Annotated in this window: 47 protein-coding genes (1 of these 47 cut by a window edge); 29 read left to right on the top strand and 18 right to left on the bottom strand. The window is 75.8% G+C overall.

The window, feature by feature from the left end; all coding sequences use genetic code 11:
* Window positions 1-188: 188 nt before the first annotated feature.
* From ACFVVL_RS14735 to ACFVVL_RS14715, 5 genes are all read right to left on the bottom strand, one after another.
* On the bottom strand, window positions 189-770 hold the full coding sequence (locus ACFVVL_RS14735) for a methylated-DNA--[protein]-cysteine S-methyltransferase (protein WP_380298293.1): 582 nt from the start codon (window positions 768-770) through the stop codon (window positions 189-191).
* Window positions 771-852: 82 nt separating this feature from the next.
* Complete coding sequence (locus ACFVVL_RS14730) at window positions 853-1470, bottom strand: hypothetical protein (protein ID WP_387674943.1); 618 nt, start codon at window positions 1468-1470, stop codon at window positions 853-855.
* A 22-nt stretch (window positions 1471-1492) separates the two neighbouring features.
* Window positions 1493-2284 (bottom strand): MBL fold metallo-hydrolase, encoded by a 792-nt coding sequence (locus ACFVVL_RS14725; protein WP_387674940.1) that lies wholly within the window; start codon window positions 2282-2284, stop codon window positions 1493-1495.
* A gap of 69 nt (window positions 2285-2353) precedes the next feature.
* On the bottom strand, window positions 2354-3349 hold the full coding sequence (locus tag ACFVVL_RS14720; RefSeq protein WP_387674937.1) for a GlxA family transcriptional regulator: 996 nt from the start codon (window positions 3347-3349) through the stop codon (window positions 2354-2356).
* A gap of 257 nt (window positions 3350-3606) precedes the next feature.
* Window positions 3607-3861 carry a hypothetical protein gene (locus ACFVVL_RS14715; RefSeq protein WP_387674934.1) on the bottom strand — a complete coding sequence of 85 codons (255 nt, stop codon included), beginning with the start codon at window positions 3859-3861 and terminating at the stop codon, window positions 3607-3609.
* Window positions 3862-4209: 348 nt separating this feature from the next.
* On the opposite strand from ACFVVL_RS14715, the gene ACFVVL_RS14710 reads away from it, so the two are divergent.
* The gene (locus ACFVVL_RS14710) at window positions 4210-5688 is read left to right on the top strand and encodes a purine-cytosine permease family protein (protein WP_387674931.1); all 1479 of its coding nucleotides are present in this window, start codon (window positions 4210-4212) and stop codon (window positions 5686-5688) included.
* A 180-nt stretch (window positions 5689-5868) separates the two neighbouring features.
* Here the strand turns inward: ACFVVL_RS14710 and ACFVVL_RS14705 are convergent, their stop codons facing one another.
* Window positions 5869-7083, bottom strand: coding sequence for an FAD-dependent monooxygenase (locus ACFVVL_RS14705; protein ID WP_387674928.1), 1215 nt, complete (start codon window positions 7081-7083; stop codon window positions 5869-5871).
* A gap of 262 nt (window positions 7084-7345) precedes the next feature.
* Between ACFVVL_RS14705 and ACFVVL_RS14700 the strand changes: the two genes are divergently transcribed.
* Window positions 7346-7888: a DinB family protein gene (locus ACFVVL_RS14700; protein WP_380292151.1), complete on the top strand. Its 543-nt coding sequence runs from the start codon at window positions 7346-7348 to the stop codon at window positions 7886-7888.
* 78 nt (window positions 7889-7966) lie between these two features.
* Here ACFVVL_RS14700 and ACFVVL_RS14695 read toward each other — a convergent pair whose 3' ends face one another.
* Entirely contained in the window at window positions 7967-8698 is a 732-nt protein-coding gene (locus ACFVVL_RS14695) for a dienelactone hydrolase family protein (RefSeq protein ID WP_387674925.1), read from the bottom strand.
* 264 nt (window positions 8699-8962) lie between these two features.
* Here ACFVVL_RS14695 and ACFVVL_RS14690 point away from each other — a divergent pair, with 264 nt between their 5' ends.
* Entirely contained in the window at window positions 8963-9994 is a 1032-nt protein-coding gene (locus tag ACFVVL_RS14690; protein WP_387674922.1) for a medium chain dehydrogenase/reductase family protein, read from the top strand.
* 53 nt (window positions 9995-10047) lie between these two features.
* Window positions 10048-11226 carry an epoxide hydrolase family protein gene (locus tag ACFVVL_RS14685; protein WP_387674955.1) on the top strand — a complete coding sequence of 393 codons (1179 nt, stop codon included), beginning with the start codon at window positions 10048-10050 and terminating at the stop codon, window positions 11224-11226.
* A 72-nt stretch (window positions 11227-11298) separates the two neighbouring features.
* Here the strand turns inward: ACFVVL_RS14685 and ACFVVL_RS14680 are convergent, their stop codons facing one another.
* Complete coding sequence (locus ACFVVL_RS14680) at window positions 11299-11673, bottom strand: hypothetical protein (protein WP_380292145.1); 375 nt, start codon at window positions 11671-11673, stop codon at window positions 11299-11301.
* Window positions 11674-11878: 205 nt separating this feature from the next.
* Entirely contained in the window at window positions 11879-13063 is a 1185-nt protein-coding gene (locus ACFVVL_RS14675; RefSeq protein WP_387674919.1) for a serine hydrolase domain-containing protein, read from the bottom strand.
* 291 nt (window positions 13064-13354) lie between these two features.
* Here ACFVVL_RS14675 and ACFVVL_RS14670 point away from each other — a divergent pair, with 291 nt between their 5' ends.
* Both ACFVVL_RS14670 and ACFVVL_RS14665 read left to right on the top strand, forming a co-directional pair.
* On the top strand, window positions 13355-14458 hold the full coding sequence (locus ACFVVL_RS14670; protein ID WP_380292141.1) for an NADH:flavin oxidoreductase/NADH oxidase: 1104 nt from the start codon (window positions 13355-13357) through the stop codon (window positions 14456-14458).
* A gap of 173 nt (window positions 14459-14631) precedes the next feature.
* The gene (locus tag ACFVVL_RS14665) at window positions 14632-15549 is read left to right on the top strand and encodes a hypothetical protein (protein WP_387674916.1); all 918 of its coding nucleotides are present in this window, start codon (window positions 14632-14634) and stop codon (window positions 15547-15549) included.
* Window positions 15550-16032: 483 nt separating this feature from the next.
* Here the strand turns inward: ACFVVL_RS14665 and ACFVVL_RS14660 are convergent, their stop codons facing one another.
* Entirely contained in the window at window positions 16033-16662 is a 630-nt protein-coding gene (locus tag ACFVVL_RS14660) for a DoxX family membrane protein (RefSeq protein ID WP_380297941.1), read from the bottom strand.
* 528 nt (window positions 16663-17190) lie between these two features.
* On the opposite strand from ACFVVL_RS14660, the gene ACFVVL_RS14655 reads away from it, so the two are divergent.
* Window positions 17191-17880 (top strand): polysaccharide deacetylase family protein, encoded by a 690-nt coding sequence (locus ACFVVL_RS14655; protein ID WP_380297940.1) that lies wholly within the window; start codon window positions 17191-17193, stop codon window positions 17878-17880.
* A gap of 151 nt (window positions 17881-18031) precedes the next feature.
* Here the strand turns inward: ACFVVL_RS14655 and ACFVVL_RS14650 are convergent, their stop codons facing one another.
* Complete coding sequence (locus tag ACFVVL_RS14650) at window positions 18032-19159, bottom strand: nucleotide disphospho-sugar-binding domain-containing protein (protein WP_380297938.1); 1128 nt, start codon at window positions 19157-19159, stop codon at window positions 18032-18034.
* 420 nt (window positions 19160-19579) lie between these two features.
* Window positions 19580-20365 carry an enoyl-CoA hydratase-related protein gene (locus tag ACFVVL_RS14645; protein ID WP_380297937.1) on the bottom strand — a complete coding sequence of 262 codons (786 nt, stop codon included), beginning with the start codon at window positions 20363-20365 and terminating at the stop codon, window positions 19580-19582.
* 138 nt (window positions 20366-20503) lie between these two features.
* On the opposite strand from ACFVVL_RS14645, the gene ACFVVL_RS14640 reads away from it, so the two are divergent.
* Together ACFVVL_RS14640 and ACFVVL_RS14635 are read left to right on the top strand one after the other, a co-directional pair.
* Window positions 20504-21838: a PLP-dependent aminotransferase family protein gene (locus ACFVVL_RS14640; protein WP_387674911.1), complete on the top strand. Its 1335-nt coding sequence runs from the start codon at window positions 20504-20506 to the stop codon at window positions 21836-21838.
* Between the two features lie 93 nt (window positions 21839-21931).
* A complete protein-coding gene (locus tag ACFVVL_RS14635) occupies window positions 21932-22354 on the top strand; it encodes a cold-shock protein (protein ID WP_380297934.1) in 423 nt (140 codons plus the stop codon).
* Between the two features lie 34 nt (window positions 22355-22388).
* On the opposite strand, the gene ACFVVL_RS14630 is transcribed toward ACFVVL_RS14635, so the two are convergent.
* Window positions 22389-22976: a lytic polysaccharide monooxygenase gene (locus ACFVVL_RS14630; protein ID WP_380297739.1), complete on the bottom strand. Its 588-nt coding sequence runs from the start codon at window positions 22974-22976 to the stop codon at window positions 22389-22391.
* A gap of 470 nt (window positions 22977-23446) precedes the next feature.
* Here ACFVVL_RS14630 and ACFVVL_RS14625 point away from each other — a divergent pair, with 470 nt between their 5' ends.
* Window positions 23447-24697 carry a Cmx/CmrA family chloramphenicol efflux MFS transporter gene (locus ACFVVL_RS14625; RefSeq protein WP_387674908.1) on the top strand — a complete coding sequence of 417 codons (1251 nt, stop codon included), beginning with the start codon at window positions 23447-23449 and terminating at the stop codon, window positions 24695-24697.
* Between the two features lie 10 nt (window positions 24698-24707).
* Here the strand turns inward: ACFVVL_RS14625 and ACFVVL_RS14620 are convergent, their stop codons facing one another.
* Entirely contained in the window at window positions 24708-25538 is an 831-nt protein-coding gene (locus ACFVVL_RS14620; protein WP_387674905.1) for a hypothetical protein, read from the bottom strand.
* Window positions 25539-25971: 433 nt separating this feature from the next.
* Between ACFVVL_RS14620 and ACFVVL_RS14615 the strand changes: the two genes are divergently transcribed.
* From ACFVVL_RS14615 to ACFVVL_RS14600, 4 genes are all read left to right on the top strand, one after another.
* Entirely contained in the window at window positions 25972-27357 is a 1386-nt protein-coding gene (locus ACFVVL_RS14615) for a cellulose binding domain-containing protein (RefSeq protein WP_387674902.1), read from the top strand.
* A gap of 493 nt (window positions 27358-27850) precedes the next feature.
* Window positions 27851-28306 (top strand): hypothetical protein, encoded by a 456-nt coding sequence (locus tag ACFVVL_RS14610; protein ID WP_380297744.1) that lies wholly within the window; start codon window positions 27851-27853, stop codon window positions 28304-28306.
* A gap of 146 nt (window positions 28307-28452) precedes the next feature.
* Entirely contained in the window at window positions 28453-31353 is a 2901-nt protein-coding gene (locus ACFVVL_RS14605; protein ID WP_387674899.1) for an ATP-binding protein, read from the top strand.
* Between the two features lie 96 nt (window positions 31354-31449).
* Window positions 31450-31626 (top strand): hypothetical protein, encoded by a 177-nt coding sequence (locus ACFVVL_RS14600; RefSeq protein ID WP_380297748.1) that lies wholly within the window; start codon window positions 31450-31452, stop codon window positions 31624-31626.
* 122 nt (window positions 31627-31748) lie between these two features.
* Here ACFVVL_RS14600 and ACFVVL_RS14595 read toward each other — a convergent pair whose 3' ends face one another.
* Window positions 31749-32201 (bottom strand): hypothetical protein, encoded by a 453-nt coding sequence (locus ACFVVL_RS14595; RefSeq protein WP_380422697.1) that lies wholly within the window; start codon window positions 32199-32201, stop codon window positions 31749-31751.
* 314 nt (window positions 32202-32515) lie between these two features.
* On the opposite strand from ACFVVL_RS14595, the gene ACFVVL_RS14590 reads away from it, so the two are divergent.
* Both ACFVVL_RS14590 and ACFVVL_RS14585 read left to right on the top strand, forming a co-directional pair.
* A complete protein-coding gene (locus ACFVVL_RS14590) occupies window positions 32516-33550 on the top strand; it encodes an LLM class flavin-dependent oxidoreductase (RefSeq protein ID WP_387674895.1) in 1035 nt (344 codons plus the stop codon).
* Window positions 33547-34659: an LLM class flavin-dependent oxidoreductase gene (locus tag ACFVVL_RS14585; protein ID WP_387674892.1), complete on the top strand. Its 1113-nt coding sequence runs from the start codon at window positions 33547-33549 to the stop codon at window positions 34657-34659. Before ACFVVL_RS14590 ends, ACFVVL_RS14585 begins: the two co-directional genes overlap by 4 nt.
* An 87-nt stretch (window positions 34660-34746) precedes the next feature.
* On the opposite strand, the gene ACFVVL_RS14580 is transcribed toward ACFVVL_RS14585, so the two are convergent.
* Entirely contained in the window at window positions 34747-35286 is a 540-nt protein-coding gene (locus ACFVVL_RS14580) for an ArsR/SmtB family transcription factor (protein ID WP_387674889.1), read from the bottom strand.
* Window positions 35287-35376: 90 nt separating this feature from the next.
* Between ACFVVL_RS14580 and ACFVVL_RS14575 the strand changes: the two genes are divergently transcribed.
* The 4 genes from ACFVVL_RS14575 to ACFVVL_RS14560 all read left to right on the top strand — a co-directional run bounded on the left by ACFVVL_RS14575 (window position 35377) and on the right by ACFVVL_RS14560 (window position 38441).
* Entirely contained in the window at window positions 35377-36378 is a 1002-nt protein-coding gene (locus ACFVVL_RS14575; protein WP_380296364.1) for a S41 family peptidase, read from the top strand.
* A gap of 168 nt (window positions 36379-36546) precedes the next feature.
* Window positions 36547-37209 (top strand): hypothetical protein, encoded by a 663-nt coding sequence (locus ACFVVL_RS14570; protein WP_387674886.1) that lies wholly within the window; start codon window positions 36547-36549, stop codon window positions 37207-37209.
* A gap of 165 nt (window positions 37210-37374) precedes the next feature.
* Entirely contained in the window at window positions 37375-37980 is a 606-nt protein-coding gene (locus ACFVVL_RS14565; protein ID WP_387674883.1) for a DUF2867 domain-containing protein, read from the top strand.
* Between the two features lie 14 nt (window positions 37981-37994).
* Window positions 37995-38441 (top strand): NTP pyrophosphohydrolase, encoded by a 447-nt coding sequence (locus tag ACFVVL_RS14560; protein WP_380296369.1) that lies wholly within the window; start codon window positions 37995-37997, stop codon window positions 38439-38441.
* A gap of 50 nt (window positions 38442-38491) precedes the next feature.
* Here the strand turns inward: ACFVVL_RS14560 and ACFVVL_RS14555 are convergent, their stop codons facing one another.
* A complete protein-coding gene (locus ACFVVL_RS14555; RefSeq protein ID WP_387674880.1) occupies window positions 38492-39373 on the bottom strand; it encodes a hypothetical protein in 882 nt (293 codons plus the stop codon).
* A 331-nt stretch (window positions 39374-39704) separates the two neighbouring features.
* On the opposite strand from ACFVVL_RS14555, the gene ACFVVL_RS14550 reads away from it, so the two are divergent.
* The 7 genes from ACFVVL_RS14550 to ACFVVL_RS14520 all read left to right on the top strand — a co-directional run bounded on the left by ACFVVL_RS14550 (window position 39705) and on the right by ACFVVL_RS14520 (window position 46305).
* The gene (locus ACFVVL_RS14550) at window positions 39705-41405 is read left to right on the top strand and encodes an ATP-binding protein (protein ID WP_387674878.1); all 1701 of its coding nucleotides are present in this window, start codon (window positions 39705-39707) and stop codon (window positions 41403-41405) included.
* Window positions 41402-41809 carry a roadblock/LC7 domain-containing protein gene (locus ACFVVL_RS14545; RefSeq protein WP_380296375.1) on the top strand — a complete coding sequence of 136 codons (408 nt, stop codon included), beginning with the start codon at window positions 41402-41404 and terminating at the stop codon, window positions 41807-41809. The genes ACFVVL_RS14550 and ACFVVL_RS14545 overlap by 4 nt, the downstream gene beginning before the upstream one ends.
* Entirely contained in the window at window positions 41806-42165 is a 360-nt protein-coding gene (locus ACFVVL_RS14540) for a DUF742 domain-containing protein (RefSeq protein ID WP_387674875.1), read from the top strand. Before ACFVVL_RS14545 ends, ACFVVL_RS14540 begins: the two co-directional genes overlap by 4 nt.
* Window positions 42146-42766, top strand: coding sequence for an ATP/GTP-binding protein (locus ACFVVL_RS14535; protein ID WP_380296378.1), 621 nt, complete (start codon window positions 42146-42148; stop codon window positions 42764-42766). The genes ACFVVL_RS14540 and ACFVVL_RS14535 overlap by 20 nt, the downstream gene beginning before the upstream one ends.
* A 61-nt stretch (window positions 42767-42827) precedes the next feature.
* Complete coding sequence (locus tag ACFVVL_RS14530) at window positions 42828-44366, top strand: cytochrome P450 (RefSeq protein ID WP_387674872.1); 1539 nt, start codon at window positions 42828-42830, stop codon at window positions 44364-44366.
* 77 nt (window positions 44367-44443) lie between these two features.
* A complete protein-coding gene (locus ACFVVL_RS14525; protein ID WP_387674869.1) occupies window positions 44444-45088 on the top strand; it encodes a dihydrofolate reductase family protein in 645 nt (214 codons plus the stop codon).
* A 752-nt stretch (window positions 45089-45840) separates the two neighbouring features.
* Window positions 45841-46305, top strand: coding sequence for a hypothetical protein (locus tag ACFVVL_RS14520; RefSeq protein WP_387674866.1), 465 nt, complete (start codon window positions 45841-45843; stop codon window positions 46303-46305).
* Between the two features lie 50 nt (window positions 46306-46355).
* Here the strand turns inward: ACFVVL_RS14520 and ACFVVL_RS14515 are convergent, their stop codons facing one another.
* The gene (locus ACFVVL_RS14515) at window positions 46356-46901 is read right to left on the bottom strand and encodes a hypothetical protein (RefSeq protein ID WP_380296385.1); all 546 of its coding nucleotides are present in this window, start codon (window positions 46899-46901) and stop codon (window positions 46356-46358) included.
* A 178-nt stretch (window positions 46902-47079) separates the two neighbouring features.
* Here ACFVVL_RS14515 and ACFVVL_RS14510 point away from each other — a divergent pair, with 178 nt between their 5' ends.
* Both ACFVVL_RS14510 and ACFVVL_RS14505 read left to right on the top strand, forming a co-directional pair.
* Window positions 47080-49929, top strand: a complete 2850-nt coding sequence (locus tag ACFVVL_RS14510) for a BTAD domain-containing putative transcriptional regulator (protein WP_387674862.1) — start codon at window positions 47080-47082, stop codon at window positions 49927-49929.
* Window positions 49930-50154: 225 nt separating this feature from the next.
* A protein-coding gene (locus ACFVVL_RS14505) for a carbohydrate-binding protein (protein WP_387674859.1) crosses the window boundary here: on the top strand, window positions 50155-50413 show its 5' end (the start). 1124 nt of this gene lie beyond the right edge of the window; only the first 259 of its 1383 coding nucleotides appear in the window; its start codon is at window positions 50155-50157; the stop codon falls past the right edge of the window.

Genomic DNA, 50413 nt, shown 5'->3' with positions numbered 1-50413 from the left:
CATCGACCTCGAAGTCCCCCTCGCCCTCAACAACTGGCTCCACACCTACAACATCACCATCACCGACTAACACCCACCACCACACCCCACACCCCGCATAACCACACCCGACGGTCCTGCCCACCCACACAGGACCGTCGGGCCTCCTTTTCCGACCACACAATGCCTCGGCGGATCGGGCTGCGGGATCAGAAGAATGCGGTCTGTTCGGCTCCGCTCGTTCCGGCGAGTGCGCGTTCGTGGTCCAGCAGCCGGCGCTTACGGTGGAGGCCGCCCCCGTAGCCCGTCAGGCTTCCGTCCGAACCGACCACCCGATGGCAGGGCACGATCACGCCGATGGGGTTCTTTCCGTTGGCCAGCCCGACCGCCCGCGCGGACGTCGGACACCCGATGTACCGGGCCAGCTCCCCGTACGTCCACGTCTGCCCGCACGGGATGTCGCACAAGGCCGTCCACACCCGCTTCTGGAACTCCGTCCCATGGAACTCCAGCGGCAGGTCGAACGCATCGCACCGGCCCGCGAAGTACTCCCCCAACTGCCGCACGGTCTCCCCGAACGGCTCCGCCTCCGCCCCCTCCAACCGGCACCCGAACGAGGACTCCGCCGGCCGGTGCCGCTGACCCTCCATGTACAGACCCACCAACCGGCCGCTCTCCCCGACCAACGTCAACACCCCATACGGACTCTCCACCACCGTATGAACACGTGACAGCGGCACCCCACGTACCACCACGAACCACCTCGATCCGAAACGCGGAAACAAACCCATACGCACCACCAGCATGACCACCCCAACCACGCCCCAGCTGGCGGAAAACCGACACCGTCCTTGCGGGGTCACCTGGTTGGGATCAGTCGTCGAACCACACGACGAGACGCACGTTGTCGTCGCCGTGCTGTGCTGCGAGGGCCCGCATGGCCTTCCAGACGGGTTGCCACTCGCCGGTTTCGGTGACGGCGTCCCCGCGGCGGATGGTGGCGGACCTGTAGAGCGTGTCCCCGACGAGCCACTCGCTTCCTTCGGGCCACTCCCGGGTCTCGCCCCTCTCAAGGCCGACGGCCTCGGCGAAGGCGGGGCTCCAGGCGGACTTGCCCGTCATCCTGAGCCCGTCCGGGGTCCGGTGGTACTGGTGGAGCCGGCTGTCGGGCTTCACGGCAGGTTCGTTCCAGTCGACCGCCTTCACCTCGGCCCACGTGATCCAGGTGGTGCTGTGCACGGCGTCCTCGCCCTGCCATTCGGCCAGTTGCCCGAGGCGGGCGCGCACGGTGGCCGAGACGTCGGCGGGCAGGCCCCGGGAGGCGGCCAAGGGGCGGAAGTTCGCGTAGTTGCGGACTCCGAAGAGACAGCCGAAAGCGTCGTAGTCGCGGCCGTCGTAGAGGGAATCGAGGTCCTGGGCAGTGGACCAGGTCGGCTCCTGGTGGTCCTGGGCCGCCCGGAATTCGAGGAACCCGCTGATGTCTGTACCCATGCCAGGGATTATTCAGACCGCGTCAACCGGTTTCACCCGCCTGCACCGGAGCGGAAGTCTCGTCCGGGTCCTGCGGTCTGGTCCTCAGGCGGCCCCGGGCGGCCCGGCGCCGGAGGCGGCGTTGTTCCGCGGCCGCCCAGCGGCCGGCGCGGGCCGGGTCCAGCGGGGTGCCGTGGCCGACGTGGAGGCGGGTGGGCCTGAGGTCGAGCATCGCGCGGAGGCTGGCGAGGTTGGCGAGCGGGTCGTCGTGGAAGGGCGGGTTGGCGGGGCGGCCCTGGATGAACCCCATGAAGGAGTTGGCGATGAGGTCGCCCGCCACCAGGTCGCCGTCGTCGGTGAGGACGGCGACGGAACCGGCGGTGTGGCCCGGGGTGGGGATGATGCGGCCGTCGATACCGAAGTCCGCGAGGCGGCTCTCGCCGTGGACGAGGATGTCGGGCTCGAAGGGTTCGGTGGGTTCGTGGAGCTTCGGGTTGCGGGCCATGAGCCGTCCCATCGGTCCGGTGGGCAGGTACGGCTCGCGGACCCGGCCGGTGCGGTAGGGGCCCAGGTCGGCGGCGTGCGCGGCGATCGGGGCGCCGGTGAGGCGGCGCAGCTCGGCGGCGGACCCGAAGTGGTCGATGTGACCGTGGGTGACGACGAGGAGCCGGACGTCCTGCGGGTCGACGCCGTGGGCGGCGACCTGGTCGACGATGCGCCGGCCGCTGCCGGGGGTCCCGGCGTCGACGAGGACCGGGTGGCGGCCGAGCAGGAGGTAGGCGTTGACGGCGTGCCGGCCCAGGACAGGGATCGGGATGACCTTGGTACGGGACAAGGGAGTTGCTCCTGGGGAGTGTGCGGGTGGGGTGCTCGGCGGGAGGGGGTGCTCGGCGGGTGGCGTGGCTCAGCGCGCGGTGGCGTGCGGCCGGAAGCGGCGGCGGTACTCGGCCGGGGTGGCGCCGAGGCGGCGGCGGAAGGCCCGGTGCAGGGTCTCCACCGAGCCGAGCCCGCTGGCGGCCGCGATGTCGGGCAGGCTGCGCGCGGACTCTTCGAGGAGACGGCGGGCCGCCTCCACCCGGACCGCCTCCAGGTAGCCGGCCGGGGTGCGGCCGGTGCAGTCGCGGAAGACCCGGGTGAAGTGGCGCACGCTCAGGTGCATCCGGGCGGCCATCGCTTCGACCGGGATCCGTTCGGCGAGGTTGTCGTCGATCCAGCGGCGGAGTTCGTCGATGCGGTCGTCGGTGCTGCTCTGGAGGGAGAGCGGCACGCTGAACTGGGTCTGCCCACCGGGGCGTTTGACGTACATGACCATGGCGCGGGCGGCGTCGAGGGCGACCGCCGGCCCGTGGTCCTCGGCCACCATGGCGAGGGCGAGGTCCAGTGCGGCGGTCACGCCCGCGCAGGTCCAGATCCGCCCGGCCCGGATGAAGATCGGTTCCGGGTCGACGTCGACGTCCGGGTACTGCGCGGCCAGCTGACCGGCGGTCAGCCAGTGGGTGGTGGCGGGCAGGCCGCTGAGGAGTCCGGCCTCGGCGAGCAGGTGGACGCCGGCGCACACACCGCCGACCCGGCGGGCGGACGCGGCCGCCTCGGGCAGGAACGCGACGACGTCCCGGTCGACGACGGCACGGTAGTGGCCGTCGTCGCCGTCCATGGCGCCGGCCACCAGGAGGGTGTCGACGCCCGCGCCCACCTCGGCCAGCGACCGCCCGGCGACCAGGCTGATCCCCGCGGCCGTGGGCAGCGGGCCGCTCCGCGCGGCGGCGATCTCGACCCGGTAGGCGGGCGCGTCGCCTCCGACCAGCCGGGAGGCGACGGAGAACACCTCTGCGGGGCCGGTCACCTCCAGCAGTTCGACTCCGGGAAACGCGGCGATGACGACGGTACGCGGTTCGGGCATACCTCGATCCTTGCGCCGCCCGGAGCGCGTCCGCAACGCCGGGGTTCTGTCACATCCGGCCAAGGGTCCCGGCGGCCCGGTGGTGTGCGTGGCGTCACACCGCGTGCTCGCCAGGAACCTGCGGTGGAGTCCCGGCGGACGAAGGCCTCCCGTCCCGGCGCCCCGACGCGTGGCAGGGGGGGGCGGCGGGACGGGAGGCCTGCGGGCCCGGGGAGCCGGTCCCGGCGGCCCGGACCGGACCGCCGGCGGAGCGGCGCTCAGCTCACACAGGTGACGATGACCTGCCAGTATCCGGGCGAGATCAGCTCGTTCTCCTGGCTGCACTGGTCGTCGGTGTAACCCGCGGCGTGCGCGGCGGCCCAGGCCCGGGGGGCGGCGTAGGTCGGGTTGACGCCGTAGGCCTTGAAGTACCTGATCGTGGCGGCCGACGCACTGGTCGTGACACCCGCGAGGCCGAGCAGGGCCGCCGTCGTGAGGGTGACGGCGGCGACGCGGCGAGGAAGCGAACCCATGGCTGTACTCCACATTCTCTGGTGGATCGCGTGGGACTCCGGCACGTGCAATTTCACTGCGAACAGGGACTGTAGCAACTCATGTGACGGTCCGACAGGTGTGCGACAGGTGATCGTGACCGGAGTCCGACAACACCTGCGACGCGGCGCGGCGACGGCACGGCGGTGACCGATGGTGCGCGGGGGACCACGGACGGAACGGGTGCGGGCCGTGCCGGAGGCGGACCGAATCCGGAGCGGATCCAGGCAAAGTAGGATGAACAGCTCACGCGCTACGCGCGAAGAGTTCCATAAATATCCGATTTGCCCATTTTCATCTCCCGCTTCCCCACGCACGGAGCCACCCTCATGGACAACCCGTCCACCGTCGACACCGGCGGCGCGATAGAGACGCGCGGCATCGAGCCCGTCCCGGACCACGAGCGCCGGGGCACCGTCCGCGAGCTCTTCCCGACCTGGGTCGCGGCGAACATCAGCGTCCTGCTGCTCACCATGGGTGCGGCCCTGGTGGTGTTCAACCGGCTGAACCTCTGGCAGGTCCTGATCGTCGCCGCGTGCGCCGCGGTCGTCTCCTTCGGCCTGGTCGGGCTGCTGTCGGTCTCCGGCAAGTGGGGCGGGGCACCGGGCGCCACGCTCTCCCGGGCGGCCTTCGGCGTGCGCGGCAACCTGTTCCCCGGTGCGATCCTCTGGGTCGCCCGGTTCGGCTGGGAGACGATCAACGCCGTCACCGGCGCCTACGCCGTACTGACCGTCCTCGACCTGCTCTTCGGCGTGCGGAGCAACACCGCGCTGATCGTCGTCACGCTCGTCGCCTTCGTCGCCTGCACCTTCCTGGTCTCCGGCATGGGCCGCAAGGCGCTGAACCTCTGCAGCACCTGGTCGACGTACCTCTTCGGCGTCTTCAGCATCCTGGTCCTGGGCTACCTGCTCGCGACCATCCACTGGAGCGAGGTGTTCGCCAGGCCCGCCGGCACCACCGCGATGATGATCGCCGGCATCGGGACCATCGCGGCCGGCGGCATCAGCTGGGTCCCCACCGGTCCCGACTTCGCCCGCTACCTGCCGCACAGCGCCTCCGGCCGGAAGATCGCCGGTGTGACGGTCTCCGGGGCCGGTCTGGTGATGGTGCCGATGGTGCTGATGGGCGCCGTGATGGCGGTCGCCTCCCCCGGCCTGGCCGAGGCCGCCGACCCGGTCTCCTTCCTCGGCGACCTGCTGCCGACCTGGCTGGCCGTGCCCTACCTGCTGACCGCGGTCGTGGGCATGCTGCTGATCAACAGCCTCTCCATGTACTCGGCCGGCTTCACCGCGCAGACCATGGGCGTGAAGCTGCCGCGCGCCCTGGCCGTCAGCATCAACGCCGTGATCTCGCTCGTCGCGGGCCTGCTGCTGATGCTGGTCGCCAAGAGCTTCCTCGGCTCCTTCATCACCTTCCTGACCCTGCTCGCCGTCTCCTTCTCCGCCTGGATCGGCGTCTACGCGGTGGACATGTTCCGCCGCCGCTCGCGCACGGTGCGCTACGACGCCGCCGCGCTGATGGACACCGGCAGGACCAGCCGCTACTGGTACAAGGGCGGCTTCTGCTGGCAGGCGATGACGGCCTGGGCCCTCGCGCTGCTGACCGGCCTCGCCTTCACCAGCTGCGACTGGTTCGCGGGGTCCCTGTCCGACACCCCCGTCGGCACGTACGGACTCGCCTGGGCGGCGACCATCGTGATCTCCGCCCTGATCATGGCCGTCCTCCCCACGCCGCGGGAGAACGCCCCCGCCGCTGCCGAGCAGCCGGCCGCCCCGCGGACGGAGCACGCGGAGCGGGTCACCGTCTGACCGCACGACGCCAGGTCCGCCACCCGGGCCGGGCGTCCGTCGAGAGCCCGCCGGCGGTCCGCCGGCGGGCTCTTCGCGTGATGTCCCCGCAGGTCGGCGGCGTGCGGTCCGACGGACCGCGCCGGCCGGGGCGCGTGCGACCCCCCGCCGGGAGCGGCGGGCCCCTCCCCCGGGCGGCCGTCAGTAGTCGGGCAGGTCGAAGAGCGTGGCGGCGCGGAAGGCCGCCTCCATCTCCGGGCCGGGCTCGTCGAAGCCGCCGAAGGGCCCCGGCTCCTCCGGGGCGCCCGCGGTCAGACGGGCTCCGGTCAGGTCGAGGATGGCCTGGTTGGCGGCGACGTGGTCGCGCAGGCGCCGCTCGTACGCGGGGTAGGCCGTGCGGTGGTCGCCGTCGGCCGCGCGCAGTTCGCCGGCCAGGACGTAGGCGGCGGTCAGGGCCACGCTGGTGCCCTGCCCGGTGAGCGGGGAGCAGCAGTACCCGGCGTCGCCGAGCAGCGCGACCCGGCCGTGCGACCAGCGGTCCATCCGGATCTGGGCGATCACGTCGTAGTGGAAGACGTCCGTCTCCCCCAGCGCCGCCAGGAAGCGCGGCACCTCCCAGCCGATCCCGGCGGCCCGGGCGGCGACCAGGCGGCGCTGGTCGGCGGGGTCGCGCGGGAGCATGCGCTCGACCGGCTCGTCGGAGCCGAAGCCGAGGAAGAAGCGCAGTTCGGCGTTGTCGCGCACGGTCATCGCCATGCACATCCGGTCGGCCCGGCCGGCGGGCCGGTGGATCACCTGCCAGTGGTCGAGGCCGAGGTGGTTGGGCACGCTCCAGGCGGCGATGTAGGCGCCGATGGGGTGCAGGTAGTCGCGCTCGGGGCCGAAGACCAGGCGCCGGGTGTTCGAGTGCATGCCGTCGGCGCCGACCAGCAGGTCGTAGGAGCGCTCGGAGCCGCTGCGGAAGCGGACCTGGACGCCCTCCTCGTGCTGGACCAGGGTGTCGATCGAGTCGTCGAAGCGGTACTCGACGCCCCGGCCGGCCACCTCTCCGATCAGGTGGGCGAGTTCGTCGCGCAGGATCTCCACGTCGGGGCCGTCGACCGGACCGCCGCTGGCCGTCCACTCGGTGTTGCGGCTCAGCTCGCGGCCGTTCTCGTCGACCACGGACATCCCGCGCAGGCCGGTGCGGCGCGCGCGGACCCTCGTCAACAGGCCCATGCGGTCGACGACTTCGAGCGCGTTGCCGCGGATGTCCACCGGCTGGCCGCCGCCGCGCAGCGACGGGGCGCGTTCGACGACGGTGACGCGGAAGCCGTAGCGGTCCAGCCAGTGGGCGAGGGCGGTGCCGGCGATCCCGGCGCCGGAGACCAGGACCGAGGTCGGGCGCGAGTGGTGCGGCCGGGTGCTGGTGGACATGGCGTGCCTCCCTTGGATCGTGTGCTGCCACGCACCAGCCTCCCGCCCTTCGCCGTCGCCGCGCCGGCATTCCGCCGTCACCGCTGTCGCCGCGCCGGCATTCCGCCGTCACCGCTGTCGCCCCGCCGACAGCGTGCTGACAGGGCGTCACCTCACCGGCCCGTCCGGAGTCGAGGACAGGATCAGACCTATATAACGCTTATCGTGGAACACGTCGGACGGCAGGGGCCGCCGGCACGGGAACGCCAACGGAGGAACAGCCATGAGCGACACTGCGACCACCATCGCCCCCGCCGTCACCGGTGAGCGGGCCGACCTGCTGGCGCAGCTCGCCATGCAGCGCCACTTCCTGCGCCTCACCACGCGTGACCTGAGCGACGAGCAGGCCGCGCTGCGCCCCACCGTGAGCGAACTGTGCCTGGGCGGCCTGATCAAGCACGTCGCGTCCGTCGAGCGGGCCTGGGCCGGCTTCATCCTGGAGGGCCCGTCCGCGATGCCCGACTTCGCCAACCCGACGCAGGAGGACCTGGCCCGGCGGGCCGACGTGTTCCGCATGCTGCCGGGCGAGACCCTGGCCGGGGTGCTGGCGGCCTACGAGGAGGTGGCGGACCGCACCGACGCGGTGGTCGCCGCCCTGCCGGACCTCGACGTCTCCCAGCCGCTGCCCGTGGCGCCGTGGTTCGAGCCCGGCGCCCGCTGGTCGGCCCGCAAGGTGCTGCTGCAGATCATCGGCGAGACCGCGCAGCACGCCGGCCACGCCGACATCCTGCGGGAGTCGCTGGACGGCGCCAAGTCGATGGGCTGAGCGGCTCGGGGCGCACCGCCCCCGGCACGCGTCCTGGGATGCGCGCCGGGGGCGGTGGGCTTTCGGCCGGGGCGGTGGTCAGCCGAGGTGCCGGGCGAGGAACCGCAGCGCGGAGTCCGCTTCGAAGGCCGGGAGGTCGCCGTGCCGGCCCGGGTTGGCGTGCAGGGTCTTCTCGGCCGAGCCGAAGGCCTCGAACAGGGCCAGGCCCGTCGCGCGCGGCACCCGCTCGTCGTCCCACTGGAGCAGGAACTCCACCGGGACGGTGATCCGCGCCGCCTCCTCGGCCGAGGCCAGGGCGCCGCCGAGGCCCAGGACCGCCGCGCGCACCCGGGGTTCGGCGGCGACGAACGGGACGCCGAGTCCGCAGCCCAGCGAGACGCCCCAGTAGCCCACCGGTCCGGCGCCGACGTGGTCGAGCCACTGGACCGCGTCGAGCACGGCCCGCCATTCGGGGACGGTCCGCCGTGCCACCAGGGCGTGGAACTCCGCGAGGAGCGGCGCCGGTTCGGCCCCGGCCTCGATGCGCTCCCGGTTGGCGGTGGCGATCCGGTCGTACTCCTCCTGCACCGGCCGGTCGCCGTGGCCGGGCACGTCCGGGGCGACCACCGCGAAGCCGCACTCGGCGACGAGCCGGCGGGCGCGGTCCAGGACGGCGGGGGCCTTCTTGTGCTCGCCGCCGCCGTGGCCGAGCAGGACCAGGGGCCGGGGGCGGGCGGGGGCGTCGGGGGTCCAGAGCGCACCGGGGATCTCCCCCAGGACGAAGAGCTGCTCGCGGATGCCGCCGGACGAGGTGTCCGTGGTGAAGCGCATAGCGGTACGGGCCTTTCGGGGTGCCTACTGCGGGCACTCCCGGGCCATGCGAGGGAGAGGTGCCCGACCTGTCAGAGCGTTGATCGGTCCCACCTCCTCGGTTCGCAGCGGCGCACGGCGAGCTGGACGGTATCACGCGGCGGCGCGGCGCTGCCGGGAGTCAGAGGGTCTCACGGAACGTGTTGACACTCACCGCGGCAAGGAGTTACAACTTATAACGAACGCGAGAGAGTGAAACCGACCAGCGAGAAGGAGGGCGTGGCCATGACCGACCAGCGCCTGCTCGAAGTCGTCCTGCCGGGTGTGGTGGCTCCGGAGGGCCTGGAACTGCGCTACGGACCGGTGCCCGGGGCCGGCCCGGGCCGGGTCGTGATCGGCGTGGAGGCGACCGGCGTCTCGTTCGCCGAGCAGCAGATGCGCCGGGGGCGGTACTACGACCAGCCGCCGTTCCCCTTCGTCCCCGGCTACGACCTGGTCGGCCGGGTGTTGGCCACCGGCGAGGGCGTCGATCCGGCGCTGACCGGCCGGCGGGTCGCCGCGCTGGTCAAGGTCGGCGGCTGGGCCAGCCACGTGGCGCTCGACGCGGCGGACGCGGTGCCCGTCCCGGACGGCCTCACGGCGGTCGAGGCGGAGACCGTGGTGGTCAACGGCATCACCGCCTGGCAGATGCTGCACCGGCTGGCGCGGGTGCGCGCCGGGCAGACCGTCCTGGTGCACGGAGCGAGCGGCGGCGTCGGCTCCGTCCTGGTCCAACTGGCCCGCGCGGCGGGCGTGTCGGTGATCGGCACGGCCTCCGCCCGGCACCATGACGCGCTGCGCGGGCTGGGCGTCGTCCCCGTCGACTACCGGGCCGGTGACGTGCCGGCCCGGGTCCGGGAGCTGGCACCCGGCGGGGTGGACGCGGTGTTCGACCACGTCGGCGGCCGCAGCGTGGTCGACTCCTGGCACCTGCTCGCCCCCGGCGGCACGCTGGTCGCCTACGGCAGTGCCTCCACCCGCGACCACAGCGGCTCCAAGCAGTGGCCCGTGCTGAAGGTCCTGGCCCGCACCTGGGCCTGGAACGCCCTGCCCAACGGGCGCCGCGCCCACTTCTACAACATCTGGGCGGGCCGGGCCCTGGGCAGGGACGCCTTCCGCGCCCGGCTGCGGAGCGACCTCACCCGGGTGTTCGACGCCGTCCGCCGCGGCGACGTGACCGCCCGCGTCGCCGCCGAACTCCCGCTCGCCAGTGCCGCGGAGGCGCTGCGCCTGGCCGAGTCCGGCACGGTCGGCGGCAAGGTGGTGCTGGTTCCCTGACGGGTGCGCGGGAATCCCCGGCCCGTTGCCGGCACGGTCCTAGCATGGACGCCATGACGGACGCCGACTCCTCTCCGGAGCCCTTCAGCCCGCGGGCCACGCCCGCGGAACTGGACGACCTGCGCGCACGGTTGCGGGCAACCCGGTGGCCGGACGCGCCCCAGGACGCCGGGTGGTCGCTCGGCACGGACGTCGGCTACCTGCGGGAGCTGGTCGCCCACTGGGCGGACGGCTTCGACTGGCCGGCCCAGGAGCGGGCGCTCGCCCGGCTGCCGCGCTACCGCGCCCGGGTGGGCGGCCTCGGGATCCACTTCGTGCACGCGCGGGCCGTGGCTCCGGCGGGGCCGGTGCTGCCGCTGGTGCTCAGCCACGGCTGGCCTGACTCGTTCTGGCGCTACTCGAAGGTCGTCCCGCTGCTGACCGACACCGGCGCCCACGGCGCCGACCCGGCCGACGCCTTCGACGTGGTGGTGCCCGACCTCCCGGGCTTCGGCTACTCCGAGGCACCCGCCGGCGCCCCGCTCGACTCCGTCGCCGTGGCCGGGCTGTGGGCCCGGCTGATGGACGTCCTCGGCCACCGGCGCTTCGGCGCGGCGGGCGGGGACCTCGGCAGCCACGTCAGCCGCTACCTCGCGCTCGACCACCCCGAGCGGGTGGTGGCCGTCCACCGGACGGACGCCGGCCTGCCCGTGCCCGGCACCGGCCCGGACGACCTCACGCCCGAGGAGCGCGCCTGGTTCGCGGACGTCGCGGCCTGGGGCGCGCGGGAGGGCGCGTACGGGGCCGTCGCGCGCACCAAGCCGCAGAGCGCCGCCGTCGGCCTCACCGACTCCCCGGCCGGGCTGGCGGCGTGGCTCGTCGAGAAGCTGCGGGCGTGGAGCGACTGCGGCGGCGTGCTCGAACGGTCCTTCACCCGGGACGAGATCCTCACCAATCTGACCGTCTACTGGCTGACCGGGACGATCGCCTCGTCGATGCGGATGTACCACGCCAACGCCGCGATCCCGACGGAGCAGCTCGCCCGCCGGGTCGAGGTGCCGTCCGGCTTCGCGCTCTTCGCCGGGGACGTGCTGCGTCCGCCGCGCGCCTGGCTGGAGCGCACCACCAACCTGGTGCACCTGAGCGAGCCGGCGCGCGGCGGGCACTTCGCGCCGTTCGAGGAGCCCGAGCTCTACGCGCAGGAGCTGCGGACGTTCTTCCGCCCCTACCGGGAGGCCGCCTCCGGCCGGTGATCCGCCCCGGCCGCTGCCGGACGCGTGGCCGTCCGGCTCGCGGGGAGAGGTGGCCGCAGGTGCGCCCCCGGCTCAGGCCCGGGTGCCCGGGGCGAGGTGCTCGCGGGCGGCTGCCAGGTGGCGGGCGGCGGTGCCGAAGTGGTGGGAGACCAGCGGGAGGACCCGGGGGTCGAGCCTGCGGGTGAAGGCCTCGGCGGCCTCCAGGGGGGCGGTGGCGCGCAGCAGCAGTGCGGCCGTCTCCGTGCCGTGCGGGCCGGGCCCGGAGGAGCGGAGGCCGGCGGCGGTGCGGCGCAGCAGGATCAGCGCGTCCTCGGCGTCCGGCGGACCGTCCGGGAACTCGTGGCCCCACCAGGACAGTTCGGCGGTGACCGCTCCCAGGTGCGTCTCACAGCGCCGGAACCACCAGTCGGTCCAGGTGGCGGGCAGGATCGCGGTCTTCGGACTCACGTGGTGACTCGACACAGGCCGATCATGTCCCACGACGTCCGCCCGCGCGCGGGAAATCGGGAAGAACCGGTCGTCCGGGTGTCAACAGCCCCGGCTGTCGGCGGGCAGCACGAGGCCGGCCGTCACCAGGCGCCCGCCGGTCACCCTGATCTGCCGGCTGTAGGGGCCGGTGGGCTCGCCGCTCGGGGCGACCAGGTTGAGGCGGTCAGCCGGCGAGGCCGAAGGCGGCCCGGACGATGCGCTCGGCGACGGGGTTCATGCCCTGGGCCTTGGCGTCGGTCGCGTTGACGGAGTGGACGAGGGTGCGGGAGAGGTCCCTGGTCGCCGCGATGAGCGTGCTGTACCCGGGCCGCTCACCGGTCTTGAGCCACAGGATCTGCCCGTGGCCCGCGTCGAAGCGCTGCAGGCCCGCGCTCATCACGGCGCCCTCGACGGCCGGCACCGTGAACATCTCCTGCTCCAGGAGGGGTTGGGGGACGAGCTCGCCCCGGAACAGTGCGACGAGAAACCTCTCCAGGTCGGCGGTGGTGGAGATCATGTCGCCCGCGGCCCAGCGGTCGGACATGTTCCACTCGGTCGCGTCCACGACCCGGCCGTCCGCCAGCTTCTGGTAGCCCCGGTTGTGCGGGCCGTGGATGCGCGGGTCGGGACCGTCGGGGAAGGAGGTGTGCCGCATGCCGGCCGGGCGGAAGATCCGGACCTGCGCCTGGTGCGCGTAGGAGTCGCCGGTGATCCGCTCGATCAGCAGGCCGAGGACGGTGTAGTCGATGTTGCCGTACCGCTGCTTCCGGCCCGGCCCCTCCCCCGGCCCCCGGTAGGGGCCCTTGGCGACGGAGGCCGCGACGACGTCCTCGGGGGTGAGGGTCCGGAAGCGGTTCCGGTACCCCTCGGCGTTCTCCGGGCCGAGCGAGGAGCCCGGCTGGAGGCCGCTGGTGAAGGTGAGGAGCTGCCGTACGGTGATCGGTTCGAAGGCGTCGCCCAGCAGGCCCGGCAGGTACTGCTGGACGGTGCCGTCGAGGTCCACCCTGCCTTCGGCGGCGAGTTGCAGCACCAGCGCCGAGGTGACCACCTTGGTGGTCGATCCCGCCCGGAACCGGGCGCCTTCGAGGGCCTTGCGGCCGCTCTCCAGATCGTGCACCCCGGCACTCGCGTGCCAGCTCCCCGTGCCGCCGACGCGCACGAGGGCCGCCGTCGCGTCCGGGCCGGGCAGTCCGCGCAGGGCGTCCTCCAGCTCCTTCACGTCCGGCCCGCCGGCCGTCCGGCCCGCCTCGGCCCGGGCGCCGGGTGCGGCGGCGCCGGCCGGGGCCGCCGCCAGCGGGGCGGCGCCGAGGCCCAGCACGAGGACGGTGGCCAGGGCGGTACGCAGGCGGGTGCTCAAGGGACGCTCCATGGGTGGGGGCCGGATCGTTCGTGCGGATCCCACCCTGGCGGAGCACCCGGCCGCCCCGGATCACCGGCCGGGAGGGCCCGAACCCTGACGGCTCCCCGACCAACCGGGCTCCGCCGCAGCCGAGTTGTCGGGGTTCACCCTTAGGGTCTGCCCGACGGACGAGATCCGGGGCCGACGGGAGGACTTGCCTTATGCCGCGCATGCAATTATTGTTCCCGCAGAGATTGCGGCTGCAATCACTCCTGGGCACGTCTCCTCTCCTCCGCCTGCCGATCCGATCAGGAGCCCGACATGAGCACCAGCCTCTTCAGCCCCTACACCCTGCGGTCGCTCACCATCCCCAACCGGATCTGGATGCCGCCGATGTGCCAGTACAGTGCCGCACCGGACGGCGAGGCGGCGGGCGTCCCCAACGACTGGCACTTCACCCACCTCGCGGCGCGCGCCGCCGGCGGCACCGGGCTGATCATCGTCGAGGCCACCGCCGTGACCCCCGAGGGCCGCATCTCGCCCTACGACCTGGGACTGTGGAACGACACCCAGACCGAGGCCTTCCGCCGGATCACCGCATTCCTCAAGGCGCAGGGCACCGTGCCCGCGATCCAGCTCGGCCACGCCGGGCGGAAGGCCTCCACCGAGCGCAGCTGGGTCGACCGCGGCCGCGCCCTCGCCCCGGACGAGGAGCACGGCTGGACGCCGGTCGCCCCCAGTGCCGTTCCCTTCGAGTCCGGCCGGGTCACGCCGCAAGAGCTGACCGTGGAACAGATCGGCGAGATCGTGGGCCAGTTCGCCGACGCCGCCCGGCGCGCGCTCGACGCCGGGTTCCAGGTCGTCGAGGTGCACGGCGCGCACGGCTACCTCATCCACGAGTTCCTCTCCCCGCACAGCAACCGCCGCACCGACGCGTACGGCGGCTCCTTCGAGGGGCGCACCCGTTTCGCCCTGGAGGTCGTCGACGCCATCCGCGCGGTGTGGCCCGAGGACCTGCCGGTGTTCTTCCGCATCTCCGCGACCGACTGGCTCACCGAGAACCCCGAGGACGACCGCGAGGGCTGGACCTCCGCGGAGACCGTCCGGCTGGCCAAGGAGCTGCTCGCGCACGGCGTCGACCTGCTCGACGTCTCCACCGGCGGGATCGCGCCGGACGCCAGGATCGAGGCCGCCCCCGGCTTCCAGGTGCCGTTCGCCGAGGCGGTCCGCACCGGGACCGACCTGCCGGTGGCCGCCGTCGGCCTGATCACCGACCCGGCCCAGGCCCAGCAGATCCTCACCGACGGCCGCGCCGACGCCGTGCTGCTCGGCCGCGAACTGCTGCGCAACCCCTCCTGGGCCCGCCACGCCGCCACGGCCCTCGGCGGCGAGGTCGCCCTCCCGGCGCCGTACCACCGGGCGTAGCGAACGCAGCGGCCGGAGCGGGAAGTCGGCCCGGCCGACTTCCCGCTCCGCGCTTCTGCGGGGACCCCGCGGGGCCCGGGCGCCCGGCTGCCGAAACGGAGTGTCGGGCCGGCCCGGTGATCCACTGGAGTCCGCCCGGCATCGTCGGGGAAGTTCGGGCACAGGGGGTCTCCATGCGCGGGGCGCGTTCCGCCGTCGTCGTGGCCGTCACGGCGGCCGTCCTGGCGGGCGGCCTCACCGCCTGCGGGAGCTCCGGCGGCGTCGGCGCCGCAGGCGGTCCGTCACCGGCGGGCACCGTGCCGGACGCCGCGACGGCCGGGGCGACAGCCGGGGCGACGGCCACCGGGGCGGCCGAGCTCGATCCCGAGGAGGCGCTCGCGGCGGCGGCCGAGGTGATGCGCAGGGCCGGCAGCGCCCGGTACGCCCTGTCCGTCAGGGAGGGCAACGGGGGCGCGCCGGGCACGGGATTCGCCCGTTGGACGAACGGCCCGGCCGTGCTCGACTACCTCGCCGACGATCCGGGCGTCCGGCTCAGGCTCCGGATGGCCGGCAACACGGCGTACCTCGGCCCCACGGAGCAGGTCGCGGCAGCGGTGGGCGAGCAGGTCGTCTGGGTACCGACGCCCTTCGCCATGTGGCACAAGCCGTTCTACCCGCAGCTGAGCCTGGTGATGGACCCGGCGAACCTCCTGACCCTGGCCCGGGCGGGTTGGCTGGACAGGGTCGGGACGGAGACGGTCGACGGCGCCGAGGTCACCCACTACCGCGACATCGAGGACGTCGACGCCCTGCTGGCCGGGATCCCCGGTCTCACCGCCGAGCAGCGGCCCCACGCCGAAGTGGGTCTGAAGAAGAGCGGCAAGGCGTTCGTCCTCGACTTCTGGATCAACGCCGAGCAGCAGCTCGTCCGGGTCCGCCTGACCGGCGACAAGGAGGGCGAGGCGGCGGCCGTCACCGTGACGTACTCGGCGCTGGGCACTGCGCCCGCGATGGAGGCCCCCGCCGCGAAGGACCTCCGGACCTCTCCCGACCTCGACACGTTCCTCGGCCCCTCGCGCGCCGAAGCGGGCCCGGGGCCGGAAGGCGTCTGAGGCGGCCCCGACCCCGGGCCGGCCGGGGGCTTCCCGGTGAACATGAGCTCTTCCAGGGCCGCCACGAGCGCGGACCGGCTCCTGGTGGTCCAGGTGCCGAGGTAGGTGGGCTCGCGGGTGACGGTTCCCCGTCGCTTGTAACCGGCGAGGACGAGGAAGTCGGCGACGTAGCAGCCGTCGGGATCCCCCTCGGGCTCCCACCGCACGTCGAAGCAGAGGCCGTCGTACACGAGGTGACCGCTCACCAGGACGGATCCGGCGAGCCATTCGACGGTCTCCGGTGAGGGGTCCACGGCGTAGAGGCTGTTCATGTCGATCGTCCAGCCGGGGGCCACGCGCAGCGGCTGCAGCCGTCGCCAGGTCTCGCCCATGTCCTGTTCCACGCCCTCTCGACCGCCCGCGCACGGGCCCGGCGTCCCATGGTGGCAGGTCCACCGGCGGGGGCCGGCCGGAGGGCGGGGGCTGCCGGCGGCGCCCGGGGCGTCAGCCCGCGAACTGCCCGCGCAGGTCGCCGGCCGTCCGGGGGCGGGGCACCTGGTCCGGCGGGTCGCCGGGCACCGCGCCCGCCGGGAGCGGCGCGGCGCCGGGGGCGGCCTCGGCACCGGGCCCAGTCAGGGTCACGGGGTCGCTCGCGGTGCCCGGTGTGGGCCGTTCCCGGGTGGCGACGGTCAGACAGGCCACCACCAGCACGATGTTCTTGAGGATGTACTGCCCCTCCATCGTGGGAACGGGCGGGACACCGTGGGCCCACACGTCGTTCGGCAGCAGGAAGAGCGTCGCGAAGACCCCGGTCATGTGGACGAAGAACACGGCGAGGACCACCCGCAGCAGCACCCCGGTGACCAGGCCGAGCCCGATGGTGACCTCCATGAGCGCCAGCAGGAACCGCGCGACGTCGGGCGGCACCGCGTCGAAGGTCATCAGGCTCATGCAGCGGGTGGCGAGATCCTCGGCGGGGCTGGCTCCGGGGAAGAACTTCGGCAGCCCGAACCAGAGGTACAGCACGCCCACGCTGATCCGCAGGACACCGGGGGCCACGCGCCGGTAGGCGCGGGCGAATCGGTCGGCACGGCGTCTGGACGACCGCACCATCCGTGCGGGAAACGACTCCATCTGCCCCTCCTTCAGTGCGATCCAGCAGAGTTCCCAGCACCGAACGGCGACGGGGCATGTCACGGCCGATGGGATCCGGGTGAGGGGCGGCCCGGGGCACCGGCCGTGGCACGGCCTGTCAGGTACTGGCTCAGAAGCCCGCAGCTTAGCGCCCTGTTGCGGCGCCGCATAGGCTTCCCGGGGCTGGATGACCATGGAAGGAAGGCCGGGTTCCACCTTCTGGCATCACCGTCATGACTGCACCCCGCGCCGGAGGGCCCGCGCCGGACGAGCGGTACCGGTGGTGCGGGGGAGGCGCCGGCCCGCTCCCCCAACTCCTCGCCGAGGGAGCGCCGGTGGAGTCCGCCGAGGTGATCGCGGCCGTCGCCCGCCGGGGTTCGGGCCCGGGCCGTCCGGAGCTGGCCGAAGTGCGCCCCCCGGACCCCGGACACCCGGGACGGTGCGGGGACGGACCGCTACATTGGGCGCAGTGCCGGGGAGGGGGCGGGCACCGGGTTCGTTCCCGTGCCGCGGCCGTTGGGAGGACCTGTGTCTTCACCCCGTGGAGCGGACCGTCCCCGGAGGCGCCGGGCCGCCCGGCTCGCCGCCGGAGCCCTGGTCGCGGCCGCCACCGCCGTCGTCGCGCTGCCGGCCGTCCCGGCGCAGGCCGCCCCGGCCAAGGTCGTCTACCTCACCTTCGACGACGGCCCGAGCCCCCGCTACACCCCGCAGGTGCTCGCCCTGCTGTCCCAGTACGGCGTGCGCGCCACGTTCTTCGAGATCGGGCAGAACGTCGCGGCCAACCCGGCGGTCACCCGCCAGGTGAGCGCCCAGGGCCACAGCGTGCAGAACCACAGCTGGTCCCACCCGGACCTGCGGCGCCTGTCCAGGGCCGCCCTCCAGGACCAGGTGACGGCCACCGACGCGCGCATCCGGGCGCAGACCGGCACCACCCCGACCTGCCTGCGCCCGCCCTACGGCGGGGTGAACGCCACCGTCCGCGCCGCCTCCGCCGGCCTCGGCAAGAGCATCCAGCTGTGGAGCGTCGACCCCCAGGACTGGGCGCGCCCCGGCCGCGCCGCCATCGAGCGCCGCGTCCTGGGCGCCGTCAAGCCCGGTTCCGTCATCCTCCTGCACGACGGCGGCGGCGACCGCAGCCAGACCGTGGCCGCGCTGCCCGCCGTGCTGCGCACCCTGAAGTCCCGCGGCTACACCTTCGCCCTGCTCCCCTGCCGCTGAGCGGCGGCCCGCCCCGGACGCGGCGGCGCCCCGGACCGCTCGCGCGGCGGTCCGGGGCACCGTCCGTCGGGCCGTCCGTCGGGCCGGACGAGGGATCCGGGACGACGGAGCAGGGACGCGAGGTCCGGGACGGGAGGTCCGGGACGGGGCGTCAGGGACGGGCGGTGGCCAGGGCCTCGATGGCGGGGACGAGCTCCGCCGGGCTCGGCAGGGCGTCGTTCTCGGCGCGCAGGCGGGCGGCGCCCTCCCGCAGCGCCGGGTCGGTGACGAGACGGGTGAGCAGCGCGGCGTCGACGTCCGCGCTCGCGGAACGCAGCGCGGCCCCGGTGGCGACCATGGTGTCGGCCACCACGAAGTTGTCCGCCCCCTGGGGCAGCAGGAGCTGGGGCAGACCGGCCTGCATCCCGGTGAGGGTGCTGCCGGAGCCGCCGTGGTGGACGACCGCGTCGCAGACCCGCAGCAGTTCGGCGAGCGGCACCCACGGCAGCGGGTGGACGTTGGACGGCAGGCTGCCCAGGACGGTGAGATCGGCGTCGCCGACGGCGAGCAGGAACTCGGCGTCGACCTCGGCGGCGGAGGCGATCAGCCGGGTGATGGCGTCCAGGCCGTCCGTGTCGGCGATCACCGTGCCGAGGGTGACGGCGATCCGCGGCCGCGCGCCCCGGTGCAGCAGCGCGGCGGGGACGACGCCGCCGCCGTTGTACGGCACGTAGCGCATCCGCAGGCCGCCCGGGTCGCCGCCGAGCGAGACGGGCACGATGTTCAGCGGGGTGGATTCGGCGGGCCCGGCCACGCCGTGCTTCTCGTAGACGTCGGTGAAGTGGTCGGCCAGCTGGGCGGCCATGCCGAGGCCGGAGCTGATGCCGAAGTTCTGCAACGCGGCCGGGATGCCGAGCTTGGCGGCGACCAGCTGGGCGGAGGCCAGACAGGAGTCGTGGACGATCAGCTCGGCGCCCCAGCCGTCGGCCACCGCCAGCAGGTCGTCCACGGTGGAACGCGAGGCGAGGGCGAAGGCGGCGGCGCCGATCTCCATGATCTCCTCCTGCGTCAGGTCCGGCTGCGCGTAGTGCGCCTGGCGGCCGACGACCTCCTCGAAGGCCTCCCGCACGGGCCGCCCGTCGCCGATCTCGACGATCGGGAACCCGGCCTGGCGGAGCTGCTCCAACGGCTGCCCACTGGCGAACAGCACCTCGTGCCCGGCGGCCCGCACGGCCTGGGCGGTGGGCACCATCGGGAAGAGGTGGCTCGGAGCGGCCGGGCCGGTGAAGAGTATGCGCACAACTGTCTCCTGGTCGTTCTCGGGTCGGTCGACATCGGATCGCGCGGGGGCGGTCCCATCGTCGCCCTCAACTGACGAACGATCAGTTGCTCTTCCCCGCAGGATCGATAATCGGACGTTCTGGCCCGCGAACGCCGGAGGCCGGGGGATCGTGTTCCCGGTGGTCGCGCGTGTCGCGTCGCGTGCGCCGGGTACGCCGGTCACCCGCCCGTTGCGGCGGGGCACCGGAACGGGCGGGTGGGAGGGGTGAGGGGGCCATCGGCCGGTCCGCCGGGCCGGGCACGCGACCTGGCCTGTTCCCGTCGTTCGCGGGCGGCGCGGCGGCACGGCGTTTGGCAACCGCGCGTCCGATGGTGTCGGGGCCGGGACGGGACGAGGCTGGCGGGACGGGGCGACGGCACCGGGAGCGCGGCCGCCGGCTCAGTGCCGGGCGGCCGGGCGGTCCAGGAAGCGGCGCAGGCCGTCGCGCACGCCCTCGGTGGGGACGGTGGCGGCGAACCAGGCCGCCTCGACGGCCAGGCCCTCCTCGATCGGCAGGTTGATGCCCCGGGTCACCGCCCGCAGGCAGGCGGCCACCGCGGTCGGCGCGTGGCGGGTGATCCGGGCCGCCAGGTCGCGGGCGGCGTCCAGCAGGTCACCGGCCGGCACGACCGCGTTGACGAGGCCCAGTTCGGCCGCCCGGGTCGCGGGGACCGGGTCGCCGGTGAGGATCAGCTCCAGCGCGCGCTTGCGCCCGACGTGGCGCGGCAGCCGCTGGGAGCCGCCGAACGGCGGCGGGAAGCCGAGGGTGATCTCCGGCTTGGCGAAGGTCGCGTGCTCGGCGGCCAGGGCCAGCGGCGCGGCCTCGGTGATCTCGCACCCGCCCCCGTAGGCGAGGCCGTTGACGGCGGCGATCACCGGCTTGGGGAACTCCTCGATGCGCCGGGTCAGCGCGTGCCCACGCCGCACGATCTCGCGCAGCGCCGTCTCGGGACCGCCCGCCGATCGGGCGATGCTGCCGGCCAGCGAGGGGATGTCCGCGCCGGCGCTGAAGGCGCGCCCGCCGGCGCCGGTGAGGATCACCGCCCGCACGGCGTCGTCGCGCTCGGCCTCGTCGAGCCGCGCGAGCAGCGCGTCGATGGTCGGGTAGTCGAGCGCGTTGAGCTTGCTCTCGCGGTCGATGGTCAGGAGGGCGACGTCGCCGTCGAGTGCGCTGTGCACGGTCATGCCCGTACTCCGTTTCCACGTGCCGGTCCGCCGGGTGGCCGGACCGCCGCCGAGGCTAGGAGCAGGGGAGCGGGACAATCCAGGAATTGTCCTGGATACACTTCACCGCCCGGCTTCCCGCCCACGGACAGGTGCCGCATGCGACCGCCCGCCTACAAGGCCATCGTCGACGAGTACGCCGCCGCCATCCGCTCCGGCGCCCTGCCGGCCGGCGCCCGGCTGCCGACCCACCGCGCGCTCGCCCGCGAGCGCGGCATCGCCCCGGCCACCGCCACCCGGGTGTACACCGAACTGGCCGCCGCCGGACTGGTGGTGGGCGAGCAGGGCCGGGGCACCTTCGTCAAGGTCCGCTCCGGCTACGACGGCCTCGAACCCTCCCGCGCCCTGCCGGTGCCCCGGGTCGCCGACCTGTCGTTCAACCAGCCGCTCTCCCCCGGCCAGGACGACGACCTGCGCCACGCCCTGCGCGCCCTCGCCGCCTCCGGCGACGTCACCGCCCTGCTGCGCCAGCACCCGCCCGGCGGCCACCACCACGACCGGGCGGCCGTGGCCACCTACCTGCTGGGGCGCGGCATCGACACCGCCCCGCGCAACGTCCTGCTGGCCGGCGGGGCGCAGCAGGCGCTGGACTGCGTGCTGCGGGCGCTCACCCGGCCCGGCGACGTCCTCGCGGCCGATGCGCTCAGCTACCCGGGGATCAAGCTGCTGGCCGCCGACCGGGGCCTGGAGCTCGCCCCGGTGCCGGTCACCCCGGACGGCCCCGACCTCGACGCGCTGGACCGGCTGTGCCGGGCCCGCCGGGTGCGCGCGCTCTACACCATGCCCACCGTGCACAACCCGCTCGGCTGGGTCCTCGACGGCGGGCGGCGCGAGCGCCTGGTCGCCCTGGCCCGCGCGCACGACCTCCTGCTGGTCGAGGACGGCACCTACGCCTTCCTGGAGACCGCGCCGCCGCCCCCGCTGCGGACCCTGGCCCCCGAGCGCACCTGCTACGTCGCCGGACTGTCCAAGAACGTCGCCCCGGGGCTGCGGTTCGGGTTCGCCGTCGTGCCCGACGCCTGGCTGCGGCCCGTGACCGGCAGCCTGCGCGCCGCCGCCTGGGGCGTGCCCGGCCTGGTCACGGCCGTCGCCACCGGCTGGCTCGCCGACGGCACGGTGGCCCGCCTGGAGCGCGAGCGCCGGGCCGACGCCGCCGAGCGCCAGGCCGTCGCCCGGGCCGCCCTGGCCGGTCTGGACGTCCTGGCGCACCCCGCCTCCCCCCTGCTCTGGCTGGGCCTGGAGCCGCACCAGCGCCCGGACCGGGTCGCCGCCGTCCTCGCCGCCCGGGGGATCCTCGTCTCCACCGCCGACGCCTTCGCCACCGGCCCGCACCGCCCCGCCGCCCTGCGGCTCGCCCTGGCCACTCCCCCGCGCGCCGAACTGGCCGCCGTGCTGGCACGGCTCAGGGCCGCCGTCGAGTCCGTCGCGCCCTGACCGGACGGGGGGCGTGCGCCGGGCGCCCGGTCCTCTATCCTCTACGTCAGGTGTCGGGCAGGGGGCCCGGGTTGTTGTCCTTGGGGGTGTGTTGTGGTCACCGGTCGGGTTGTGCGGTACGACAGTGTGCGCGGGTACGGGTTCATCGCTCCGGACCATGGCGGGGAGGACGTCTTCCTGCACGTCAACGACATGCTGATGCCCGAGTCGCTGGTGCACTCGGGTCTGGTGGTGGAGTTCGAGATGGAGGAGGGCGACCGGGGGCTGAAGGCCTCCTCGGTGCGCCTGCCCAAGGGGGCGGCGGCGCGGCCGGCCGGGCCGGCGGTGACGGCGGCGCGGGTGGTGGCGGCCGAGGGCGACGACGCGGAGTGCGACGTCCTCACCTCCGCGGAGCTGCTGGTGGAGGTCACCGAGCTGCTGCTGGAGCACGTGCCCTCGCTCACCGGCGAGCAGGTGCTGAAGGTGCGCAACGCCGTGCTGCAGTGCGCCAGGGGCCACGGCTGGACCGAGGGCTGAGCCCGGCCGACGGTCGTACGGGGTTGCGCGCGGATCAGAAGAGCACGTCGGTGCAGGAGTAGAACGCGTTCGCGGTGTCCGCGACGTCCCAGACCGCGACGACCACGTGGTGCCCGGTGCGACCGGTGGGGAGGGTCGCGGTGTGGGTGGTCGTGGCGGCGGGCTGGCGGCCGTTGTAGGGCACCGTCAGGAACGGCGTCAGGTCCAGGCTGGCCCGGGTGATCTTCTGGGTCGGGTCGTAGCCCTGCTTGGTCAGGAAGTAGCGGAAGTTGGTGGTCGAGTGCCGGGCCTCGATCTCCCAGGTGAAGGTCTGCTGGGCGCCGCCCGTCACCTTGGTGGTCGGCCAGGCCCCGTTGCGCGGGTTGTCCAGCGGCGCCCAGCGGGCGTCGGCGCCCGCGCAGATGGTGCCGTCGGCGGGACCGCGGCTCGGGAAGCCCTTCGGGCCCTCGACGCTCTGCGGCTCCCACTGGATGTCGCCGCAGTTCTTGACGACACCCGCGCCGCACAGGGCCGAACGGCTCGGCGGGAGGTTGATGAACCCGTGCGAGTTGGCCGGGACGGCCATCGCGAGCGGGACGGCGACCGCGGCCAGGGCCGCGCCGACGATGTGGCGTTTGCGCATGATGCTCCTCCGTGGGGGGATGGAGAGTGCGCCCGGCGCAGGAGCGGAGCGCGTGGGGGTGCGCCAACCGCGTGGATCTTGGCATGCCTGCGCCAGGTGAATGCCCATACCGTAGGGAGCGCGGCGCCCACCGTCAATGGTCTGGACCAGTTGACGTTCGGTCAACCGGCGGTCACCGCAACGGCGCCACCCGCCGGCGCTCCCCCACGAGACGACCGGGCGGAGAGTGGAACCGGCGTGCGGCCCGGGGGCCGGTCCGGTAGCGTGCCGTCCATGTCGAGTCCCGAATCGGACGAGGTGGGGGCTTTCGGTCACACGCCGTCAGCCCCCTGAACCCCCGGAACAAGCCCGAGCCCGCACCCCCGCCGCGCCGCCGTCCCGTGCCGCGCGGCCGGATCGGTGCGCTCCTGGGTGCTGACCGCGGTGACGAGTCGCCCTTCCCGCGCCTCTCCTCACCCCGGAGCCACTCGATGCCCCTTCCGCTGTACCTGCTCGCCCTGGCGGTCTTCGCCATGGGCACCTCGGAGTTCATGCTCGCCGGCCTCCTGCCCGCCATCGCCCCGGAGCTCGGGGTCACGGTCGGCGCCGCCGGCACGCTCACCTCGGCCTACGCGATCGGCATGGTCGTCGGCGCACCGCTGACGGCGGTGCTCGCCCGCGCCCTGCCCGGGCGCCGGGCCCTGCTCGGGTCCCTGCTCCTGTTCACGGCGGCGCACGCCGCGGGGGCCGCCGCGCCGAACCTCCCGGTCCTGCTCGCGACCCGAGTGGTCGCGGCGCTCGCCAACGCGGGGTTCCTCGCCGTCGCGCTGACCACCGCCGCCGCACTGGTGCCCGCCGACCGGAAGGGGCGCGCGCTCGCCGTCCTGCTGTCGGGCACCACCGTGGCGACGGTCGCCGGTGTCCCCGCCGGCGCGGCGCTGGGCGCGGCGCTCGGCTGGCGGGCCGTCTTCCTCGCCGTCGCCGCGCTCTGCCTGCCCGCCGCCCTCGGCGTCCTCACCGGGGTCCCGGCCGGCCGCACGGCGCAGGACGCCACCGAACGCCCGTCCGTGCGGGCGGAGTTCGCCGAGCTGGGCAAACCCCGGCCGATGGCGGTCATGCTGCTCGCCGCGCTGGTCAACGCGGCCACCTTCGCCGGTTTCACCTACCTCGCGCCCGTGGTGACCGGCACCGCCGGGCTGGACGGGTCATGGGTGCCGGTCGCCCTGGTGCTGTTCGGCGCCGGTTCGTTCACCGGCGTCACCGTGGCGGGGCGGCTGTCCGACCGGCGCCCCGGTTCGGTGCTCGCGGCCGGCGGCGCGCTCCTGCTGATCGGGTGGCCCGCCATGGCCGTGCTGGCCCACCGGCCCGCCGCGCTGCTCGCCCTGGTCTTCGCCCTGGGCGCGCTGTCGTTCGCGGTGGGCAGCACGCTGATCACCCGCGTCCTGTACGAGGCCGCCGCGGCTCCGACGCTGGCCGGCGCCGGGGCGACCGCCGCCCTCAACGTCGGCGCCGCGGCCGGCCCGCTCGGCGGCGCGGGCGCGCTGGGCACGGCGGCCGGGGACCTCGGGCCGTTCTGGCTCAGCGGCCTGCTGGTCCTCTGCGCGCTGCTGCTCGCCGCGCCCCTGCACCCGGTGCTCCGGGGCGAGGGGCGCGACCGGAGCGAGAAGCTCGGCCGGAGCGAGCAGCGCCGCCGGGGCGACCGCCGGGACAGGGGCGACGGCCGCACCGGGGTGCCCGGGTGAGCGGGCGCCGTCAGCGGCGGACGGCCGGGGCCGGCTCGCCGTAGACGCGCAGCAGTTGATGGGCGTGCAGCCAGCGCAGTTCCGCACCGCAGGCGCGCAGCGCCATGCCGAGGGCGTGGCGCATCGCCCCGTCGACCGCCGTACGGGCGGTGGCGGCCCGGGCGGCCTCGGGCGCGTCGCTGTCGGCGAGGTCGGCGAGGCGGCGGGACGGGTTCCAGCCGAGGTCCGCCGCCCGGTCGCGGTCGTCCCCGCCGCCGGTCGGGGCGCAGCGGTCGAGGGTGATGCCGGTGGCGCCGAGACGGGGGGCGACCGGCAGGCCCGCGAGGGCCGCGCTGCGCCGCACGGTGGCCACCAGGCCCGCCGGGAGGCCGAGTTCGTCCGGGGTGTGGCCGAGCGGGCGGGGGGCGAGGACACCGGGCGGCACCAGCAGGCCGCCACCGGCGGTGACGGGGCCCTCCACCCTCAGCTCCCGGCCGCTGCGGTCCCGGACGGTCTCCAGCCCGAGGGCCGGCAGGAACTCGGCGAGCGCGTTGATCATGGCCGTCTCGACCAGCTCCCGGGCCGACCCGGCCCCCTGTCCCGGTTCCGCCGCGGCGGCGGCGTCGGCCAGCCGTGGGGAGGGGAGCCAGTCGAGGGCGGCGACGCCCGCGCACAGGTCGCGGTCGTCCACGGGGCGTGCGGGGCGGATGCGCACGCCGGGACCCTGGTCACCGAAGGCGACCGGCAGGCCGGCGAGCAGCACCGCGTCGGTGAGGCGGTCGGCGAGGGCGGGATCGACCCGGCCGGCGGACGGGCCGGCGCCGTCCGGGGCGGGGGGCTGCCGGTGCGACGGGAAGCTCAACGGTGCGGGCCCTTCTGAGCGGCCCCCGGCCGGTGGGCGGCGGGGGGCGGGGGGTGAACGGGGACGTGGACGGGACGGACGGGGCGGCCCGCCCGACGCACTGACGAACTCCAGTTCCCCACCCTTCACGGCCTCAAACTCCTTTCGGCATGGGCATGATGGGCGGACCGCGGGGCGGCCGGGCCCGGCACCCCGGCCGGGCCCGCGCCGGGGCGCCGGGCAGGCCTGCGAGCAGGCACTATCAGCCACTCCCGGCGGCGGACGTCCGCGTTCCGGCCGATCACCCCGCTCCGGGGTTGACCGGCCAAATTGGTCCATGCCACTTTCTGATCGCGCGGCCCGCCACCTCCTCCCCCACGGCTGTCCCCGAGGTGGACCCGGGCTCCCCTCCGCCGGTGCCGCGCAACGTCCCCCACTCCAGGAGAGGAACCCCATGACCGTCCGAACCAGCCGCCGGCGCCCCCGCCTGCGCGCGGCGTTCGCCGCCGCCGTCGCCGCCGGGCTCGGCGCCGCAGTGCTCGGCGCCCTGCCGGCGGCCGCCGCGGGCGAGCCGCTCGCCGTGCAGTACCGCAACGGCGGCAGCGGCAGCTCGCAGGCCTCGCCGTGGCTCAAGGTCGTCAACACCGGATCGGCGCCGGTCGCCCTGGACCAGGTCAAGCTGCGCTACTACTTCAGGTCCGACGCGCCCCTGGCCGCGTACCGCTTCGCCTGCGACTGGGCCGTGCGGGGCTGCGCCAACGTCACCGGCACCATCGGCACCATCAACGAGTCCGGCGCCGCCGCCGACCGCTACCTGGAGATCGGCTTCACCGCGGGCGCCGGCACGCTGGCCCCGGGGGCCGACAGCGGCGACCTCCAGCTGCGCGTGCACCGCACCGACTGGCAGTCGATGAACCAGGGCGACGACTACTCCTTCGGCGCCGCGCAGAGCGGCTACGCGAACTGGACCAAGGTCACCGCCAGTCTCGCCGGCGTCCAGGTCTGGGGCACCGCCCCCACCCGGCCGACCGTCCCGGGCGGCGAGGTGATGTTCGACGACCTCGACTACACCGGTCACGACGACCCCTCGCTCGCCGCCCACGGCTGGAACGCGCGCTCGGGCGGCGGCGGGCCGGGCGTCGCCGGGGCCACCTGGGAGGCCGGGAACGTCACCTTCGCCAAGGAGGCCGGCAACTCGGTGATGACCCTGCGGACCTCGACCGCCGGGACCCCCGAATCCACCCGGCACAGCGAGTTCCACAGCCAGGCCATGAAGTTCCGCAACGGCACCTACGCCGCCCGGGTCCGCTTCTCCGACGCCCCCGTGAGCGGCCCCGACGGCGACCACCTGGTGCAGAGCTTCTTCGCCATCAACGACCTCAAGGCCCCGAACGCCGACGACTACTCCGAGTACGACTTCGAGTACCTCCCCAACGGCGGCTGGGGCGAGACCTCGAACATCTTCTTCACCACCTCGTGGGAGACGTACGGCCCGGACGGCTCCGTCAACCAGTACACGACCTCCCGCAGCTCGTTCGCCGGCTGGCACGACCTGGTCCTGACGATCGACGACAGCGCCATCGTCTACTACGTCGACGGGGTCGAGTTCTCCCGCCACGACGCCCGCTACCTCCCGGAGCGGCCGATGGTGATCGCCTTCAACCAGTGGCTCACCGACCTCGCCGGGCAGACCGGCGCCGAGGAGCGCAGCTACGAGGAGCAGGTGGACTACGTGCTGCACGTCAAGGACCGGGTGCTGACGCCCGCCCAGGTCGGCGCCGCCGTGACCGCCTACCGGGCCGCCGGGACGTCCTTCACCGACACCGTCCCCGCGCCCTGACCCGGACCCCGTCCGTGCCCGGCCTGCCGTGCCCGGCCGCCCGTCCCGCGGCCGGGCACGGCAGGCGTGCGTCGAGCACGGCGGGGCGCGCGGTGCTTCGTACACCACGGCCGGGTCGGAGGCGGTGCGGCGGACGGGTGGCTGCACGGGCCGCCCGGCCCCCGGACGGAGGGGCGGGGGCCGGGGGAATCCGCAGGTGGGCGGCGGCGGGCCGGGAGAGCGCCGCGGCAAACCGGCGCATCGGCGCCCGCCGGCCCCCACCCGCACCACCGGGCGCCGCCGTCCCACCCTTGGCCCCGGCCCCGGGGACCCGCACGATCTCAGGTGTCCGGCGGCCCACCGCCCGGTGCGGTGCGCAGCAATGGGTAGTGGCCCCCATTGATCCCCGCACCGTTCCGGAGGTCCGCTGGACACCGCCCGCGGCCGCGCTCCCCCGCCCCGCCCCGTCCCCACCCACCCCCACCCGTCGAGTGAGCAAGGCCAGGTGAACGGCATGCACGACCCCCACGAACCGGTGCACCGGGTGTCCCGGCGGTCCGCGATGTACCTGCGGTGCCGCCCGTACGACCCGCAGGAGGCCGACGACGTACGCTCCGCCATGGAGCACCTGGCCCACCGTCTCGCGCTGCCCCGCCCCGACGTCTACGCCGACCACGGCCTGAGCACCCGCGGCCCGCTGCCGGCGCTGGCCAGTCTGCTCACGGCGGCCGAGCGCGGCTGGGTGGACGTGGTGCTGGTGCCCGGCCCGTTCGTGTTCTCGCTCGACGACCGCGCGGCGGCGAACACCGTGCGGCGCCTCGCCCGGGCGGGCTGCCAGGTCGTCGAGGCCCCGGGCCGGGTGGTCCGCCCGGCCGCGCCGCGGCAGACGCCCGCGCGCGCCCGCCTCACCGCTCCCGCCGCCCCGGTGCCGCACGCCGACGGCGGACCGGTGGCGTCCGGGGCGCTCTGAGCGGGTACGCCCGGCCCCGGTCGACGGGGGCGGGGCGGACACGGGCATCATGGGGACATGTCCGCTCACACTCCCTGTGCCCCCGGCCCGGCGTGGTGCCGATGAACCGGCCGCCGGCGCCGGACGTGCCCGGGGGCCGCGGTTTCGTGGGGCGGGCACGGGAACTCGCCCGGCTGACCGAGGGGCTGACCCGGCCGCCGGCCGTGCTGCTCGTCGAGGGCGAGGCCGGTGTCGGGAAGTCGCGGCTGGTCGCCGAGGCGGTGCGGGCCCTGGAGGGCACCGGACGCGCGGTGCTCCTCGGCCGCTGCCACCCGCTGCGCGAACCGGAGCCGTTCGGCGCCGTGGTGGACGCCCTGCGGGACGCCGCCGCCCTGCTGCCCCCGCCCGGCGAACTGCCGCCGAGCACCGGGGCGCTGCGCGGGGTGCTGCCGGACCTCGCCGACCGGCTGCCCGCCGCGCCGCCGGACGGCGGGGAGCTGGTGTCCGCCCGGCGGTCGGCCGCGCGGGGGCTGCGGGCGCTGCTGGCCGCGCTCGACGATCCGGTGCTGGTGGTCGAGGACGTGCAGTGGGCCGACGACGCCACGCTCGACCTGCTGCTGCGGCTGGCCCGTGATCTGCCGCCGCGGCTCTCCCTGGTGGTCACCTACCGCCCCGAGGACCTGCCGCCCGGCGTCCCGTCGCCCGCCGCCGCCTACCGCGGCGCGCCGGGTGCGCCGGGGAGCGGCGCGGACGTGGTGCGCCTGGAGCCGCTGGACGCGGCGGAGGTGGCGGAGCTGGCCCGGGCCGCACTCGGTCCGGCGGGCGGCACCGAGCTCGCCCGGGTGCTGCACGCGCGCACGGCGGGCCTGCCGCCGGCCGTCGAGGAGGAGCTGCGGGCCCTGACGGGGCGTCCGTCGCCCCGGCGGGGGGCGGACCTGGCGGTCCGGCTGGCTCAGGCCGACCTCCCGCGCGCCCTGGCGGACGCCGTGACCGGGCGGCTCGCCGGGCTCGGCCCGCAGGCCGCGGCCGTGGTCGATGCGGCGGCCGTGCTCGGGGTGCCCGCCGACCAGGACCTGCTCACCGCGGTCGCCGGGCTGGACGCCGGGGACGGTGCGCAGGGCCTGGCCGAGGCGCTGCACCGGGCCGTCCTGCACGAGACCTCGCCGGACCGCTACGCCTTCCGCCATCCGGCGGTCCGCCAGGTCGCCCACCGGCGGATCGCCGGGCCCGGGCGGCGCGTCCTGCACCGGCGGGCGGTCGCCGCGCTGGAGACCCGCGAGCCCCGCCCGCTCGCCCGGATCGCCGAGCACACCCTCGCGATGGGCGACCGCGCGGCCTGGCAGGACCTCGCCCAGGCCGCCGCCGACCAGGCCGTCGCGCTCGGCGACCCGGGCGGCGCGCGCCGGATGCTGCGCAGCCTGCTGGACGAGCCCGACCTCGACCCGCGCCGGCGCGGCCGGGCCGCCCTGGCGCTGGCCCGGCTGGCGGCCGACGACGTCGACCCGGCGGCCAGCGTGCAGGTACTGAGCGGCATGGTCGCCGATCCGCGGCTGCCGGTCGCCGACCGCGGCGAGATCCGGCTCGCGCTCGGCTTCCTGACCGCGGTGCACAGCGGCAACCGGGCCGGGTTCGACCGGATCCGGGAGTCCCTGGAGGAGCTGGAGGAGCGCCCGGTGCGGGCGGCCCGGGCCATGGTGGCGATCTCCATGGACGAGCGCGACGGCGCGGGCCGGCACGCCTGGGAGTGGCTCGACCGGGCGGATCGGCTGCTCGCGGAGCACCCGGACGAGGACGTGGCCGCCGCCGTGCGGGCCACCTCGCTGACCTTCCAGGCCCGGGCCGGCGATCCGGCGGTCTGGGGCCGGCTGGACGAGCTGCCGCGCGCCTCCGAGCGTCCGGAGGTGATGCGCCAGACCACCCGGGCGCTGTACAACACCGGCGAGATCGCCATCGAGCTGGGCTACGACACCCGGGCCGCGCACCTGCTGACGGAGAGCCGGCGGCTGGCCCGGCTGACGGCCATCCCCTATCTGGAGTGCTACAGCCGGCTGGCGCTGATCCGGCTGGACATGCTGGCCGGGCGCTGGGACGGGGTGGAGCAGCGGTTCGCCGCGCTGGGCGCGGAGTTCGACGACCTGGCGATGGCCGGGGCCGAGCGCGCGCTGCTGTTCGGGCGGCTGGCGGCGGGGCGGGGCCGGCTGGCGGTGGCCCGGGAGGAGTTCACGGTCGCCGCGCGGTACGGGCAGCGGGAGTCGCAGGTGACGGTCGCGCTGCGGGCGGCCGCCGGGCTCGGGGGTCTGCAGCTGCTGGAGGGCGACACCGCCGGGGCCGCCGCCACGGCCGGCCCGGCGCTGGCGACCGCGCGGCAGGCCGACGCCTGGGCGCGCACCGCCGAGCTGTTGCCGGTCGCGGTGGAGGCGCTGCTGGCGACGGGCGCGCGGGCGGAGGCCGGCGCCGTCGTCGAGGAGGCCGCCGGGGCGCTCGCCGAGCGGGGCGCGCCCGCCGTGTCGGCGGCGCTGGACCTGGCCCGGGGGCTGCTGGCGGCGGCCGGCGGCGGGCCGGGGGCGGTGGAGGCGTTCACCCTGGCCCGGGACCGCTGGCAGGACATCGGGCGCCCCTACGAGGCGGCGCGGGCCGACGAGCGGATCGCCGCCGCACTGGCCGCCGTCGACCGCACCCGGGCGGCGGAGCGGATGGCGGCCGCCGAGCGGGTCTACCTCGGCCTGGGGGCGACCACCGACACCGCCCGGTGCCGCAAGCTGCGCCGGGACCTCGATCTCGGCGGGATCGGCTCGCCGGGGCGGCGGGGCTACGGCAAGCAGCTGTCGCCGCGCGAGCGTCAGGTGGCGGAGCTGCTCGCCCAGGGCGCCGCCAACCAGGACATCGCCCAGGCGCTCTTCCTCTCGCCGCGCACGGTGGAGCACCATGTGGCGAACGTGCTGCACAAGCTGGGCACCGGCCGGGCCGGGACGGCGCAGGCGCTCGCCCGGGCCGAGGCCGAGGCCGGGGAGGCGTCGGACGACGGGCCGGCGCCGGGCCCCTCATCGTTCCCGGGGAGCGATAGGTAGTCACCCGCATTGATCCGGCCGGGCCGGGCGGGTTCCCTGGTGGTCACCGGCGAGCGAGCGGGGCAGCCGCTCCCCGACCAGGAGGGATCCCAGGAGATGAGTGCACGTCACCACGCGCCGAGCGCGACCGCCGTCGAGGCGTCGGACGGAGTGGCCCCGGCGGGGGCCACGGTCCGGATCTCCCCGTCCCCCCGCCGGGCGGGGAACCATCCGCTCGCCCTGGTCCGGCTGGCCCGGCTGAGCCGTTCCGGCCCCGCGCACTGGGCGCACTGAGCCCGCCGGTCCCCGGCCCGCCGCGTGCGGGCGGCAGGCCGGGGACCGGCTGATCACGGAAGGACCAGGCCCTGTCCGGGCGATCGGACAGGGCCTTCGCCGTGTCCGCGGGCCGGTCGCCGTCAGCAGCCGACCGGCACGGTGAGGGTGGCGGTGGCGGGCGGCCAGCCCCATTCGGTGGTCTCCAGCGATCCCGTGACGTTCGCGCCGCACGGCGCGGTGACGGTGAGCCCGCCCACCGCGGTGCCGCTGTGGTCGACGAGGACGCTGGGCGTGATGGTGCCGAGCACGGGGCCGCCGACCACCGAGGCGGTCAGCCGGTAGGGGACCGTCCGGGCCGTCCAGCCGAGGCTGCCGGGCGTGGTCCGGCCGTAGAAGGTGACCTGGTCGCCGCTCACGGTGGCGCAGATCTCGTTGACCACCACGCCCCGGTACCCGGTGACGCAGAGGCCGCCGGGGCCGGCCGGGCCCTGGGAGGCTTCGGCGGCGGGGGCGGTGCCCTGGGCGGCTGCACCGGTGGCACCGGCGGCGGTCAGGACGGCGCTGGTGGCGAGGATGGCGAGGAGCCGGTTCATCGGGTGATTCCCGTTCATGGGTAGGGACGGCGAGGTGAAGCCATGTGACATTTCACGCTTCACACCTCACATGCTGGCATCGATTCGTGCGGAACTCCTAATTCCACCCTGCCTTTTGAAGCCTTCGGTCGATTTCGGCCTTTCAATGACCGATTCCTATCGACGGCGCAACCTTCATGACCACCCGGTTTCCGCCCGTGAACACTTCGTTGCGACCGTTGCCCCGGCGCTGCGCCGCCGCGCAGGATGAACCGGCCCCGGCCGCGCGGGCGAACGCGCGGCGGACGGGCGGCCGACAGGAGGCGATCGTCGTCGTGTCCGCACAACAGCTCCACCTCGCCGTGCTCCCGCCCGGCGCGAACGGCCCCGCCGGCCCCGCCGGCCTCGACGGGCTCATCCGGCTCGCCCGGACCGCCGAGCAGGGCGGGTTCGACTTCCTCCTCCTGCCCGAGAGCGCGCCGCCCGGACCCGAGGTGCTGACCGCCCTCGGCGCCCTGGCCGCCGTCACCACCAGGCTCGGGCTGGCCGCCGCCCTCGACCCGGCCGTGCACCAGCCCTACGACCTGGCCCGGCGGCTGGCCTCGCTCGACCACCTCAGCTGCGGGCGCGCGGCCTGGAGCGTGACGGCAGGCCCCGACGGCGCCACCGCCGCCGGGCTGCGCCACGGCCGGCTCCCGGCGGACGCCGACCGGCACGCCCATGCCGCCGAGTTCCTGCGCGCCGCCCGGGTGCTGTGGGACAGCTGGGCCGAGGACGACCTCCCCGCCGACCAGGCCGGCGGCCGCTTCGTGCGGCCCGGCGCGGGCACCTTCGCCCATCGGGGAGCACACTTCGACCTCACCGGCCGGTTCACCACCCCGCGCCCGCCGCAGGGCCACCCCGTGGTCGTCCGGACCGTCGCCTCCCCGCAGGACCTGGCCGCCGCGGCCGCCGACGCCGAGGTGGTGGTCGTCCCGTACAGCGGGCTCGCCGCGGCCCGCGCGCTGCGCGAGGACCTCGCCGAGCGGCTCGCCGCGCACGGCCGCTCCCCCGATGGGCTCCGGGTCCTCACCGCCGTCGGCTGGCTGCTCGGTGACACCCCCTCGGCGGCGCGGGAGACCACCGCCGACGTCGCCGGGACCCCGCGCCAGGTCGCCGACGCGCTCACCGCGTACGTCCGGGGCGGCGGTTCGGACGGGTTCCTGCTCACCCCGCACCCGGCGGCCGGCCCGCTGGAGGAGTTCGTCGACCGGGTGGTGCCGCTGCTCCGGGCCGAGGGCGCGCAGCGCACCGAGTACACCGGCGCCACCCTCCGCGACCACCTCGGGCTCGCCAAGGCCCGCCGACCGAGCCGGGAGAACGCCGCATGACCAGCCCCGCCGACGCCGCTCGCGGCCTGCCCCCGCTGCACCTCGCCGTCGCCCTGGACGGGGCCGGCTGGCACCCGGCCGCCTGGCGCGCCGAGGGCGCCCGCCCCGGCGAGCTGTTCACCGCCGGCTACTGGGCCGGCCTGGTGGCCGAGGCCGAGCACGGGCTGCTCGACCTGGTCACCTTCGAGGACGCCCTCGCCGTCCAGTCCGTCAGCCTGCGCGGGCCCGACGACCGCACCGACCAGGTGCGCGGGCGGCTCGACGCCGTCCTGATCGCGAGCCGGGTCGCGCCGCTGACCAGCCGGATCGGCCTGGTCCCCACCACCAACGTCACCCACACCGAGCCGTTCCACCTGGCCGCCGCCCTCGCCACCCTCGACCACGCCGGGCACGGCCGGGCCGGCTGGCGGCCGCAGATCTCCGCCCGCGCCGACGACGCCGCCCACTTCGGACGCCGCGCCGCGGCCACCCTCACGGAGGGCGACCTCGCCTCCCCCGACACCATCTCGGCCCGCCTCGCCCCGCTCTTCGACGACGCGGCCGGGGTGCTGGAGCGCGTGCGGGGGCTGTGGAACGGCCACGGGAGCACCCCGCCGGTCACCGTCCTCGCCCACGCCCGCATCCCCTACGAGCTGGCGGCCAGGGGCGGCGACGTCGTGTTCGTCACCCCGCACTCGGCCGAGGACGCGGGCGCGGTCCTCACCGAGGTCGCCACCGCCGTCACCGCCGTCGCCCGGCCCGCCGACCGCCCCCTCAAGGTCTTCGCCGACCTGCTGGTCCTCCTCGACGACCGCCCCGGCGAGGCCGCCCGCCGCAAGGCCCGGCTCGACGAACTCGCCGGCGCCCCGCTCGCCTCCGACGCCGCGGTCTTCACCGGCACGCCCGCCGAACTCGCCGACCTCCTGCTGGCCTGGCGGACCGTGGAGACCGCCGGCCTGCGCATCGACGGATTCCGCCTGCGCCCCGCCCGCCTGCCCCACGACCTCCTGGCGGTCACCCGCGGCCTGGTCCCCGAACTCCAGCGCCGCAGCGCCTTCCGCACCGCCTACCGGGCCACCGGCCTGCGCGGCCACCTCGGCCTGCCCGGCGCCGTCGGCGCCCGGACCTGAGGCCCGGGAGCGCCCGACGGCCCCGGCCGGTCGGACCCGGGCCCCCGCCCGGTCCGGCCGGCTCCGTCGTGCCGCCCGCCGGGGCCGTCAGCCGTGCCCGGCCGGCTGTTCGCGCTGTTCATCCTGCCCGTGCTGTTCGTAGAGGGCCACCAGCACGCCGTGCACCGGTTCGCCGGCCGGGGCCTCGACGGCCTCGTCCACCAGGGCCCGGAGGGTGGCGCCGAGGCGGGCGGCCTGGTCGGCGGTCAGCCGCAGGTGCCGCAGCACCAGCAGGGGTTCCTGCGGAGCCCGGACGCACTCCTCGGCCACCGCCGCGAGCAGGGCGGTGGTCGGTCCGCCGTCCGGGCCGGTCACGGTGATCCGCCGGGCGGTGCGCCGGTAGACGTGCTCGCTGCCGCCGCGCACCTTCCGGGTCTCCACCAGCTGGACCACGCCGGCGTCCTGCAGCACCTTGAGGTGGTGCGCCACGGTGCTCTTGGGGCTGTCCAGCTGCGCCGCCAGCCCGCCGACCGTGGCGGGCCGACCGCCGAGGGCGAGCAGCAGGCGCTGGCGCAGCGGGTGGGAGAGCGCCTTGTACTGCTGCGGGGTCTCGATGGTGAGCGCGTCGTCCTGGGTCCGGTCCTCCATGGGTCAAGCGTCCAATTTTCTTGACGCTTTCGCAAGCCGCGTGCTCCACTGGCCCCACCTGATTCGATCATCACCAGCAGGGGGCAGCGCATGACGCGGCTTCAGTCGGCCGAGATCACCGAGATCGTCACCGAGGTGAGCCGGCTCACCGGCGGGCTCTACGTCTTCCCCGAGACCGCCGGGCGGATCGCCGGGGTTCTCGACGAGGCGCTGTCCCGGGGCCGCTACCACGGGGCCGAGGACGCCGAGACGCTCGGCCGGCTGGTCACCGAGGACCTCCAGTCGGTCAACGGCGACGGCCATCTGCGGCTGAAGTACCACCCGCGGGCGGTCGCGGTGGAGCAGGAGGACGGCGCCCTGCTCGCCGAGCTGACGCGCTCCGCGGACCTCTCGCTCGGCGGCGTCCCGCGGATCGAGCGCCTGGCGGGCGGGGTCGCGCTGCTGAAGCTCGCGCCGATCCTCTTCCCGCTGGAGATGACCGGGGAGTCGCTCGACGCCGCGCTGACCGTGGTCGCGCGGGCCGAGGCGCTGATCCTGGACCTGCGCGAGTGCGTCGGCGGCCATCCGTACACGACCGCCCACATCTGCGGCCACCTGTTCGACGAGCCGACGCACCTCACCACCCTCCACGACCGCGAGGGCGGCACCGAGCAGCAGTTCTGGAGCCCCGCGCAGGTGCCCGGCCCGCGGTTCGGCGGCAGCAAGCCGCTCTACGTGCTGATCAGCCGGGCGACCTTCTCGGGCGGCGAGGAGCTCGCGTACGACCTCCAGCAGCACGGCCGCGCCGTGGTGGTCGGCGAGGCGTCCGGCGGCGGCGCCAACCCGCGCCGGGGCTTCACCGTCCACCCGCACCTGGAGGTCACCGTCCCGACCGCGCGCGCGGTCAACCCGGTGTCGGGCGGCAACTGGGAGGGCACCGGGGTGATCCCGGACACCGTGACGGACCCGGCGGCGGCCCTGGAGACAGCCCACCGCGCGGCGCTGGCGGAGGTGGCGCGGCTCGGCGGCGGCTCCGCGTCGGCCGAGGAGGCCCGGCGGGTGCTGCGGGAGCCGGCGCCGGAGGGTCCGGCGTCGCCCGACGACCGGCTCTGACGCCCGGCCCCTCCCCCGGTCCGCCCCGGTCCGCCCCGTCGCCGGGGCCGGGGTTGCCCCGGGGCCGGGGCGGACCGGGGCCGGGGTTGCGCGGGTGTCGGTGACGGGCCGTAGATTCGGCGCGACCGAGCACCAGCCGCGCGACTCCCGGACAGGACAGCGAGCCCGATGAACCCCGCGACCCCGATCCCCCCGAGCGACGCGCACGGCGTCGCGCTCACCGAGCGCGCCATCGCCGCCGTCGCCGCCGACCCGCATCGGCCGATCCTGCCCCACGGCCCGTGGGCCGGGCCGTGGCTCACCGGGGAGCCGGAGCCGCTGCCGGCCGGGCAGCCGGCCGGGGCGGTCTTCCCGAGCGGGCGTCCGCTGCCGCCGAGCCTGCGCCGCTGGCTGGCCTTCGACGCCGGCCTGCTGCGCCGGTTCGGCTGGCTCGACGGCGACGGCCGCTTCACGCCCCGGTCGCTCGGCGACCTGGCGCGCGACGAGTTCGGCGAGCCGTGGGGCTCCTGCTTCGACACCGTGTCGGAGCGCTTCGACGAGTGCTTCCTGCTCCCGGGCGGCTCGGACTCCCGCCGGGTGCTGGCGACCGGGGCGGGCGACGAGCACGGCGAGTACCCGGTGTTCGCGCTGGACATCGACGACATCCCGTGCGTCGAGCTGATGTACCCGGGGCTGGACGTCTACCTGGCGGACACCTCCGGGGTCATCACCGTCGAACTGGACGGCTACTCCTGCCTGGTCCGGGACCAGGTGTACGCCCGGCGGATGCTCACGCACGCGCAGCGGGTGTTCGGCGGCGCGCTCGCCGAGGAGTGCCTGCCGGACCTCTGAGGCGTCCGGCCAACGCCACGACCGGGCCGGGTGGGCGGAGCCGTGCTCCGGCTCACCCGGCCCCTCTGTATACGCCACCGAATATGACGCCTACTCTGCCCGTATACGCCGGCGTACGGACGGGGCCCGCAGGCGGTGCCCCGCACAGGAAAGGCGGTACCGACCGTGCGACTTCCACGCGCTGCCCACACCCGTCAGGCATGGCGCATCCACGCGTTCGCGCCCGACTTCCGGACCGAGGACGTCTGGGCCTTCCGCACTCCCGGCGCCGGGCCGGGCGACCTCGACGTGATGCTCGCCGCCATGCGCGCGGCCGGCGGCGTCGCCCGGCAGTCGCCGGCCAACCGGGCCCTGTTCGCGGTGCGCCGGAAGCTCGGCGCCCTGCTCGGCTGGGACCGGCCGGAGGCGGGCCTGGGCACCCGGGTCCGCTCGCTGCGCGAGCGGCTGCCGCCGGAGCTGGCCGCCACCGTCGACACCGCCGAGCCGGACGGCCTGCCGCTCACCCCGGTCTACCGGCTCCAGGACGAGTACGTGCGCGAGCTGGCGAACGGGACCGTCCACACCCTGATGCACCTCGGCTGGGCACCGGCCCGCGACGGCGGCCACGAACTGCGGATGGCCGTGCTGGTCAAACCCAACGGCCGGTTCGGCCGCTCCTACCTGAAGCTCATCGCACCGTTTCGGTACCTCATCGTCTACCCGGCGCTGACCCGCCAGTGGGAGCGGGCCTGGCGGGACCGCCGGCTCCTGCTCGCCGACGGCGCCTCGTGACAGACTTGCCCGCCATGAGCGAGGGCGAGGCCGCACGGGCCGTACCGCTGCTGGTGGTGGACGGGGCGAACGTCGTGGGCTCGGTGCCCGACGGCTGGTGGCGCGACCGGCGGGGCGCGGCGGAGCGGCTGCGCGACGCGCTCGCACCGGTCGCCGGGTACGGACTGGACGCGGCGACGGGCGCGGGCCGGCCCGGGCTGCCGTCGTGGGCGCGGACCGGGCCGCTGGAGGTCGTGCTCGTCGTCGAGGGCGCCGCCCGGGGCGTCACGGCGCGGCCGGAGGTCCGGGTCGAGGCCGCCGGCGGCAGCGGCGACGATCTGATCGTCGGCCTGGTCGCGCAGGCGCTGGCCGCCCGTCCCGGACGCGACTGCCTGGTCGTCACGGCCGACCGCGAACTGCGGGCCCGGGTCACCGCCCTCGGCGCGGCGGTGACGGGACCGCGCGCCGTCCGTCCCGGCTGAGCCCCGGCCCCCGACCAGCCGCCGCCCCGGCCACCCGCCGCCCCGGCCGCTCACAGCCGTGGCGGCGGCGGGCCGTACGGCTCGGCCGTCGCCCCCGGCGGGAACGGGTCACCGGGATCGGCGGTGTCCCGCCCGGAGGCCACCGAGGTGGGCAGCATCACCACCGCGACGATCACCGCCGCGACCGCGAAGGTGCCGAACCCGGCGAGGCTCAGCGGCAGTTCCAGCCGGCTGCCGAGCCGGGTGACCAGCCACAGCTTCAGCAGGTTGCCCGCCGTCGCGACCACCAGCCCGGCCGCCGACCGCAGCCGCACGCCGAACCCCGGCAGCGACAGCCGGGAGAACTTGAGGCCGAGCACGGCCCCCAGGGCGACCAGGGTGAGCAACTGCCGCCAGCCCGGGCCGTTCGCCTGCGAGGCGCCGTCGAGCAGGGCGACCACCAGGGCGAGGCCGGCGACGGCGAGCAGGTGCCGCGCGACGCCGCGCAGCGCCTGGCCGTCCCCGTCGCGGTCGGCCAGGACGGACCAGAGGTGGCGCACCGTCACGCCGACGAGCACGACCACCACGGCGGCGACCACCGTCGCGCCCGGTCCCGACAGGCGGGCGGCGAGCCCGAGCCCGCCGGCCAGGCGCACCGCCAGCCAGAGCGCGGCCGGCTCCGCCGCGAGCAGCAGCGGGACCAGCAGGGCCGCCCCGAGACAGAACGCGCACGAGCGGTCCGCCGGAAAGCGGCGCACCAGCGCGCCCCCGGCGGCGTGCACGGCCACCAGGACCACCGCGGCGCCGAGCACCCCGGCGCACCGGGCCGCGGGCCGGCCGCCCAGGTCGAAGCCCGCCACCACGGCCGCGGCCACGGCGAGGCCCACGGCGGTGGCCACCAGGTCGAGCAGGAGGGCGGCCGGAGCGGCCGCTCCCCGGGATCCGTTCGACATCCGTCCCCCCGGAGTCGGGCGTGTTGGTCCATGGTTCCCCGGCCGCCGGCCCGCGACCCGTCCGACGGAGCGTCATTCCGGCTGACCGAAGCCCCGGCGGGGCGCCGGACCTCGGGGCGCGCCGGGGCGCACAACGGCTCGCCCTAGCACGGAACGGCGCGTGCTCGTGGCACTTTCACCGGGAGTCCGCTCGCATTGGCGAACTGGGCGTGGGCGCCGGTGCGCGGCGGGCGGCGCACGGTAAACCTGAGGCCGACACCGGCCCGGTCGCGGCCCCCGGCCGACCGCCCGTTCCCGTCCCCCCACTCTTCGACCGTTTTGAGGATGCTGAATGCTTGGTGCTGGTTCGTCACCCGGACGCCGGCGCTCCGCCCCCGTGCTCGTCTGGCTCCTGCCCACCCTCGCGACGGCCGCCGTCGCCGCCGTCACGGTGGCCGCGGCCTCCCCCGACGCCCGGACCGGAGTCGCCCTGTGCGCGGTGGTGGGCACCCTGGCGGTGGTCCTGGTCGCCGCCGAGGCCGCCCGCCGGGGCCGGGCGGCGGAGGAGCTGCGGGCCCGGGCGGTCCAGCGCGAGGGCGAGTTGATCCGCCGGCTGACCCGGCAGGAGACCGAGTACATCCGGCTGGCCAAGTCCGTGCTTCCCGCCGCGATGACCAGGCTCTCGATGGGCGAGGGCCTGGAGAACGTCGTCCGCGCGTACACCCTCCAGGACGTCACGGTCGGCGCCGAGTTCCGGGCGGCGCAGCAGACCCTGCTGCGCGCCGTGCTGGAGACCGTCGAGAACGAGGAGGCGATGCGCGAGTCCACCCAGCGTTCCTTCGTCAGCATCGCCCGCCGCGTCCAGGCGATCGTCCACCGGCAGGCCGCCGAACTGCGCAGCATGGAGCACGCGCACGGCACCGACCCCGCCGTCTTCAACGACCTGCTGCTGCTCGACCACGGCAACGCCCTGATCGGCCGCCTCGCCGACAGCATCGCGGTGCTCGGCGGTGCCCGGCCGGGCCGCCAGTGGAACAAGGCGGTGCCGCTGTACAGCGTGCTGCGCGGCGGCATGTCGCGCATCCTCGACTACGAGCGGATCGAGCTGCACCCGGTCTCGGACGTGGCCGTCGTCGGCCCGGCCGTGGAGCCGCTCATCCACGCGGTGGCCGAACTCCTGGACAACGCCACCCGCTACTCGCCGCCGCACACCCTGGTGCACCTGACGGCCGTCGAGGTGCAGAGCGGCATCGCGATCGAGATCGAGGACGGCGGTCTCAGCCTCAGCGAGGAGGGCCGCTCCCGCGCGGAGCGGATGCTGGCGGAGGCCCAGGCCGGCATCGACCTCAACGGCCTCGGCGAGACGCCGCGGCTCGGGCTCGCGGTGGTCGGCCGGCTCTGCCAGGCCTACGGCTTCCAGGTCTCGCTGCGCCCCTCGGCCTACGGCGGGGTGCGGGCGGTGCTGGTCTTCCCGCAGGAGCTGATCACCACGGCCCCCGCGACCGGGCGCGCCCACGGCATCGGTGTCACCGGCTCCTCCGGTCCCGAGCTGGTGGACAACCGCCGCTCGCACACCTCCCCGCCACCGCGCCGCCCGTTCTTCGGACCGCCGTCCAGCCCGCCCGGCGGCGCGCGGAACGGGTCGCCGGGTGGCGGGTCGCGGAGCGGCGGTGGCGGGGACGAGGTCCCGGTGGTGACCGAGCGGACCGCCAACGGGCTGCCCAGGCGCCGCCGGCACGCCGCGCCGGCCGTCCGGTTCGGGTCCGGCCAGCCGGCCCGCCCGGCCACCGCCCGGCCCGCCACCGGCCAGGCCGCCCCGATCCCCCCTGCCCACGGCACGCCCGCCCGCGGCCGGCCGGCCGGCGGAAGCGGCGCCGGTGTGCCCGGGACACCGGCCGAGGCGGGACAGGACGCGGTGCAGCCGGGTCTCTGGCTGGCCGCCTTCACCGAGGGCATCAACGGCACCGGCCCGGCCGGCCACACCGACGGCCACGCCAACGGCAGCGGCAACGGCAACGGAGACTCGACGGGGACGCGGAGGGACGAGCGATGACTCAGCCACGGACCAACCTGGACTGGCTGCTCAAGCAGCTCGCGGACGAGGTTCCGCTCGTGCGCAACGTCGTCGTGCTCTCCGCCGACGGCCTGCGGATCGCCCAGTACGGCACCGAGACCGACACCGCCGACCGGCTCGCCGCCGCCTGCGCCGGCCTGCAGAGCCTCGCCGCCGCCGTCGGCCACGAGTTCCCGCACGGCGACGGCCGGATGCGCCTGGTGGTGATCGAGATGGGCGGCGGGTTCTTCTACCTCATGGCGGCCGGCGCCCGCGCCTACCTCGCGGTGCTCGCCGACGAGGGCGTGGACGCCGGGCTGATGGGCCACCGGATGCGCGACCTGGTCGCCCGGATCGGCGAGCACCTCAGTACGCCTCCGCGAAGGGGCGAGCCCGTCGCATGAGCACCACCGGCCGGGACTGGGGCGACGAGGCCCCGGAACGCTTCTACGTGATCACGCGCGGCCAGAGCCTGCCGGCCGGAGGGGCCGCGCTGGACCTGGTCACGCTGATCGTCTCCCGTGCGGAGCCCTCCCCCTCGATGCCGCCGGAACACGCGGCGATCCTGCGCCTGTGCGGATCGCCGCTCTCGGTGGCCGAGATCTCCGCCTACCTGCGGCTGCCCGTCAGCGCGGTCTCCCTGCTGCTGGCGGACCTCCTGGCCGGCGAGCGGGTCGAGGCCCGCGCCTCCGTCCCGGCCGCGCTTCTCCCTGACCGTGCCCTGTTGGAGGCGGTGATGCATGGACTTCAGCGGCTCTGACACGGTGCTCGGTCCGGCGGAAGAGGACCTGCTGCCGGACTCGGCCACCGCGGCCGTCAAGGTGGTGATCGTCGGCGGCTTCGGCGTCGGCAAGACGACCCTGGTCGGCTCGGTGAGCGAGATCCGCCCGCTGACCACCGAGGAGACGATGACCCAGGCCGGGGCGGAGGTCGACGACCTGGCCGGGATCGAGCGGAAGTCCGAGACGACCGTCGCGATGGACTTCGGCCGGATCAGCATCAGCGACGAGCTGGTGCTCTACCTGTTCGGCACGCCGGGGCAGGAGCGGTTCTGGTTCCTCTGGAACGGCCTGTTCGAAGGCGCGCTGGGCGCCGTCGTCCTGGTCGACACCCGCCGGCTGGAGATCAGCTTCGACGTGATCGGACGGCTGGAGGACCGCGGCGTGCCGTTCGTCGTCGCCGTCAACGCCTTCCCCGGCTCCCCGGACTGCCCGCACGAGGAGCTGCGGCTCGCCCTGGACCTGCCGCCCGACGTGCCGGTGGTGGCCTGCGACGCCCGGGTCCGGGAGTCCGGGCGGGACGTGCTGCTCGCGCTCATGCACTACCTCTACGACCTCGCGGGGCCGCCGCCGAGCCACTGACCGCCCCTCACCCCCACCCCCACCCGCCGTCCCCCACCCGCCGACGACCTCCGGAGCCCCCGTGACCTCCCCGTTCCGCGACGACCCCGCCCCCGCCCCGCCGTCCGGCTGCCCCGCCCACCGGGCCGGCGACCAGGGCGGCCGGGAGCAGGCCCTGCTCGACGCGCTCGACGACCTCGGCCCCGACGAGCCCGGCCTCGACGAGCTGCCCGTCACGGAACTGCGCCGGCTCCACGGGCCCGCGGCCGAGGCCGACCCGGCGGGCCTGTACGAGCAGCTGCGCGCCGAGTACGGCGAGGTCGCGCCCGTCCTGCTGCACGGCGACCTCCCGGCCTGGCTGGTGCTCGGCCACTCCGCGAACCTCACCGTGATGCGCACGCCCTCGCGCTTCTCCCGGGACTCGCGCCGCTGGACGGCGTTCCAGGAGGGCCGGGTCGCGGCCGACTCCCCGCTGATGCCGGTGATCGGCTGGCAGCCGCTCTGCGTCTTCGCGGACGGCGCCGAGCACCGGCGGCTGCGCGGCGCCGTCACCGACGGCCTGAACGGCACCGACCGGCGCGGGGTGCGCCGCTTCGTCACCCGCTACACCGCCGAGCTGGTCGAGGAGTTCGGGTCGACCGGCCGGGCCGAGCTGGTGAGCCGGTTCGCCGAGCACCTGCCGATGCTGGTGATGACCCAGCTGGTCGGCATGCCCGAGGAGTACGGTCCGCGCCTGGTCGAGGCGGCGCGCGACCTCATGAAGGGCACCGAGACGGCCATCGCCAGCAACGAGCACGTGGTGGCCTCGCTGCGCCGCACCGTCGAGCGCAAGCGCAGCGACCCCGGTCCCGACCTGTGCACCCGGCTGATGCAGCACGAGGCCGGACTCAGCGACGAGGAGGTGCTGGAACACCTGCGGGTCGTCCTGCTGGCGGCGAACGAGACCACCGTCAACCTGATCGCCGACACGCTGAAGATGATCCTCACCGACGAGCGCTTCCGCGCGCACCTGTCGGGCGGTCACATGACCGTGCCGGACGCGCTGGACCAGGTGCTGTGGGACGCCCCGCCGATGTCGCTGGTGGCCGGGCGGTGGGCGACCGGCGACACCGTGCTCGGCGGCCGCCGGATCCGGGCGGGCGACATGCTGCTGCTGGGCCTCGCCGCCGGGAACGTCGACCCGGTGGTCCGGCCCGACCTGGCGAAGCCGCTGCACGGCAACCGCTCCCACCTGTCGTTCGGCAGCGGCCCGCACGAGTGCCCCGGCCAGGACATCGGGCGGGCCATCGCGGAGACCGGGATCGACTGCCTGCTCACCCTGCTGCCGGACCTCCGGCTCGCCGTCCCGGAGTCCGAGCTGACCTGGACCTCGGCCTGGCTGTCGCGCCACCTGGTCGAACTGCCGGTGGAGTTCACGCCGCGCCAGCAGCTGCCGGAGGCGGTGGCGGCGGCGGCCGCCGCGACGGAGGCCGCCGCCGCGCGGCCCGCCGCCCCGGCGCCGGTGGAGCGGCCGGAACGGGTCGAGCGGGTGGGGCCGGCGGAACCGGTGCTGGAGGCGGGGCCGCTGCCCGGGCCGCGGCGCGGCTGGTGGGACACGCTGACCGGGTGGCTGCGGCGCTGACCGCCGTGGCGGGGCGGCCCCGGATAGAGTCGCCCCGATCCCGGCCCACCCCGGCGCCGGCCACCGGAGGTGTCCCCGTGTCCCTGGTACGCGTCCACAACTTCTCCGTCTCGCTCGACGGCTACGGCACGGGCGAGGGCCAGAGCCTGGAGGCCCCGTTCGGCCACGCGGGCGACCGGCTGCACCGCTGGTTCTTCCCCACCCGCACCTTCCACGCCATGCAGGGCAAGGAGGGCGGCGGCACCGGCGTCGACGACGCCATGGCCCGCACCTGGGGCGACGGCATCGGCGCGGAGATCATGGGCCGCAACAAGTTCGGCCCGCAGCGCGGCCCGTGGCAGGACCACGAGTGGAACGGCTGGTGGGGGCCGAACCCGCCGTTCCACACGCCGGTGTTCGTCATGACCCATCACCCCAGGCCGAGCGTCGTGATGGAGGGCGGCACCACCTTCCACTTCGTCGACGGTTCCCCGCAGGAGGCACTCGCCCGGGCCCGGGAGGCGGCCGGCGGCCTGGACGTGCGGATCGGCGGCGGGCCCGCGACCATCCGCGCCTTCCTCGCCGCCGACCTGGTCGACCACCTGCACCTCGCGGTGGTGCCGATCCTGCTCGGCCGCGGCGAGCGGGTCTGGGACGGACTCGAAGGCCTGGAGGAGCGCTTCCGCGTCGAGTCCGTCACCAGCCCGAGCGGCGTCACCCACATGACCTTCACCCGGCCCTGAGCACCGGGCCGCACCCCCGTCGCCGTCGCCGTCGCCGGGGCCGGCGGCCTCAGCGAAGCGGCGCGACGCCGTCGTCGTGGTCGAACAGCGCCTGGAGGTGGTCCTCCGGACGGCTCGTCGGCACTCGTGGCGTCCGATCGGTGCGGCCGGGCTCGCGCCAGGGGACAGCCTGCGGCTCCGGGGCGGCGGCCTGAGTACGCGTCCTCACGACCGGCCGCGGGCGGCCCTGGGGATGCCCGGATGCCGGTGCGGGTGCTCGGCCCGAGGGTGACGGTGCCGCTCGTGGCGGCCGGGGCGCAGGCCGCCGCGGTGCGGTTCTTCCGGGGCGGCCGGGACGTCGGCCGGGTCGGGCGCAGGCCCACCCCGCCTGCGGTGGTCGCGGCCTGGCCGACGGGCTTCCTGGTCCTTCTCGTCGGGACGGGCGCCGCCCTGCTCCGTCCTCACCTGCCGGTCGCCGCCAGCGCGCAGGGCGTGCCGGCCGCCCCCGTCGCGGTGCTGCTCGCGCGGGGAACGGTGGAGTCGCTCCGTCGCCGCGGGGGCCGCGGCGGCCGGACGGCCGCTGACCGACGGGGCGGGCCGAGGGCCCTCGACGCCCACCGCGGGAGCCGCCGGTGCGCCCCCGTTCGCCCGGGTGCGCCCCGGACGGAGGGCCCGATGAGGTTTACCGCTCCCGCCGGGGTGCCATATCCGAGGCTGCAAGGCCGGATCCGGCGATCGGCCGGACCGGGCCCACCGAGGGAGGGGACACCCGTATGACGGACATCCACCGGTCCGCGTTGCGGTACACCGCCGACATCACCGCGGAGGACATCGACGGCCTGGCCGGGTTCATCGGCCGGCGGATCGTCGTGCTGCGCGAGGGGGCCGGCGTGCCGGGAGGCGAGGAGGAGCGGGTCGGCGCCGCACTGTCGCAGACCGTGGCGGCGCTCACCGTGAGTGCGCAGGAGGTCCTCGGCGCGCTCGCCCGGGTCGCGGAGGCGGCCGCACAGGCCGAACCGGAGAGCGCGGCGGAGGGGGACGCGCAGGCCCGGCCCGTCGGCGACGCGGTCGAGGAGCTGATGGTCCGGCTCAGCACGCTGTGGCGGTACCTGCTGACGGCCGCCGAGGCGTGGAGCCACCTGCCGGACTACGACGTGGCGCGCTGGCGGCTCGACGGCCACCTGGACGCCGCGCACGAGGCGCGGGACCGCTGGCTCGCGGCCGGCGAGGTCTGGTAGGAGGCCGGGCCGGCCCCGCCCGGAGGCGGGCGGAGCCGGCCGTGCGGGGGTCAGCTGTTCCAGGGGTTGGCGGCCTGGTCGTTGATGTTCACCCAGAAGCGGACGTTCTTCGGCAGGTTGCCGTTGGCCCAGAAGGTCCAGCCGCCGGTCCACGCGTAGTTGTCGCCGTAGTGCCCGTCGTGGAACTCCGCCTGCCGCCAGGTGCGGCCGAACTGCCCGCGGCAGACGGCGTTGGCCGCCTCGGGGCTGGTCAGCTCGGTCCCCTTCACGGGGCGGCTGATCTCCACCTCGCCCAGGGCCCAGCCGTTGTAGAAGCCGAGGACGATCCCGGGCGGGGCGGGGCGGAAGTCCTGGTTGAGGCAGAGCACCGGCAGCGAGTTCCAGGCCGGGGTGTCGCCGTGGTACGCGTCGCTGGCGGTGCCGCCGGGACCGCCGACCTGGATGGCGAAGCCCGCACCGTAGTTGAGGACCTCCCAGGTCATCCCCGGGTGGTTGGCCGTGGTGGCGGCCTGGGCGGACGGGGCGGCGGTCAGCGGGGCGAGGGCGGCCACGGCGGTCGCGGCCGCGACGGCGGCGAGGCGCTTGAAGCGGTTCATGGGTCGGTTCCTCCAGGGAACTCCGGGGCGGGGGTGATCGCAACGCCGTTCCCCTGCGGGGCCGGCACACACCGACCCTCTCAACCACGCGCACGATTCTGGCATGATCTGGTCATCGGTTCGTCACCAAACGCGACGGTCCGACAGCGGTGTGCAGGACCCTGGGGAGGGGCAGCGCATGGAGTTCGCGATTCTGGGACCGCTGGAAGTCCGGACCGGCGGGGGCGAGCGGGTCCGGCTGGGCGGCGTGCGCCAGGAGCGGCTGCTCGCCGCCCTGCTGCTGAACGCGGGCGGCGCCGTCCCGGTGGCCCGGCTGGTGGACGCGGTCTGGGACGAGCGGCCGCCGGCCACCGCGGACCGTCAGGTCCGCAACCTGGCGGGGCTGCTGCGCCGCGGCTTCCGCAAGGCCGACCCGGCCGGGCCGCCCGCGCTGCAGACCGACGGGCGCGGCTACCGGATCCTGCTCGACGGCCACCGGGTGGACGCCCGGGACTTCGCCGACGCGGTGGACCGTTCCCGCCGCACGGCCGCCGCCGGGCAGCCGGCCGCCGCGGCGGCGGACCTGCGCGAGGCCCTCGCGCTCTGGCGCGGGCCGGTGCTCGACGGGCTGGCGGGCCAGGCGGTCGCGGCGGGCGCCGTACCGCTGGAGGAGCTCCGGCTCACCGCCTGGGAGGACTGCCTCGATCTGGAGGCCGCGCTCGGCCGGCACCGGGCGAGCATCCCCGAACTCACCGCGCTGGTCGCCGACCATCCGTTGCGGGAGCGCTTCGTCGGACAGCTGATGCGGGCGCTGCACGCCTCCGGGCGCACGGCCGACGCGCTGAGCGCGCACCGGCGGTTCACCACCCGGCTCGCGGAGGAGCTGGGCCTCGACCCGAGCCCGGAACTGCGGCGGCTGCACCTGGAGCTGCTCACCGCCGGCACGGCCCCGGAGGACCGCCCGCGCCCGGCCCGCGGCGCCGGGCCGGGCGGCGACGGCCCGGACGGCGGGCGGGACGGCGGCCGGGACGGCGGGCGGCACCGCGCCGCGCCGCCGCGACCCGCCCAACTTCCGCCCCCGCTCGCCACGTTCACCGGCCGCGGCCCCGAGCTCGCCGCCCTCGACGCCTTCGCCGACGACGCGACCGCCCCCTCGACCGCCCCCTCGAGCGCGACCGGGCCGGCCACCGAAGGGCCCGTCACCGAGGCCACCGACGCCACCGGACCCGCAGCCCGGATCTGCGCCGTCTCCGGCAGCGCCGGCGTCGGCAAGACCACCCTGGTCGTCCAGTGGGCGCACCGGCGGCGCGCCCACTTCCCCGGCGGCCAGCTCTACGCCGACCTGCACGGCTTCTCCGCCGAACCGCCGCTGCCGCCGCACGCCGTGCTGGCCCGCTTCCTGCGCGCCCTCGGGGTGCCCGGCGAGCAGGTGCCGAGCGTGCCGGAGGAGGCCGCCGCCCTGTACCGCTCGCTGCTGGCCGGGCAGCGGGTGCTGGTCGTCCTGGACAACGCCCGCAGCGCCGAGCAGGTCCGCCCGCTGCTCCCCGGTGCACCGGAGTGCCTGACCGTGGTCACCAGCCGCACCGGCCTGGCCGGCCTCACCGCCCGGGACGGCGCCCGCCCGCTGGCCCTCGACCTGATGCCGGCGCGCGACGCCGTCGCCCTGCTCGACCGCGTCATCGGCGGCCGGCGCACCCGCTCCGAGCCGGCCGCCGTCGCCGAACTGGCCGCCGTCTGCGGCCGGTTGCCGCTCGCCCTGGCCATCGCGGCCAGCCGGCTCGCCGAACGCCCCGGGCGGACCGTCGCGGACCACGTGGCCGAACTGCGCGACACCGGGGACCGGCTGACCGCGCTGGCGATCGACGGCGACGCCACCTCCGCCGTGCGCGCCGCGCTCGACCTCTCCTACCGCGCCCTGCCCGCCACCGCCCGCACCCTGTTCCGGCTGCTCTCGCTCGCCCCCGGCCCCGGCCTGTCCGCGGCGGCGGCCGCCGCGCTCTGCGGCGAGCGCCCGGCCGCCGTGCGCCCCGTGCTGGAGCAGCTGACCACCGCCCACCTGCTCACCCACGAGGGCGGGGACCGCTACCGGCTGCACGACCTGCTGCGCCTGTACGCCGCCGAACGCGCCGCCGCCGAGACCGGCCTGGCGGTGCGCACCGCCGCCCGCGAGCGGCTCGGCACCTGGTACCTGCACCACGCCGACGCCGCCGCCCGGCTGCTCACCCCGCACCGCCGGCGGATCCCGCTCGCCGCGGCCGGGCCCTGGTACGAACCGCCCGCCTTCGGGACCGCCGCCGAGGCCCAGCGGTGGTGCGAGAGCGAGCACACCCACGTCCTGGGCGTGGTCCGCGCGGCGGCCGGGCACGGCCCGGACGACCTGGCCTGGCGGCTGCCGGTGGTCCTGTGGAGCTACTACTTCACCAGCCCCCACCTGGACGACCGGGAGGAGGCCGCCCGGCTGGCGGTGACGGCGGCCGGGCGGGCCGGTGACCGCTACGGCGAGGGCCACGCCCGCAACGACCTCGCCACGGCGCTCGGCGCGCTCGGCCGGCACGACGAGACGCTCGCCGAACTCCGGCTCGCCCGCGCCCTGTTCGCCTCGATCGGGGACCGCGACGGCGAGGCGCACGTGATCGGTCACCTGGGCGACCACTGTCTCAGCACCGGCGCCTACGGCCAGGCGCGGCTGTACTTCCAGGGCGCGCTCGCGCTGCTCCGGGCGCAGCCGGAGGAGCGCCGGGACGACTGGGCGATCCGGGTGTGTGAGACCAACATCGGCGTCACCGCGATGCTGGCGGGCCGGGGACGGGAGGCGGGCGAGTACCTGCACCGGGCGCTGGACCGTCACCGCTCCACCGGGGACCCGGTCCTGGAGGGCATCACGCTGTACCACCTGGGCGACCACCACCGCCGGCTGGACCATCCCGAGCAGGCGGCCGAGCGGCTGCGCCAGGCCCTCGCGGTGATCGACGGCACGACCGGCAATCCGCTGCTGCGCGCCGCGGTCCTGGCGGCCCTCGCCGAACTCGGCGAGGGCCGCCGGCCCTGACGGCCGGGCGGTCGCCGGGGAGGGGCGGTCGTCCGCCCGGGGCGGCGGTCTTGACGGAAGGTCAAGGAAAAGGTGTTCTGTACCACGGGGTCGGCCCGTCGGCGGCGGTGCGGGTCCGGCGGGGGTATAGCCCGGAGCTGTACCCCCGGGTGACATCTCCCCCGTCGGCGGACGGGGCTCCTACGGTTTCCCGCAACCCCCACACCGTGACCGCGGGAGACCCCCATGCTCCGACGATCCGCCAGGGCCGCGTGCGCCGTCCTGGCCACCGCCGCCCTCGCTCTGACAGCGCTCCAGGGCACCGCCGGTGCCGCCGCCCCGAGTCCCGGCGCCGGCGCGGCCGCCCGGGCCGCCGCGGCCGCGCCGGACGCCCTCGGGGTGGCCGCCGCCGCGCCCGAGGTGATCGACGCGCTGCAGCGCGACCTCGGTCTGACGGCCGGCCAGGCCCGGGACCGGATCGCCAACGAGGCCCGGGCCGGTGCCC

This window comes from Kitasatospora sp. NPDC058115, assembly GCF_042884635.1.
In the GTDB taxonomy this organism is placed as follows: domain Bacteria; phylum Actinomycetota; class Actinomycetes; order Streptomycetales; family Streptomycetaceae; genus Kitasatospora.
Note: the sequence above shows the minus strand (reverse complement) of the source record. Positions and strands in the feature narration are given on the sequence as shown.

Coding starts and splice junctions, on each gene's coding strand:
- ACFVVL_RS14600 (WP_380297748.1), top strand. CDS start 31,450: ATGAGTGCACGTCACCACGCGCCGAGCGCGACCGCCGTCGAGGCGTCG.
- ACFVVL_RS14690 (WP_387674922.1), top strand. CDS start 8,963: ATGACCGACCAGCGCCTGCTCGAAGTCGTCCTGCCGGGTGTGGTGGCT.
- ACFVVL_RS14585 (WP_387674892.1), top strand. CDS start 33,547: ATGACCAGCCCCGCCGACGCCGCTCGCGGCCTGCCCCCGCTGCACCTC.
- ACFVVL_RS14575 (WP_380296364.1), top strand. CDS start 35,377: ATGACGCGGCTTCAGTCGGCCGAGATCACCGAGATCGTCACCGAGGTG.
- ACFVVL_RS14615 (WP_387674902.1), top strand. CDS start 25,972: ATGACCGTCCGAACCAGCCGCCGGCGCCCCCGCCTGCGCGCGGCGTTC.
- ACFVVL_RS14550 (WP_387674878.1), top strand. CDS start 39,705: ATGCTTGGTGCTGGTTCGTCACCCGGACGCCGGCGCTCCGCCCCCGTG.
- ACFVVL_RS14610 (WP_380297744.1), top strand. CDS start 27,851: ATGCACGACCCCCACGAACCGGTGCACCGGGTGTCCCGGCGGTCCGCG.
- ACFVVL_RS14640 (WP_387674911.1), top strand. CDS start 20,504: ATGCGACCGCCCGCCTACAAGGCCATCGTCGACGAGTACGCCGCCGCC.
- ACFVVL_RS14700 (WP_380292151.1), top strand. CDS start 7,346: ATGAGCGACACTGCGACCACCATCGCCCCCGCCGTCACCGGTGAGCGG.
- ACFVVL_RS14535 (WP_380296378.1), top strand. CDS start 42,146: ATGGACTTCAGCGGCTCTGACACGGTGCTCGGTCCGGCGGAAGAGGAC.
- ACFVVL_RS14710 (WP_387674931.1), top strand. CDS start 4,210: ATGGACAACCCGTCCACCGTCGACACCGGCGGCGCGATAGAGACGCGC.
- ACFVVL_RS14675 (WP_387674919.1), bottom strand. CDS start 13,063: ATGGAGCGTCCCTTGAGCACCCGCCTGCGTACCGCCCTGGCCACCGTC.
- ACFVVL_RS14685 (WP_387674955.1), top strand. CDS start 10,048: ATGACGGACGCCGACTCCTCTCCGGAGCCCTTCAGCCCGCGGGCCACG.
- ACFVVL_RS14730 (WP_387674943.1), bottom strand. CDS start 1,470: ATGGGTACAGACATCAGCGGGTTCCTCGAATTCCGGGCGGCCCAGGAC.
- ACFVVL_RS14630 (WP_380297739.1), bottom strand. CDS start 22,976: ATGCGCAAACGCCACATCGTCGGCGCGGCCCTGGCCGCGGTCGCCGTC.
- ACFVVL_RS14695 (WP_387674925.1), bottom strand. CDS start 8,698: ATGCGCTTCACCACGGACACCTCGTCCGGCGGCATCCGCGAGCAGCTC.
- ACFVVL_RS14665 (WP_387674916.1), top strand. CDS start 14,632: ATGCGCGGGGCGCGTTCCGCCGTCGTCGTGGCCGTCACGGCGGCCGTC.
- ACFVVL_RS14570 (WP_387674886.1), top strand. CDS start 36,547: ATGAACCCCGCGACCCCGATCCCCCCGAGCGACGCGCACGGCGTCGCG.
- ACFVVL_RS14520 (WP_387674866.1), top strand. CDS start 45,841: ATGACGGACATCCACCGGTCCGCGTTGCGGTACACCGCCGACATCACC.
- ACFVVL_RS14625 (WP_387674908.1), top strand. CDS start 23,447: ATGCCCCTTCCGCTGTACCTGCTCGCCCTGGCGGTCTTCGCCATGGGC.
- ACFVVL_RS14705 (WP_387674928.1), bottom strand. CDS start 7,083: ATGTCCACCAGCACCCGGCCGCACCACTCGCGCCCGACCTCGGTCCTG.
- ACFVVL_RS14670 (WP_380292141.1), top strand. CDS start 13,355: ATGAGCACCAGCCTCTTCAGCCCCTACACCCTGCGGTCGCTCACCATC.
- ACFVVL_RS14545 (WP_380296375.1), top strand. CDS start 41,402: ATGACTCAGCCACGGACCAACCTGGACTGGCTGCTCAAGCAGCTCGCG.
- ACFVVL_RS14720 (WP_387674937.1), bottom strand. CDS start 3,349: ATGCCCGAACCGCGTACCGTCGTCATCGCCGCGTTTCCCGGAGTCGAA.
- ACFVVL_RS14540 (WP_387674875.1), top strand. CDS start 41,806: ATGAGCACCACCGGCCGGGACTGGGGCGACGAGGCCCCGGAACGCTTC.
- ACFVVL_RS14555 (WP_387674880.1), bottom strand. CDS start 39,373: ATGTCGAACGGATCCCGGGGAGCGGCCGCTCCGGCCGCCCTCCTGCTC.
- ACFVVL_RS14595 (WP_380422697.1), bottom strand. CDS start 32,201: ATGAACCGGCTCCTCGCCATCCTCGCCACCAGCGCCGTCCTGACCGCC.
- ACFVVL_RS14715 (WP_387674934.1), bottom strand. CDS start 3,861: ATGGGTTCGCTTCCTCGCCGCGTCGCCGCCGTCACCCTCACGACGGCG.
- ACFVVL_RS14560 (WP_380296369.1), top strand. CDS start 37,995: ATGAGCGAGGGCGAGGCCGCACGGGCCGTACCGCTGCTGGTGGTGGAC.
- ACFVVL_RS14510 (WP_387674862.1), top strand. CDS start 47,080: ATGGAGTTCGCGATTCTGGGACCGCTGGAAGTCCGGACCGGCGGGGGC.
- ACFVVL_RS14515 (WP_380296385.1), bottom strand. CDS start 46,901: ATGAACCGCTTCAAGCGCCTCGCCGCCGTCGCGGCCGCGACCGCCGTG.
- ACFVVL_RS14660 (WP_380297941.1), bottom strand. CDS start 16,662: ATGGAGTCGTTTCCCGCACGGATGGTGCGGTCGTCCAGACGCCGTGCC.
- ACFVVL_RS14735 (WP_380298293.1), bottom strand. CDS start 770: ATGGGTTTGTTTCCGCGTTTCGGATCGAGGTGGTTCGTGGTGGTACGT.
- ACFVVL_RS14580 (WP_387674889.1), bottom strand. CDS start 35,286: ATGGAGGACCGGACCCAGGACGACGCGCTCACCATCGAGACCCCGCAG.
- ACFVVL_RS14645 (WP_380297937.1), bottom strand. CDS start 20,365: ATGACCGTGCACAGCGCACTCGACGGCGACGTCGCCCTCCTGACCATC.